Genomic DNA, 57,671 nt, shown 5'->3' on the forward strand with positions numbered 1-57,671 from the left:
TGGCTACTTCTTTAGATAATAGCTATGCTTTGAATACAACGTTATTCACTCATCTTTTAAAAGGGGTGGATTGGGTGATTTTATATCGTAAATATTCACCTAATTATGTAGCTCCTTATGCGAATAGCCTTGGTGAATTAAGTCGTGTAAGTAACGAGGAAGGTTTGTACATGGGACTAAAATTGGAACAGTACAAGAAATGGGGATTGAATTTATTTTTTGATGTTTTTAAATTCCCATATGCTACCTATCAGCAAGATGCAGGTAGAGAAGGAGTAGAGTTTAGAGGAAGTGGTTGGTATAAAGTGAAGAAAGGGCAGAAATTACAATTCGAGGGTAGTTTTCAGGAAAAAGGAGCGTATTATTTAGCAGATAGTAGTAAAGTAAAATTGTACGGAAAAAAACAGACTATAAAAGGAAGTCTAAGGTATTTGGTAGAAGTTTCAAAGCATTTAAATTGGACACTTAGAGCACAAGGAAGCTATAACAAAGAAAGAGAGGTTTCGGAGTTGGGATATATGATTTATCAAGACTTGAATTGGGATTGGGAAAAGAAATTTTATTTGTCTACCAGATTGGCATTTTTTGATGCACCAAGTTTTTCTACTCGTTTATATGCTTATGAAAAAAACATAAGATACGCCTACTCTTTTCCTCCATATTATGGTGTAGGTTGGCGGTTTTATGTTTTATCAAAATATAGATTTGGCAACGGACATTATTTTTCTGCAAGATGGAGTAGAACAAAGAAAGAAGTGAATATTGAAAATGTTGATGATGAAAATTCAATTCATCAAATTAATTTTCAATTTGTATTGAAGATATAAAAAAGGCCGACTCATTAATAATGAGACGGCCTCTTTAGTATGTGATAAGATACGATTATTCGTTGAATACACCCATTTGAGAGAATTTCTCAATACGGTTGTTTTTCAAAGTAATAGTATCTAGTTTTTCTAACTCTTCTACTTCTTCAAGAATTGTTTTCTTCATGATTTCGAACATTTCTTGAGGGTTAGTATGAGCACCACCTAGTGGTTCAGGAATAATTTTGTCGATCAAACCAAAAGACTTCATATCCTTAGCTGTTAACTTTAATGCTTCAGCAGCTTGTTCTTTGTAATCCCAGCTTCTCCAAAGAATTGAAGAACAAGATTCAGGAGAGATCACAGAGTACCAAGTGTTTTCTAACATCATTACTGAGTCACCAATAGCGATACCTAAAGCACCACCAGAAGCTCCTTCACCAATAACGATACAGATCACTGGAACTGTTAATTTAAACATCTCCTTCAAGTTTTTAGCAATTGCTTCTGCTTGACCTCTTTCCTCAGCTTCAATACCAGGGAAAGCACCAGGAGTGTCAATAAAAGTAACAACAGGCTTTCTAAATTTCTCCGCTAATTGCATTAAACGAAGAGCTTTTCTGTAGCCTTCAGGGTTAGCCATACCAAAGTTACGCAATTGACGTTGCTTTGTGTTTCTACCCTTTTGCTGACCAATCATCATGAAAGTTTTTCCATTGATTGTTCCAAGACCACCGACCATCGCTTTATCATCACCAAAAGCTCTGTCGCCGTGAAGCTCTACAAATTCGTCAGTGATTTGATAAATATAGTCAAGAGTGTAAGGTCTGTCAGCATGACGAGAAAGCTGAACTCTTTGCCAACGAGTAAGATTTTCAAAAGTACTTTTTTTCAATTGAGTAATTTTACTTTCCAATTCGTTTATAGCGGCACTAACATCTACATTGTTTTGTGATGCAAGCTCTCTCATGTCTTCAAGTTTCGCTTCGAGTTCTGCGATAGGTTTCTCGAAATCTAGCAGTGTACTTTGATCCATTGCTGCGAAAAAATTTGTTATGTATAAGTTTTAGTATCTAATAGATGACTAAACAATTAATTTTCAATTGACAAACATAAGCAATAAAGTTCGGAAAGGAATATTTTATACGTTAAATCATACGAAAAAAGCCCCATCTAATTAAAGATGAGGCTCATATTCAGTTTTTTATGATTTAAGCCACTCCTGCGAATGCTTCAGAAACATTTAGAATATGGTCTCCAATTCTTTCCATTGAAGCCAATAAGTCGTTGTATGCAAGCATTTGTGGTGCTTCGACATCTGGAGTTTCGTTAGAGCGTTCTAAGTGTTTACGTCTCAATTCTTTTCTCTTGGCATTGACTTCTTTTTCAGCTTGATTAGCTTTATCAAGGTCAATCTCTTTTGCATCCATGTTTTCTAACATAATGTTGAAAGCATTGGTTACAACTTGTAGGAAGTCATCTAAATCGGCTTTTTGCTCATCAGAAAGCCAAATCTTCTCGTCATAACGTTTTTCGATAGTAAACGTCATACCTTTATAGATATCTCCAATTCTTTCAATTTCGTGAGCAGCTCTCAATAATGAGTTAACTTCTTGAATTTGAGAAGATGATAATTGTTGATCTTTTGATATTTTAGAAAGGAAGATACTCACATCATTGTGCATTTCGTCGGTACTTTCTTCCAACTTACGCAACCTTGAGATGTAACCTTTTCTTTCTTTTTTATTCTCTTTACTTCCTTGGAAGATTTTTCTACAAGAGTTGATTTCTTTAGCAGAGATATTAGCGAAACGTTTAATTTCGTTTCTTGCCTGTTCAATACCTGCTTCGTTAGCGATAGGTCTACCGTCAGAAATAAACTCTAAGCTATATTCGTGTTCATCTTCTTTTTCAGGAACCATCTTGATTACCACATCACGGATTTGTTTCACGAAGAATACCATGATGAATGTATTGATAATGTTGAAGGTTGTATGGAAGATTGATAATGCTACAGGAACTGCTTCAGCAGTAGTTCTTGGGTCATTCTGTCCAAAATATTCTTGAGATATATATACAATAAAGTTCAAGAAGAATGGATATATTAATAACATCCATATGACCCCTGTCACGTTAAAAATAAGATGGGCTCGAGCTGAACGTTTTGCATTCGTATTACCAACAATAGCAGCAAGGTTGGCAGTAATTGTTGTACCAATGTTTTCACCTAATACCATTGCAGCTGCTACATCAAAAGGAATAACACCTTGGTTACACAATACCAAAGTTAAAGCCATTGCAGCTGAAGATGACTGAACTACAATTGTAATTAAAGTACCAACTATTACAAAAGCCGCTGGTGCGAAAATACCTAAAGATGAGTGAATAACCTCTAAGAATTGTAACTGGTCAGCACTGAATTCTGGTACTGCTTTCTTTAAGAAATCTAATCCAATAAATAATAAGGCAAAACCAATTAAAGTGTTACCCCAATCTTTAATTTTTTTAGAGTTAGCAAACATCATTGGGAATGCGATAGCGATAATTGGAGTCGCTAATGTGGCCATTTTAACCTTGAATCCAAGGATTGAAATGATCCATGCGGTTACAGTTGTACCCACATTTGCTCCCATAATTACACCAATCGATTGTGTTAAGCTAAGTAATCCTGCATTTACAAAACTAACTACCATTACAGTAGTTGCAGAAGAAGATTGAATAATCGTGGTGATCAAAAAACCGGTAAAAACACCAGCAATTCTATTTGATGTCATTGCAGAAAGAATAGATTTCATTTTATCTCCTGCAACATTTTGTATACCCTCACTCATAATTTTCATCCCGTAGATGAAAAGACCAAGTGAACCAACAAGTTTTAAAAACTCAAAAATACCAAATTCCATATCTTAAGTATAAACGACGAATTCAATTTTGGTTGAATTTAGAACCCCAAAGTAACTCAATATCTATCGTACTACCTTAAAAAAGATACGAATTAATAATTTGTTAACCTTGGAAGAAAATATTAGTAAATTCTAAAGCTTATTTTATATCAGTTTCTTATGAATTTTGAATGAAAATAATACAATAAAAAATTACTAACGCGCAATTATTCAACTTTAATTAGATATATCATAATAAGTTACTAAAGTACACCATTAAAAATAGATATTATTTGCAATTCGGAAGGTATTGGCGTGTGCTTCTATAATAATATGAAGTTGTGGAGAGTAACCTCCTCCCATGCTTATTGCTACAGGTACATTATGATCATGACAATATTTTAAAACAATTTCATCTCTTTCTTTACAACCTTGAATTGACATCCCTAATTTACCTAATTTATCACTGCTCAATATATCAACTCCTGATAAGAAAAAGACAAATTGAGGTTCGATCTCATTAAAAAGTACATCAATATATTTTTTGAGTATACTTAAGTAAGTACTATCTGTTGTTTGATCTTCTAATGGAATGTCTAAATCAGATTTTTCTTTATGCATGGGATAATTGTTCTTTCCATGCATGCTAAATGTAAAAACTTTAGGATTGTCTTGGAAGATTTCTGCCGTTCCATTTCCCTGATGTACATCAAGGTCTATGATGAGAATACGTTCTAGTCCTTTTTCTTGGATTAAATAATTAGCAGCAACAGCAAAATCATTCAATAAACAAAATCCCTCACCGTGGTCGGTATATGCATGATGCGTACCTCCAGCAATGTTCATTGCTACTCCATTCTGAAAAGCAAATTCAGTACACTCAATAGTTCCTTGTGTAATAATGAGCTCCCTTTTTACTAATGCATCCGACATAGGTAAACCAATTTTTCGGGCTTCCCTGTAGCTAATCGTTTGATTTTTTAATTTTTCCCAATACTCTTTTGTATGGGTGGATAAAACATATTTTTCATCTACTGGATCGGGTGAAAATATATTATCCTCTGTAATTGTTCCTTCATACAATAACTGTTCGATTAAAAGCGGGTATTTATCCATTGGAAAACGATGTCCTGCTTCTACCGGATGACCATAACATGGATGATAAGCTATTTTAAGCATGAATAAATTTAATTTTTCGATTAATACGTTTGAGCAGATAACATGACTAATGTACATGCTTCTTCAAAGTAAATATTTGCTTCACTAAGTTTTTGATAAAAGATTGGGTTTTCCGTTCCGGGGTTAAAAATGACTCTTTTTGGTTTTAATGATATGATGTAATCCATCCAATTATCTTGGTTTTGTGGTCCTACATACATTGTTACGGTATCCACATCGTCTATAAAAGGTTGATCGTTGATAATTTCCTGACCATTAGCCACTTTTCCTTTTTTTATTCCAAGCGGAACAATTTCATGTCCATTATCAGTTAGTCTTTGTGATGCAAAATAGGCATAGCGACTTTGGTTGGGGGTGGCTCCGATAATGACGGTTTTTTTCATAGGATTTAAATGACAAAAGATGAAACAGATATTATTAAATAAAATTCTAATATTTAGAACTAGAGTAACTTATCAAAATTAGTATAATTTAATTTTGTAATATATATTGTGATTAAATAAAAACTAAACTCATTTTACAAATTTTTTCTAACTATGAAATTTTTACTTCAAATATTGTTACTGTTAATTGTATCATTTTGTTTTGCTCAAAAATCATCTCCTACCAAAACCAAATTCGGAAAAATATCCGATAAAGAGTGGAATCTTACAACTTATGATAAAGATCCTAATGCTGATAAAGTAATACTTCATGATGTTGGAGTTGTAAATTTTAGAGTATTTAGTGGATATGGTGTAGTAGAATTAAAAAGAAACAAAAGGATAAAGTATTTGAAAGAATCAAGTTTATCTGGTAACGTATTTCAATTTTTATTACCGAAATCTATACAAGATGATGGCTTACATTTAAAAGCTAATGTATTTAGTAAGGTGGGTAAGAAAGAAATAAAAAATGATGTTGAAATAAAGGAAATACAATCAAATAGTCATTATCAATTAATAGAAGTTTCAATACCATCTGTAAAGGTGGGAGATATTGTTGATATAGAATATAAATCTTATAGTGATAGTTATGCTTACCCAATTACTCCTTGGTATTTTCAAAATGACGTTCCTACATTATTAAGTGAGTTAACCTTTAATCATGATGAAAGAGATGATTATACCTACTATCAGAATTATCAATATCCACTTGAATTAGTTTATGAAGGAAGGGTCGAAAGAAAAGAAATGGTACAGGCTAGAAGGAGTAATAATAATATGAACAAAAACTTTGGAGGAACAAATTATAGAGCCACTGCAACTGTTCAAACTTCAAAATGGTTATTAACAAAAACTTGGCGTTTAACTGATATACCAGCCTTTAAAGAGGAAGATTTTGTTCTTAATGATAACTTTAAAAAGCCCTATATCTTCTTTGATTTAGTATCTATTTCAAATATGCCCCTTACTGCTACTTCAGGTGCACAAGTCGCTTACGTTTCTAATGGTACAATTAATAAATATCACTCGTATTCTGATTCTTGGAATGCAGTAAGTTCTAGGTTGAAAAATGATATACCATTAGGAGGAAACTTATTTTCAAATATTACTGATGATCTGAAAAAGAAAAGTATTACTAATGTAGAAAAAGCAAGTACACTTTATGCAGAAGTACAAAAGCACTATAATTGGAATGGGGGGCAAGCAACGAGTATTTCAGAGGAATATATAAAGAAAGGTTATAAAACGGGTGTCTCTAATGTAGCTGGTATTAATATCTCGTTGTATAAAGCTTTAAAAGATATGGGATTTGATGTGAACCTTATGTACACGAGTATGAAAGGTAATGGTGTTTTAGTAAAGCCAACTTACTTTCTATTAGACTATGTTATTGTTAATTTAAACTTAGAAGGGAAATCTTATTATTTAGATGCAACACAAAAAACATATGGTTTAAAAACTATACCTATTAATCTTTTAAACAAGTATTTCTTAGTCGTTTCAAAAAATGATGGATTAAATAATAAAGTATTCAGATTAGAATCAAAGGAATATTATTATGTTAGAAATGTTTTGGAGTTTACGGTAGATGATGAATTGAATGCTCAAGGAAACCAAACTATTTCATTTAAAGGGTATGCCAACTTAAAGGATGATGAAAGTATTGACTTCGTGAAGTTGTCGCAGAAAGGAAAAAACTCTTTAATAGAAAAATCAAATGATAAGGTGAATTATGATGTAGAAATCGACAATTTTATTCTTAAAGATTCATTAGGTTATTATCTTGATTTAGGGCAAATAAATTACACTCTAAAACCAGTTTTCAAGAAAAATGAACAAAGGAAATATGAAGTTGAATTTCAAACAAGACAAAGTTACAAAGACATAATTCAAATTACTCTTCCAAAGGAATACTCTATAGAAAATACTAAAGCACCAATTAAAATTAATTTGAAAAATAATGGTGGAACTTTTTCATATTCAATTTCTCAGATGGGAAATGTGATTACTATCATGATAAATTGTAAATATAATCAATATGTTTACCTATTAAGTGATTACAAAAATTTAACTATGTTTTCTTCTGAAATTCAGAAACTCGAAAATAATAAACTACGATTAAAAACTTTGATGTAGAGTAATGATGAATAATATTCTTCTCAAGAAAATATTACTTACGCTCTTAGTGAAATTACATCTAGTATTCATTATTCATGCTCAAGATAAACCTACAAAAGTTAAGTTCGGGAAAATTTCAGATAAAGAATGGAGTATTAACAGTGATGATATAGATGCTGATAAGGTAATACTTCATGACATAGGAGTAGTACAAAAGAAAAAAGTAAAATCATCTACATTCATTTATAGCTTAAAAAGAAACGTTCGGGTTAAATTTTTGAAAGAAAAAAGCTTAAGTGATAACACTTTGTACCTCTACTTATCAAAGTCAAAAAAAGATTCTGAGTTACCTTATAGGGCAAATATCTTCAGAAAAAATAAAGGAAAGGTAAGTGTTGAAAAAGCAGATAGTATAGTCGTTTTTGCTAACCAAAACTATTCAATTGTGAAGGTTACCTTTAAAAATTTAATGGTTGGTGACATTATCGATTATGAATTCATAAATTATTTTGACCTTTATTGTAATGGTATTGATACCTGGTTTTTTCAAAATACAGCTCCAACATTACTTAGTGAAATTTCATTTGTTGGATACGATAATTTCTTCAATGGTGTATATCAAAACCCTACTCTTCCAGAAGTCAAGCCTTTTGATAGTTTTATAGACATGTCTGAATATGGTAGTTATGGATTTGATTTAAAAAATGACTTTAATGGAGGAACGGATTTTATGTCTGCAGTTCCTCAAAGTGTTTATCTAAAAGAAGTGAAAACTTGGAGGAAAGTAAATGTACCTCCATTAGAGGAAAAAGTAGAATTGTTGGCTTTAGGAGATTTAAACTCTTATTTTCTTGTTTTCGATATTAAAGTAAGAAAAAATTATATATACAAATCTCCACAATCAGATATATTAGAAATTGATGATGAATTTTTAGCGAATCTTGCTAAGATGAAAAAAATGGCGCATCAATTACCTTCTAACATAAAAAAATATGTAGATAATTTTGAAGTAAAACATATGTATTACGGTAGAAAGGTGAAAAGATTTACCAAATCTGGATCTTATAAAATGTTTTTTTCATGGGAGGAAGTAACATATCAGTTACAGAAAGATACACTTGTTCTAAGTAAAAACCTTGAAGATATTATTTTAAGTAAAACTTCAAAAAATGTGTCAACATACATAAAAGCTGAGAATATATATTCATTTTTCCAAGACCACTATAAGTGGAATGGAAGTTATTCTAAAGAAACCAATTCTGCTTTGATAGATAAAGGGTTTGAAACTGGTATTTCTAATGTAGCTGGAATTAATATAACGCTTTATCATGCTTTAAAGGTATTGGGGTTAGATGCATATCTTCTATATACTAGTTTTGAACTTCAAGGTCATTTAACATATCCAACTTTCAATTTATTGGATTATGTAATTGTTATGGTGGTTATAGATGATAAACTATATTATTTAGATGCAACACAAAAAGATTATGGATTATCTCAAGTCCCTTTTCATCTATTAGATAAAACATTTATTGTAAGCACAGAAAAAAATAATTTAAACGCTAAGGTTATCAAATTAGATTCTGAGGGTATATTTTATATTAAAAACCTTGTACAGCTAAAGATATCTCCAACATTGAATAATGCTATTGGAGAACAAGGAATAATTTATAAAGGTTATGCAGTAGATAATGTTACATTTAAAAATGATTTTATTCATAAATCATTGAAAGGAAAAAAAATAATTATTGATAGTACTAAGGATAAAGATAATTATCGAATAGAATATGATTCGTTGATTATAAATGAAAATAAAAAATATTTTATCGATTTAAGTCGTTTAATATTTTCGCCGAAACAAATAATCGAACTAGATAATACCGACCAATTAATTGATTTAAAATATAAACGCTATTATAAAGATATAATTCAATTTGAGTTACCCTATGGATATAAAGTGGATAATATTCCCAAAGAAGTGACTAAAGATATATTAGGTAAATGGGAGTTGTCTTTCGTGTTGTATCAAACAAAAAATATTGTAACCATTATGCTTATGTACGATTTGAATAAATCAAAGTATAATAAGTCAGAATTAAAAAATTTAGTGATGATAAATGATAAGATTACTGATTATCAAAATATGAAAATTGAAATACAGAAATTATAATAATTTATTTCTATGCAAAAAAAGCCGGCTCCTTCCAAAAGTAACCGGCTTTTTTGATGTACATCGATGCTTTATTATAATTCGTCTAACAATGTAATGGTTGTTCGACGGTTAATTTGGTGTTCCTCTTCTGTTTCTGCGTTGAACACAACAGGTAGTAACTCTCCATAACCTTTAGCTTCGAGTCTGTCTCTTTCTATTCCTCTACTGATAATATAATTTACAGCAGATTCAGCTCTTTTTTGAGATAGTTTCAAGTTATATTTTTCAGAACCACGATCATCGGTATGGGATCCTAATTCTATACTAATATTCTTATGTTGTTGTAATAGGGTCACCAATTTATCTAACTCTCTTGCAGCGTCTGCACGAATACGATAATCGTCAAAATCGTAAAGGATATTATTTAATGTAATTTCTCCCTCTTCAATTAATTCGTCGTAATAATCTTTGGTTAATTCTACTTCAGATTCAAGAGTGTAATCCACAATTTTTTCTGGACGGTCTTTAAGATCTTCTTGGTCTACTTCTTTGTCAGCAGTAGTATAATAGACCGAATCCATAAAGTATTTATCTTTAGTGGCAATTAGAATATAATCATTACCCATTTTTAATTGGGTCTCGAATGTATATCTACCTACTTGATCAGAAACAACTTCTTCTAAGACTTCTCCCTCAGTATTTTTTAGAGTAACATTTACCTTACCTAAGGCGATTTCAGAAGTGTCTTTAATGACAAATGAGTTACCTGCCAAGAAATAATTTACAGGTTTAAGAATAGGTGTTTTGTCGGAGAAGAAATAAATGTGATCTTTTGATGTTCCTTTTTCTTCGTGTCTATTTGATGTGAAAGCACCAAATCTTTTCTCTAAGAATACTAAACCAAAATCATCCCCAGAAGAGTTAAATGGTCTCCCCATGTTTTTGATATTGATTCGGTTATTTTTACGAGTGGCCTCAAAGATATCTAAACCTCCTAATCCAGGGTGACCATCAGATGCAAAGTACATCTTACCATTGGCAGCAATAAACGGGAACATATCGTTACCTCTTGAGTTAATCTTAGGTCCCATATTTCTTGGTTTTCCCCAAGTTCCGTTTACGTTTCTTTTGGATCTGTAGATGTCAATACCACCATAACCACCTTTTCGGTTTGAGGCAAAATAAAGCGTTTTGCCATTGGCTGATAAGGCAGGGCAAGCATCCCAAGATTGAGGATTTGAAATAGGTAATAGAGTTGGTAAAGACCATTCTCCATTTTCAAATCGACTCTCATATAAATCGACTTCCTTAAAGTTTTCTTTGTGATGCCCTGTGTTACTTCGGGCAAATATCATATAAGTGCCATCACGATTGAAGGTAGCAGAAGCTTCATGAAGGTCAGGGTGATTGATCAAGCTATCGAAATAGGAAACGGTTCCATTACAACTATCGGCTCGATCAAAAGTATATTTATATAAATTGGAATATCCTTCTCCTGTGCCATGATAGACTTTTTTAGTATCTCTTGTGGATGTAAAAACCAATTCGTCTTTGTAGAACATTGGCGAGTAATCATCCTGATCACTGTTTAACTTTTCACACATTGTGATTTCAATAAACGGATCTGGGTTTTTGGCTAAACTATCGACAATATTGATATGCTTAATTTCATCTTTTGCCCTTCTCAATAACTGACGGTTGGTTCCCTCTTTGGCATATCTTTCAAAAAGTGCTTTTGACTTTTTGTAATTTCCTTGAAGTTCCAATCCATAAGCATAGTAGAAATACATATCCATATTTTCGTAACCAGCATCTTTTGCCAATTTGTAATATGGGAGCGCATCAGTTAGTCTGTTGGATAAACGATACGATTCTGCTACTCTATAATAATATTCTGCTTGTGTTTTTTTATCACTAGTAGATTTGGCTAATGATTCATACTTGTGAATGGCTAATTCATACTCCCCTTGGTCAAAATGGGTTTCTGCCACTTTCTTAGGAGAAGAACAACTATAAATCAAAAAGATAATAGGTATTATGTTGAGGAGACGCTTCATGTTATTGCGTTTCTTGGTTTGCAGGGTTAGTACTATTTTACTACGGAATGAAGATTTCAATCCATAGTATAGAAGTTAAAAGAATGTTGTGTGATCTGCAAATATTGATGGAATAAATATTAAAACTAAGCCAAAGTTTTAGATTTAGTAAAATTAAATTGAATAACCATTTTCCTAGTATCTATAAAAATTACTTTTTTAATACTTAATTGTGTTATTTAAGTAAATCTTAAATAACTGTTAAATTAAGGTAGGGAGATAATCATTTTATTTGTAACATTTACATAATAAAATAATAAATTAATTTGTTATGAAAAAAATGAAGTTGCTACCTTTTTTTATGAGTATTCTTGTCTTTACCTTTTCAAATTTATTTGCTAAGCAAGTAATACATCATTCAGGAGGAAGATATAATCGTGTAGTGGTTCATGATTATGATACTCTACAGATAGATGGTAATTTAATTATTGATGCAAACTCAAATTTGCCTTCTTTATATTCAACATATGATCACACTTCTCCTTCTGTAAGATATCATGAAGGAAGACATGGTTATATTCGAGTAAAACATGGAGGTGTTTTATTTGTAACAGGAAATATAATTATTGTATCCGTTGACGAAGATGATGAAACAAAGGTAGAAGGAGATTTAGTTGTAGGTGGAGATTTAACAATTAATTACCGAATACATGGTGATGATGATGAACCAATGAATTTTAAAAATTATGGAACAACTGTCGTTGCTGGTAATCTTAATCTTAATGGACCAACAAAACTTGATGAAGATGAAACTTTAAGGTTTTATAATTATGGAGAAATGTTAGTAATGAAAAATTTTACTACTCATAATCATGTTCAAATTAGAACAGGTACTGATCACCATCACCATCCTAAATTATTTGTAACAGGGAATACAAGGTTTGAAGGGTATACTCGTCATCATGGCGATGACGATGAGTGGTCTGTCATAGCTCCTGATCACAATCATTATAAAACTCCCTTTACTCATGTGGGTACAATGGATCAAAGATCACAACAGTTTATGACATATACTCATAATCATCATTCAAATGTACAACAAGTTGATAATTTGAAACCACTTATAGACCCTCACACTCAGTTTTTGATAGATCGATTTTTAGGACAAAACCACATAGACATAAGTTTACCTATTGAAATGGAAACTTTTACTTCTAAAGTGAAAGACGATTATGTGATTTTACATTGGGCAACAGCATCTGAATCTAATTCTGATCATTTTGAGTTGGAAAGATCATATGATGGTCAGCATTATGAAAAAGTAAGAAAAGATATTAGTGCAGCTGGAAATTCATCAGTAGAATTGAAATATAATGTAATTGATAATGAGGTTCATAATGGACATATTTATTATAGATTGAGTGAGGTTGATTTTGATGGAGCAGTACAGTCTTGGAGTACTGAAATCATAATGAGACATTTAACTGAAACAGAAAGTCCAATAGTTATTTACCCAAACCCTTCAGATCGTGAAATTAATATTGATTTTTCCTCAAATGAAACGAATACATTAGAAATTGATTTAGTTGCGGCTAGCACTGGTCAAAAAATCAATTTATTTCAGGTAAATGATGGCATGGGAAATCACCATATCATCAATGTTGAAAATATCAATAATGGTCAATATGTACTTTTAATATTTGATCATGGACGATTAATAAAAAGACAACATATGATTATACAACATCAATAAGAATTCAAATTTCAAAATAACACAAAAGGCTTAATCACAAAGTGATTAAGCCTTATTCATATGTTTATTTTTATTGTATTAAATTTCAATTTCTGCTTTAAATACTGGAGTGGCAGGGCCTGTAAGAATAATATCAGTATATTTTTTCTCAGCGACTTTTTTAAAGCCAACAGCTAAGTCTCCACCCAGCACTTTAATCTGAATAGGACTTTCCATACCATGTTCAATATTAGCAGCAATAGCACAAGCTGTAACGCCAGTACCACAAGCATATGTTTCGTCTTCGACCCCTCTTTCGTAGGTTCTAACGCTCAATGATTGTGATCCAGTGACCTGTGCAAAGTTTACATTCGTTCCCTCTTCTGCAAAGCGTTCGTTATAGCGAATAGCTTTTCCTTCAGTAACGCAATCAAAGTTATCTAAATCCTTTTCAAAACGTACATAGTGAGGAGAACCCGTATCCATAAAATAATGATCTGCATTAACCTCAATTTCACCCGGAGGATTCATTTTAAGATGAACCAATTGTTGTTCATCCAAAGTAGCCTCGTGAGCACCATCAGCAGCCCAGAAAGAAGTGGTAGTGTCGAATAGACCTAATGTATGTGCAAATCGAACAGCACAGCGACCGCCGTTACCACACATCGTACCTACATGCCCATCTGCATTAAAGTACACCATTTCAAAATCGTATCCTTCTTTCAAGCGGATAAGAATAAGTCCATCTCCACCTACACCAAAACGTCTGTGACAAAGAAATGCCACCTTTTCATGATCGTTAATATCAAAAGTAGCATCACGATCGTCGATCATGATAAAATCGTTTCCTGCACCCTGATATTTCCAAAAATGTATCATTATTTCTTTCCTTCTTTAAAATTTAGGTCACAAAAGTATTCTATTTCTGATTATTCCAAAAAATAACTTAGAAAGTAAACAAAAATAACACTGCTTGTTATAAATCCATATAAATTAAAAAAGAGATCTTTAGTTTTTCCCATTTTGTATCAAATTTTCATCAGATCTGTGTATTTTCGCCAAATAACAAACAGAAAAAGAGATGCATAGAATAGATGAACTATTCCAACGTAAAAAGGAAGATGTGTTAAACATTTACTTTACGGCTGGATATCCTAAATTAGATGATACAAGAACTGTTTTAAAAGCATTGCAAGATGGTGGAGTAGATTTGATCGAAATCGGTATTCCATTTTCAGATCCTGTTGCCGATGGCCCTACGATCCAAGAAAGTAATATGCAAGCTTTAGATAATGGGATGACTATGCAAAAGCTATTCGCCCAATTAGAAGGATTTAGAGAGGAAGTTGATGTACCAGTTGTAGTAATGGGTTATTTCAATCCGATTATGCAATATGGTTTAGAAAAGTTCTGTAAAGATGCTCAAAGAGTAGGTATTGATGGAATTATTGTTCCTGATTTACCAATGATCGAGTATTTAAGCAACCTAAAAGAAATGTTTGATGCTCACGGTATCAGAAATACTTTCTTGATCTCACCACAAACAACTGAAGATAGAATTGTAGAAATAGACCAAAATACAGAAGGTTTTATTTATATGGTGTCTTCTGCAAGTGTTACAGGTGCAAAAACAGGTATTTCAGAAGAGCAAATCGATTATTTCAAGCGTATTGAAGGTATGAACCTGAAAAACCCAAGATTAATTGGTTTTGGTATTTCAGATCATGCTTCATTTAAGCAGGCTTCATCTTATGCTAACGGAGCAATTATTGGTTCTGCATTTGTGAAGTTAATTGGTCAGTCAAAAGATTTAAATAAAGATATTCAAGGTTTTGTGAAGTCCATCAAAGGAGAATAACCAAAGAATAGAATATAAAAATAAAGCCCATCAAATTTGATGGGCACAAAAAAAACTAGTTCAATGAAGAACTAGTTTTTTTATTTATAGATGTTCCAATTTTTGATATCTAATTATCTTAATCTCAAAACTTTCTTTTGAAGTTTTGTGATGTCACGGCCTTCGTTTACACCTGCTAAGATAGCTTGGTTGTAAGTAGCGATAGCCATTTCTTTAGCTCCGTTTAACTTAAGGTAATCACCTTTTACTTCTAAGTTCTCTGAGTTAGAGTTGATCTCGATTGATTTCTCGATCCAGATATAAGCTTCGCTTAAGTTGGCTTTTAATTCGATGCATCTTTCTGCAGCGTCAGCGTATACTTTCCAATCCGTAGCAGAAGCATTTTCTACTGAAGCACGAAGTTGGTTAATTTCATTGTCATCATTTTCATTTCCTTTTGCGAAAGAAGTGTTTACTGCAATGAATGTTACTAAAGCGAATACTAGAAGTTGTTTTAAAGCTTTCATGATTGATATATGTTTTTTGTTATCTTAATTCTTTTGATTGATTACATAAACAGTATTGCTATAAACTTGCCAAAAACATATAAGTGTCTAATAATTAATTGTTTGTGTGGGTAATTTTGCTGTTTTATTGATTTTAAGTGTAAAAATGACCTAATTTTTTTAGCATTTTTGGACACATTGTTCAAAAACGATCACTTTTTGATGCTAATTCAGAATAATATTTTGTTTTTGAGTTTTGATTAACTTGATTTTAAAATAAATTAGATGTTTATTAACTTTTATTTAAAATTATATTCTGTGATTTAAATTTATTGAAGTTGTGTTTTTTGTACGTTTAATATTTATCACAATCATCTATTGTTATATTTTCAATAACCCACATTGTTATTTGATAAATTTCGAAAAATAAGGAAAATAAAAAATATTTTTTGAGGATGTCTTAAAAATAGATGCTGTTAAGCTATTCTGTGTTCAGAAGTGTTCGTTTTTGAAAAAAGGTAAAATAATAGGGTGTACGGTTGTACGAAATGATGCAGGAGGAGTAGTTCTTAAATAGGAATGGTGATCAAACCAGAAGTAAGAACATCTATATATATTATAAAAGAAGAGTATTAAATATAAACCTAATTAATGCTACTACAAGATGGCATAAAATAACACTCAATTAAAAGTTATACATATATATAAAGTATAGACATAAAAAAACAGGTTCATTACTGAACCTGTTCTTCATAGGAGTTACTATATATATATCGATTATCTCAATCTTAATACTTTCTTTTGAAGCTTAGTGATATCACGACCTTCATTCATACCAGCTAAGATAGCTTGGTTGTAAGTAGCGATAGCCATTTTCTTAGCTCCATTTAGTTTAAGGTAGTCGCCCTTAACTTCTAAGTTCTCAGAGTTAGAGTTGATCTCGATAGATTTCTCAATCCAGATATAGGCTTCACTTAAATTAGCTTTCAATTCGATGCATCTTTCAGCAGCCTCAGCATACACTTTCCAATCTGTAGCAGAAGCATTTTCTACTGATGCACGAAGTTGATTAATTTCGTTGTCATCTCTTTCATTTCCTTTTGCAAAAGAAGTGTTTACTGCAAGGAATGTTACTAAAGCAAATACTAGAAGTTGTTTTAAAGCTTTCATGATTGATATATGTTTTTTGTTGTCTTAATTCTTTTGATTGAATACATGAACAGTATTGCTATAAACTTGCCAAAAATAAATAAAATACTGATAATCAGATATTTGTGTTGTGTTTTTGGGAGTTTTGTCGATTTTAAGTGTAAAAATGACCTACTTTTTTTAGCATTTTTGGACACATTGTTCAAAAGCGATCACATTTCAATGTGAAATCAGAATATTATTCTGTTTTTATTGATTTGTTGATCTTCATTTAAAATAAAATACATGTTTATTAACTTCTGTTAGTATATTTATTCTGTGTTGTATTGTAGGTAGAGTCGTGTTTATTGTACGTTTATTATTGATTGATATATAGTTTTGTGAAAATCGTAAAAATTAAGGCAATAAATTATTGATATTGTAAAAATGAATAAAATAAAAAATAATTTATTGATGATGTCTTAATTAATATAGGTGTAATAGTTTTTGTGTGCGTTTGTGTTCGGTTTTGAAAAACGTCTAAAAATTGAATCAAATTATCCTTGTTACTCTAATATAGAATTTTGAAATTGTTGTTTAAAAGTGAATAGTTCTTCTCTTAATCAGTAGTATCATTTCATTTTCTCTGAAGAGCTTATAATGCCTAAGTAAGAAAGTAAATGCTTAGTGATCACAATTCCTCTTTTGGGATTAGATAATAGAAATACTGATTAAGAAACTCTCATCCACTTTTCTTTTGTGATATTCCAGGTAATACTCCTTATTTATATTATTAATGATATAAAGAATGGTTATGTAAAAAGACCAGAAATAAAAAAAGCTACCCCAAATGGAGTAGCTTTAAAATAGATAATGGATTATTGTATATCTTTTAAGTTATCTCATTACAGACAACATTTTTTTCTGTGCTTTTTCTACATCATAACCTTTTTCAGATAGACCTTTTAAGATAGCAGTTCTGTAAGCTTCTACTGCCATTTCGTTTGCACCATTGGCAACAAGGTAATCAGCTTTTAATTCTAGGTTTGATGCGTTTGGCTCAATTTCGATTGCTCTTTCAATCCAAATGTAGGCCTCACTTAAATTCGAACGTAATTCAATACATCTTTCAGCTGCATTTGCATATAGCTGCCAGTCGTTTGCTGACGCATTTTCAACTGACTCACGTAGTTTTGTTATTTCATTATCAACATTATCAGCGAATGATGTTCCGAAAGTAAATAATGATATAATTAAAAGGGCAATGATATTTTTTAAGCTTTTCATGATGGTATATGTTTTTGTAGTTCGATTTTAATTCCAATACACTGTAGGAAATACTAATCTGATGCCATAGTTAGTTAACTGTTTGTAAATCAGTTTTTAGTGATGATTTTGTGGTAGGAATACATCATTTAAACATCAAATAATTGATCGAATAATACACACAATGTTCATATCCGTACAAAAAAACACAGAAGCCAAAGAAAATTTCATATAAATGTGAATAAACGAAACATCAATTTGATAAAATGGTGATATGAGCTTTAATTGAAATAATATTTTGCATTGTTATTAATAAAAAAGTTCAATAATTAACATTTGTTCGTGTATTCTGATTTTTTCCTCTATAAAAAAAGGTGTCCTAAAAAGAACACCTTCTCAATTTTATCATTTACTATTCGATAATACGAAATCGAATAGTGATTAATCTAATTATACTGTTAGGTTGACATCCCAATTTTCAAGAATATCAGCTACTTTTCTAACAAACATACCACCAAGGGCTCCGTCTACCACTCTGTGATCATAAGAATGAGAGAAGTATGCAAATTGTCTAATACCAATTAAATCGCCTTGAGGAGTCTCGATAACTGCTGGTTTTTTTCGAATAGTACCTACAGCCATAATTGCCACTTGAGGTTGCATTATAATAGGAGTACCAATTGTATTTCCGAAAGAACCAATGTTAGATACAGTGTATGTACCTCCAGATAATTCCTCTGGCTTTAATTTATTTTCTCTAGCACGTACAGATAAATCCTGAATAGCAATGGCTAAACCTGATAAACTTAATCTATCTGCATTTCTAATTACAGGTACAATTAAGTTTCCATTAGGTAAAGCTACAGCCATACCTATATTAATATCTTTCTTCACTACGATTTTAGAACCATCTACCTGAACGTTAATCTTAGGGAATTCTTTAATTGCTTTTGCAATTGCAGAGATAATAATCGGCATGAAAGTTAAGTTTGCACCTTCTTTCTTTTTAAACGCTGCTTTTTGCTGATTCCTCCATACCACAACATTTGTAAGATCTGCTTCCACACAAGAAGTAACGTGTGGTGCAATTTGCTTAGATGCAACCATACGGTCAGCAATCATTTTTCTTACTCGGTCCATTTCAATCACTTCGTCGCCGTTATCCATAGAAACGGCAGGAGCAACTGCTTTAGCTACTGGAGCAGGTGTTGGTGTAGCAGGTCTTGTTGGTGCAACTGCAGCCGATAAAGTATTTCCATTTTTAAGGAAATTCATCATATCGTCTTTTGTAACTCTTCCATCTTTTCCCGTACCAGGAATAGAGTCTAAAACGTCTTGAGAGATGCCTTCAGTTTTAGCAATGTTTCTTACTAAAGGAGAATAGAAACGATTTCCGCTTTTGGCAACAATTTCTTGTGATGTGTTTTCTGATACTGCTTCATTAGTTGCAGTAGTGTTGTTAGTTGGTTGTGTTTCTACTTTAGGTGCTTCTTCTGCATCTGCATCATCTGCTCCTTCTGTTTCAACAATAGCAATTGGAGCACCGATTTGTACCACATCATCTTTCTGAACAAGAATCTTTTTGATTACTCCTTCAATAGTTGCAGGTACTTCTGTGTCCACTTTGTCTGTGGCTACTTCTACTACAGACTCGTCAAGAGTAACGCTATCGCCTTCCTCTTTAAGCCATTCCAAAACGGTAGCTTCCATAACCCCTTCTCCCATTGCTGGAAGAATCATTTCAACTTGTGCCATATATATAATTTATTATGTCTTTTCTAGTTTAGTACATGTAGTTCATAAAGAGGTTTATCAAAAAATAAAAATCACACTAACATGTATTCTGCTAAATTTTGTGCAAAGGTAATAAAACTGTTAGAGAAAAATTCGTGTATTTTTTACATTTATGATGATAAATGACATATTTCACTGTTTTGTTTTGTTAATAATTCCAAGATCCCTGTTTTTGAAGACCGATTATTTAATTTCGTATGGTGATTACAAAACTTACACTCATTTAAGACTTTTGTATCCTTTATATAAAAATATCCTTGATAAGAATGCAAAACATACAACATCTATTTTTTGATCTTGACCATACTTTATGGGATTTTGAAAAAAATTCTGAAGAGACACTGAGACAATTATTTATCAAATATAATATTGGCAATGGTAGAGTGCTTGTAGAAGATTTTCTATTGGCTTATAAAAAGGTCAATAATGAATTATGGCATCTCTATAATGTCAATAAAGTAACAAAAGAAGACATTCGGTTAAAGAGATTTCCCTCAGCCTATACAATTGTAGGTTTATCTCCTTCAGATTGTCCAGAAGGAATAGGAGATGAGTACCTAGAAATATGTCCACATAAACCACATTTAATCGAAGGATCATTAGAACTGCTTGAATATCTAAAAGGTAAATATCGAATGCATATCTTATCCAACGGATTTGATAAAACCCAAGCTATTAAACTACAAACAACTGGTTTAGATAAATATTTTGATGTGATAGTAACATCAGAGTCATGTGGTTATAAAAAACCATCCAAGGAAATATTCGAGTTTGCTTTAAAACAAGCTGAGGCTAGTATCGAGAATTCTATAATGATAGGTGATAATCCTTTAACAGATATACAAGGAGCAAAAGACTATGGGTTGAAGACTATCTATTATGGTAAGGATGAATCTATTGGAGATTATAATGTTCAAAATCTTCTTGATATAAAACAAATACTCTAAAGTAGTTTGTAGTTAAACATTTTAAGTGTGTAGTGTTGGTAAGGTAACTTGTTGATTAGGTGTTGTTTTCTTTGTTACATTAAATTGTTCAAAATTTAATTTTAAAAAGTTGTTTTAAGTGTTATAAGTACTATATTTGTGTTTGTAAATATTATCAAATACCCATACTTAATCAACACAATGACAGCAAATTTAAAAGCAAACGTAGATAGAGAACTTGCATTCAAGAGAATCAGTCAAAACGATCAGAAACGTAGAAAATGGAAAAAAGCTTCTGATTGGCTAAGAGAACAAATGATTGATTGGGAAATTAAACATGGTGAAACTGTTTAAGACTCCATTCTCTTCTTACGATTAACAACACAAGTATCTATAGCATTTAGGATCACTTTACAAGCTTCTCTAATTTCATCATCAGATATAATTAAAGGTGGAGCGATTCTAAATGCATATGGAGTCGAAAGGAACCAATAGGTAATCACACCGTTCTCAATACAGGTAGTCACAACATCGTTTACGAGTTCGAAACTTTCCATATCGATAGCGAACATCAATCCTTTCCTTCTTATTTCTTTAATTTCTGGATGTCCGGATAAAAGGTCTTCAAAAAGTTGACCCTTTCTTTCTACGTCTTCGATTATTTTATCTTCTTTGAGTGTGTTGATCACTGCATTTGATGCAGCACAACAAACAGGGTGTCCACCAAAAGTAGTGATATGTCCTAAAATAGGATCATGAGAAAGGACTTTCATTTTTTCCTGAGAAGAAACAAAACATCCCATAGCCATGCCTCCTGCCATACCTTTGGCAATAGTTAAAATATCGGGGACAACATCAAAATGTTCGAAGGCAAAGAATTTACCTGTTCTACCAAAACCTGTCTGTATTTCATCAAAAATAAGTTGAGCACCAACTTCTGTACATCGTGCTCTAAGGGCTTTCATGTAATCAATAGAAGGTATTCTAACTCCTGCATCACCTTGAATAGGTTCAACAATTACTCCTGCTGTTTTTTCGGTAATGTACTGAAGGTCTTCGATTTTATTGAAATCAATAAAACGAACATCAGGAAGTAGGGGACGGAAAGCATTCTTTTTCACTTCGTTGCCAGACACACTTAAAGAACCGTGCGTATTACCATGGTAGGAACGGTTGAAACTCACCAATTCAGTTCTTCCTGTATATCTTTTAGCCAACTTTAAGGCTGCTTCGTTAGCTTCCGTTCCTGAATTAACAAAGTAAGTAGCATTTAAAGTATCCGGTAAAACCGATAATAAACTTTTGGTTAAATCGATTTGCGGTTTTTGGACCATTTCTCCATAGACCATCACAAATAAATATTTGTCCACTTGATCTTTAATGGCTTTTGTAATTTTTGGATGCCCGTGTCCTAAGTTATTCACAGCAATTCCAGAAATTAAGTCCATATACGACTTGCCATTTACATCATACATGTATACACCTTTAGCATGATCAATCTCTATTCCCAATGGATATGGAGACGTCTGTGCTTGATGTTGATAAAAAATATCTTTATTTGATTTATTCGAGATATCCATGTTGATAAGTTTTAATACAAGTGTAAAACCGGACAAATTATTCACAAATTTAATCAACTATCAACATATAAATAGCTATTTGATGTTAGTAAGTATAAATAACTAGGTATAATAGTTTTTAGGAAATGAAGAATAAATAAAAAAGTCTGTATCCATCATTAATAATTGTACATGATGTGGATACAGACTTTATTAGAATAAGTTTAAAATGAAATTATTTCTTTTTCATTTCATCTTTCACTTTTTTATTAAAAGCTCCATACTCTTTTTTCGATACTCCCATTGCTTCTGCAAATTTTGGAGCATACGATTTGTTAAGTGCTTTCTGCTTTTCTTTAAAATCTTCTACTGCTAATTCTCCAGATTTTTTTTGTTTAGCCAATTTAGAAGCTTCTTTTTGATGAGCTAGTTTCAATTCGAAAACTTTATTTTTTGCCTCATCGCTTAGGTTGAATTCAGTTTGAGCTAGTTCAGCATATTTAGTGGCTTTTGCTGCTTGCTTTCCACCTTTTTTTTCTTGAGCAAATGCTGTCAAAGAAAACATTACAGCAAATAATACTACTAAGTACTTTTTCATTTCAATTTCAAATTTAAGTGTCACAAATATATTATATGGTAAAATTATACCGAAAGATATTGATTTAAGTTAGATTTTCGTTCGTCTTGTGCGTAAAATCGTTCTAAAATGGAATAACATAGTCATTATTAAACTGTTAGATAGCTGATTGGTCTTTTTTAGGAACAACTCGATCCTTTTTGGGAAATCGAAGGGGAAAATAACAGCGTTTATGTAGTTGTAGATTCAATTAAACAAAACAATTTTAATTCTAATATTATGAAAAAGTTATTATTCTCAGCTATATTCGGTATGATGTTTTTTGCTTCATGTTCTTCATCAGAGGAGCCACAGCCAGAGGCAGGAATTCCTTCGAATCCTATTGAAGTAGAGCCTTCAAATCCAATTGAAATTACGCCTGATCCGCATAATAATTAATCAAGATTTGAAGATAAAAATATTGAAAGGTAACCTTTAGGAGGGTTACCTTTTTTTGTCCATTGTGTATTATGTTACTAATTAATGGTATTAATCAAATAAATTAATTCACTTTAATGTTATTAAGTAAATTATTTGTAAATAAGTAAAAACTTTTAACCAAATTTGTATTAGAAAAAATCATAAAGGGCTTTTATCATATTAAAATGATTAAAGTAACCTTCGTCTATCGAAAGATGGACACCAATTAAAAATGAGACTAAAGAGCTTGGATAATTCCAAGCTTTTTTTGTTTAAAAAATATCAGGTTATCTGATATAGAAAAAGGGTATCCATTTTACAGGATACCCTTTTTGTTTAGAACAATATAGGTTTAATAATCTACGACCATTCTTTTTGATATAGATTTTCCATTGGCATTGGTAAACACCAGAATGTAAATACCTGTTGGTAAATTCATTTCTTTACCATATTGGAGTTTATTGACTTCTTGAATATCAAATTGACTTATCAAAGACCCAAGTGGATTGAATACTTTAATTTGACCAATTAATTTTTGATCAGAAGTGATTGTAAATACGCCATTTGCACTTGGATTTGGATAAATATTCAGATTCAAATCCTTTATCTCATTTTCTAAATCTATAAATCTAGCCGATGATGAATTACAAGCTTCGTTGGCCGCTGTTTGATTTTCAAAACATTGATCGCAGCCCATTACAGGTCGACATGGAGGACATTTTACCTCTATGGAAGCCACACTTTGAGCATACATGAAGTTGATACTCAGAAGAGTGAAGCAAATACTTATATAAATTATTTTTTTCATTTGATTCTTGATTAAAGTGATTTAATAAATTTGATCACATTGGCTCTATCAGCATCTGATAAATTATTGTAGGCAGCTCTAACATCTGAGGCTTCTCCTCCATGCAATTGTATTGCTTCTTCTAAAGAAGTTGCAGTACCATCGTGCATAAATAAGTTAGCTTTTCCATTACGTTCTAGCAAATCGATGTTTCTACCCATTCCCCAAAGAGCAGGTGTTCTAAAATTGCCATTATACACATTGTGTATTTTCATATCTGTATAAGGTCGGATCACTAAATCACGGAATTCTTTTGGAGCATCGGTTCTAGTAGTTTGAGTGACTTGATGACAAGAAGCACAACCCACAGTATTGAAAGCAATTTCCCCTTCTTCAACTCCAGGAATGTTGTAAGAATTCGCTGAACGTGTTGGTACCGTTAAGAATTTGGTGTAAGCTACAATCTGATCGAAATCTTCTTTAGAAATATCTGTATCAGGGTTAATACCATGGTCCTCTATTAAAGCATTTCTTGCTTGATCTTCGACGGTTGCCACTCCACCATCCCAGCGTAAACCTGCTTCAGCTCCAGCAACCCATTGTAATAAACCAATACCAAATACTGGTGGCGCCACTCTTGGACCTCGAGGTGTGTTGGTAATTTCAGCTCCTCTACCATCTCTAAAGTGACAACTACCACAAGAAGTAGATCCGATTTTCGCCTCATCTAAATCCACTTGGAACTGATTGTAACCACTTGCTTCACTTCTGTGAATTACCCCATGGAATAAATGATGCCCTTCTAAGAAATCGTCTACATCATCTTCGCTCTCTAAAGTGATGAGATGTTGAGTGAATACAGCATCACGCTCTAAATTATAATTCCTCTCATTATAGCCGGCAGTAGCTAAACTTGGAAGAATCATTAAAGTAGATGCTTTACCGGCTGAAGCTAATCTTGGGTCGCCTAAAGTATTGAAACCATCTCCTATAAAGTAATTTTGAAGGGTATTATAGGTTTGTGCACCAGATCCACCAGCCACAGCAGTAATTTCATAGTTCACCATATTACCATAATTATATCCAGGACCTAAGTCAGCATAAGTAGTACCTGATACTCCCCCCACAGTAGTGGCATATCTTGGAGCTGGAGAATCTCCAATATCTAAAATATCAATTCTAACAGGGGTAACAGGAGCACCTGTATGCGGATGGAATGTTCCATTCGCAGAAGTCAGTTGAGGATCGATTCTCAGATTACCTGGACCATCTGTGATGATCGTTTCATAACGGTCTAAATATCTTAATTGATCAGCATTATGTACAGCATCAAAAATGGCTTCAGTGATGCCATCATAAGCATGTGGGTGACGGAATCTCATCCAATTGGCTCCCACAGATGCAATGGTTGGTCGTGTATTCGGATCGATTCTAGGACCTGCTGTTGTAAACAAAGAAGAATACATGTATTGATCACCTGGATCGTCTGTCATATACCCTTTTTTCTTATATCTGAAGAAGTAATAGAAGGTACCTGCAGATTGACATTTAGTTGGTACCTGATTAGTCTCATTCAATTTGATACCTTCAAATTCTACTTGGTTACAAGAACAGAAAAATTCAAAATCTGGGTTACCATCTGATTGTATACCGATAGTTTGTCCATATTCCACAGATATTGTTGATAAGTCTGTGGATAAATCAAATGTATAGCCATGAGTTCCAGGTGCTATCCCTTCGATTGGAGTAGGTAATGCAGGAGTAGGGTACAATACCAAAGGAATTTCACCACAAGCATCCACTTCACATGGAGCACAAGGCCCGCCACAATCTACTCTTTCTTCTCCTTGGTTTAGAATCCCATCGCTACATGTAGGAATAGGACCTCCTTCTAAAATAGATACATATCCCAAATCAATTGGACATTCTCCGCCATTTCCCCAACGGACAAATATATGATAACTACCAGCGGCCAGGTCTGTAATGGTAATCCATTTTAAGGCATCACTTTCACTGTAAGGATAAGAAAGGCCACCATCAATAGAGAATTCTAAAATATCTCTACCCTGTACATCATCGAATGATAAAGTCAGAATACCATCATTTTCACCTTCAAAACTTTCGTCTTGTTTAGCTACAGTAGTATTAGGGTTAGGTGTTCCATTACAAACAACATCACAAGAAACACAATCGGGACCACCGCAATCCACACCTGTTTCTTCACCATTCTGAATACCGTCTTCGCAAGTGGGACAGTCATTACAACTACTACCACCACAATCAACCCCAGTTTCATCACCATTTTGTATGCCATCATTACAAGTAGGCACAAAATAACACTGTGAAACCTGTGCAACTTTTTCTTGTTCGTTACTTCCTTGAACTTTGATTGTATAATCTGTATTAGCAGAAATCTGAACAAATCGTTTATAATATCCGTCTTCTTGAACATCAGGAGGGTAACAACCGCCATTTACGCATAGATAAATAGCCGTACCAGCTTCTTCGCTGAAATAAAGAACACCTTGTCCATCAATTATCGTTAAACCAAATTCGCTACAAGATCCGCCACCACTAACTGGCGGTTGCTGACAAGGAGTACAAGAACCACCACAATCAATTCCAGATTCATCACCATTTTGAATACCGTCTGAACAAGTATCTGTGGTTATTTCTTTGACTAACCACCAAACATTACCCGCTGCTTCTCCATTCGTGTCATTTTCATTGTTATCTCCAGCATAATAATAAAGGGGTTGACCATCAAAAGTAAGTTGAAGTTGACCGTCACATGTTCCACTAAGACCAAATTCACCAGTTACTCCAGATGGAAGTGAAGATGGTAAAATTAGATGTGATTTGGCGTCAGTCATTACAGGAGGCCAATTGTCTGCACAACCTCCTGAGCAGCTGCCAAATTCATTGGTATCATTATCCCAAGTGTAAAGTGCCAAAGCAGGTTGATTTCCATATTTTGCTATCAAATATTCTCCATGAGTAGGAGAGTTGGCAACAGAAACAACCAAATCTTCAAATGTAGGTACAGGAGGTGTTTCACATTCAAGGCAAACTCCTCCACAATCAATTCCTACCTCATTTCCATCTTGAATTCCATTAGTACAAGACCCTATGGTTACAGTTCCTAAATAAGTAGAACAATCTCCATTATTCCATTTCACGCCAGCAGTATAGCTTCCTGCCATTTTATTATTGAAAGTAACAGCCCCTTCATTTATACCGGCAACTATTGAATCTCCATCAAAGAAAAATAGAATAGAATCGTAGTCGTTATTTACATTATTAAAATTAAACGTGACCGATCCGTCTAATGCACCATCTGATGTTTCATTTACTGTGGTGACATTTGTAAATACATTTTGAGGGTTATTTAATCCTGTACAAGGTTCAGGAGGTGTGGCTTGACCAATAAAATTGATATAATCGATGTTTAAAGCGGCATCACCTGTCTGAAAGATCACAGAGAAAGTATCTCCTTCTTCAATATTGATATTTGCACTTGCACTTTGATAAGTACCTACCCAAGATCCAGTAGAACTAAAAGTGACATTACCTGCATCAACCCCATTTCGGAAAATAGAAATTTCTCCACTCAATTCAGATGCATAAATAATTTCTATTGATGAAGATGATGGAGCATTTTGAATAGTAAAACCAGCACCTTGAGCAGAAATGTAAGCAATTCCTTTTCCATTTGATGCTGAGGGATCATCATAGATAGAAGCACTACCAAGAATAGAAGCGAGTTCAGATTCTACTTTACGTTCTGCTACAGGTGGAGGTGTGACTGCACACGGAGTACAAGACCCACCGCAATCGACACCTGTTTCATCACCATTTTGAATGCCATCATCGCATGTAGGTGTTGGAGGAGGAGTACTTCCTTTTTCTACAGCAGTAACACTATAAATATCAGAAATGTACTGTCCTGATGCATTGTCTTGGATTTTCAATTGAATATCATAAACATTGCCTACTTGAATTCCTGAGGTATTTCTTTCCCAACGATTACCGACTTTTGTACCAGATTGACAATTGCTGCCAAGGCAGATATAATTCCATTCACCTGACCAATTCTGATCATTAAAATAAATTGTAGCAGATCCATTGTCTACTTCAATACCATAATCCTGTGCTTGAGTTAGGCCACTTGATATGAATATAAATAAAGCAGCCAGAAAGAAAGGTCGTTTAAATTGACCTGAACGATTCCGTTTTCTGAAACCATTCTTTGCAGTTGGACTAGTCCTGCAAAACTTGGTAATTAATTCCTTCATTTTAGTTGTAGTTAAAAGTAACAATTCATTTAAGTCCAAAATTTATTTTTTGAGGAAGTCGGATACTAATTATGATGTACTACAAATATTCAGTTAACCGATACGTTTTTTCTACTTTAAACCTTTTTAATCAGTGATTTATAACGTCAGTGATAAGTGTAATGATGAATGAAACGTAATTTTAAATTGATGTAGTAGTTGATAGCTTATTTATGGATAAAAAGACTACAATAAGAGAGATAAGGGTGGTTGACGATCATAATAGAAGTAGTTTTTTAATGATATGGCGCCTTAGATTTTTGATCTATTTGATTGTATAAGCCATTTAAACCGGTTGTTTGATTACGTTTTATATTTAATACTATTGACAATTTTTATGATTAAAAATGTTTACTAATTCTATTCTTTTCAAGTTCTTTGATGCGACTATTATCAATTAAATGAAAAGTATAAATGAAAAAATTACTGCTAACACTAATTGTATCAACTATTACTGCATTCACTGTTTTTGGACAACAATCTTACGATGAAAGAATGCAATGGTTTAAAGACGCTAAATTGGGTGTGTTTATCCATTGGGGGTACTATGGTGTAAATGGAATTAGTGAGTCTTGGTCGATGTATCATCAAAAGATCACATGGGAAGACTACATGAAACAAGGGGAAAAATTTACTGCTGAAAACTACGATCCAGAAGCTTGGGCTCAGCTTTTTAAGAGCATTGGAGCTGATTATGTCGTAATGACTTCCAAACATCATGATGGTTTAGCACTTTGGGATTCCAAGTATTCTAAATTGGATGCTAAGGATCATGCTGCTGCTGGTAGAGATTTATATACACCTTTTGTAAACGCTGTTAGAAATAACGGAATGAAAGTCGGTGTATATTACTCGTTATGCGATTGGTCACATCCAGATTATTCTCCAATTACTTTCCCAAGAAATGAGAAAACTTTGAGAAAGTTATACCCTCAAGGAAAAACAGAGAAGTATTGGACCGCTTGGCAACGTTTCCAACATTTTAATATGAATCAAATGCAAGAGTTGTTTGATAATTACACTCCAGATTTAGTTTGGTTTGATGGTGATTGGGAACACAAAGCAGATGAATGGCCATCGAGAGTAGTGAAAGACTCTTTATTATCTTGGAATCCAAACGTTATTGTCAACTCTCGCCTAAATCATTATGGTGATTATAACACTCCAGAACAAGATCCTCCAATTATGGCTCCGGACCGTCCTTGGGAGTTGTGTATGACAATGAATACAAGCTGGGGATATTTCCCAACTGACACGGATTACAAATCGTCTAAATATATTGTGGAGACATTTGTAGAAAGTATCTCAAAAGGAGGTAACTTATTATTAAACATTGGACCAAAACCTGACGGTACAATTGCCGATGAGCAAAAGGAACGTTTGGAAGACATTGGTCGATGGATTAAAAAACATGATGAAGCAGTACATGGAACCATCGCAGGCTTGCCTTACGGTCACTTCTTTGGTCCAACCACTTTATCTGAGAATAAAAACATCATATACTTGTACAATTTCCAAAAGCCTAGTGAGTTCATGACATTGAAAGGTGTGAAGAACAAAATCAAAAACATTAGAGTAGTAGGAAGCAACCAAGAGTTAAAATATAATGTGATTGACTCAGCTCCTTGGAATGAAATTCCTGGTATTGTACAGATTTTTACTCCAGAAGATATTGCAGACGAATATGTTACTGTAATTGCTGTGGAGATAGAAGGTGAAGTAGAATTATACAGAGGAATTGGTCATGCTGTTGAGATGAATGACTAAAGTAAATTGATACAGATGAAAGAAAGAGTGGGGGAAACTTCACTCTTTTTTTATTTTCTCATTTTTTTCGGTGACATTTTAAATGCACAGATATAAGAGGTTGAATCAAAAAAATCATCTCTTATGAAAAAGTTTCATTTACTATTCTCCGGTCTATTTGTATTTTTCTCATTGGTATTTTCTTTAATGGTAAAAGCAGACAACACAATACCTGCCGATGATAAAAAAGAAATTATTCAAGAATTTAATGCTCAGTTTGAAATGGGGAGAGCAACCTACCAAGGTGATTTAATATTTGTTGAAATGGATATTAAAGCTTTATCTGAAATGTTGGGTTGGGCTCCAGATATGTTTGAGGAATATTGTGATACAGCTAATGGTCAGGAGACCTTTAAATTGTTTTGCGATTATGTAAAAGAATCCCATGGTTTTGAATTTGAAAAATCAGGTTTTAAGGAGATTCAAATCTCTTTAATGAAAAATGATGAGGTAGTTCAAACCTATCAAGATAAGATATAACCTAGGGAGAATCAGACATCATCAATGAATGAACGAAAATAAGTTTTAGATGATGATTGACACTGATTCTTACCCGTTTAATTACTCTGAACCTGGCAGCTTCCATTTATTTGGGAGCTGCTTTTTTATATCCATATTCACATTTTTTGGAAATAAGGAAATATCTCATCTCTCCATATTTCCAAAACTTGGAAATATGGCCTGAAGAAAATTTTTTAAAAAGTTTTAGGGGTTTTGAATTAGATCCCGCCTATGTAGGTGAAAGACAATTAAAAATTAAAATTTCTTCAATTATGTGTAATCAAACAGAAAACAAAGCCAATTATCAAGCAGATGTAGATCCAGTAAAATCTTACCAAGAAAAGTGTAAGGTGAATTACGATTTTTATAACCGAGTGATCGATACAAAAGGAAATCGTAAAGAAATATATTCGGACATGATCTTGCCTCATACAGGAAATGCTTTTCCACTTAAGAAAGGTCAGGTGATTCGTTTCGAACAACGTCCAAGTCTTCATAATGGAAGAACACAGATCTTAGATGTTCAGTTTGTGACTCCCGATTTATCGCAATGGAGTGATCATTTAAATAATGGTCCCATTGAAGGATTAAACTTGAAACTATTCTCTGGTGTTTGGACACAAAGTAAATTCATGGAGAAAATTGCTACTGTGGTGGCTGATGAGTTCCCCTATGAATTACTTGATAATAAAGATACAGCACATATGTTTTTTGCGGCCCACTGTTGCCCAGAGTGGATTGAGATGACCCACGGCGCCGAAGCCAACGTAAATAGCTGTCATGAAAACTTTATTCATGGATTTAGTAGAATTCCAGCCATTCAGGCGATTGAAGATCCTGAGGAAAGAAAGAGAATTGTACAGTTTTTTGCTGATAAAAACGACATCAATATTTTTCAAGGGAATCGATTTGGTCAGGATGAAAATGGTATGACAAGATGTTTCCTTTCACCATCTCCTGCTGTTCCTGATGGCACAGGAGTAGAGTTTTATGCCGAAAAAGATTGTTATGTGGTGGTAAGTAATTGCCCATATGCAGATCAGGCATTGCCATTTCCTGAAGCAGATCCTAATCCGGTTTACATTACAGTAGAAGACACAGGCATTGCACCTTATTCTAACAATCATTTAAATATCAACCATGGTTGGGAAAATAAAATTTATGATCGAATCTTCTCAAAAGATGTATCGGCTAAACCGATGATCTAATAATTAGATTTAGAAAAAGTATGGGCGTTGCATTGCAACGTCCACTTCGTTATCATCATTGCATTTATTTCATCGTTTACTTTCTAATTATAATTCGTTACTTTAGTTACCCTAATTCACTTTCACTATGGAAAAAAATAATATCACTCAGATTCTGAACAGTAAGACAGATAAGGATAGAACAGATAAGATTTATCCATTGGTTTACGATAATCTTCATTTAATATCAGAAAAACTTTTTCAAAGAGAAAGAGCAGGACATACGCTTCAACCGACACTGTTGGTGAATGAAGCATTTATGAATTTGGTGGATGAAGACAGTATTGAGTGGCAGGGAAGAACCCATTTTTATGCCTTAGGTGCAAGAGCCATCAGAAGAATATTAGTGGATCATGCCCGTACCAAAAATACCGCTAAAAGAGGGGGTGATTGGCATAAAGTCGATTTGGAAAAAACAGTAGCTTTTTCACCAGAAAGAGGAGATATGGCTTTAGCGTTAGATGAAGCTATTGAACACCTCAAAGAAAAACATGAACGCCAAGCGACGGTGGTGGAATTAAAATTCTTCGGAGGAATGAAAATGCAAGAGATTGCAGATGAATTAGGAGTATCTATCAAAACTGTTGAGGTGGATTGGACCGTTGCCAAACAGTGGATCAAAATGTTTTTAACGAAGGAAGTATAATGTCGGATGACTTACATTTAAAAGCAACCGAACTTTTTAGTCAGGTAATGGAACTTCCCAAGAAGGAAGCCATCAAATATATTAAAAATCAAACGGAAGAAGATACTGCATTGAGGGACTACACCTTGAAGCTGTATCTTTCTTTTGTTCAGGAACAAGAGAACTTTGGTGATGTTGAACAGGAAGAAGCAACTGTTGAAACATCACCTTTGTTGCAAAAGGAGATTACTGAAAAAACGATTCAAAAAACAAAGACACGGTTTCCAATAAAAGATAAAAAAACGTGGCTGATTGTGTCTGTGATTGCTTTTATAATTCTTTTAGGGTATGTGTATGGCACCATTATTCGAAACAAACTTATCAGTAATGAGACTCGAGAGCATGTGGCCTTTTTAACCGCTCAGGAATCTATTTTAAATCACTGGATCAAGAGCGAAAAACTAAAGGTACAAGATCTGTCCACTGCTCCTACTGTTATTGATATTGCTCAGGAATTACAAACTTTATACGAAAAAAACGGAGATACCTATTTTACATCAGATGATCGAAAATTAGCTGAGCTTACTCAAAGGTTAAAGAAAATAAGTCAGAGAGAGCAGCTTTTAGGGATGAGTATCATTCAGGCCAAAAGTCCAATTACTTTAATTAGTACAGGATTACTCGATGAGGAAGGAGACATTTCCATTCTCACTGGAGAAATGTTGGCAGAAGGTGCTTATAGAAATTACCTGAAGGTAATTAAAGGAGAGACGGTATTTGTGCCTCCAATGGAGCTTTCTGATCAAGTATTTAGTTTAGAAAATGAGTTGGACCAATACACGGCCGAATGTCATTTTGCTACTCCGATTATGGTCAATAACCAACTTATTGGGGTGCTTACAATGAGTTTATCCGCCGATAAAACATTTAGTGAGTTATTTCAAAATGCCCTTCACGAGCAATCGACCAATGTGTATGCTTTTAATCGGTCGGGCATAGTTTTGAGTAGTACTTGGAAAGATCAATCGAAAGGTATTTTTAACGATCCACTGACGATTAAACTAAAGTATAATAATCAAACTACAGCTTTGTTGGATGGGGTGGAAGAAGATTTAGAAAAAGATTCACCACAAAATCAAGGTCAAATCTTAGCCGGATATGCAGATTATTTAGGTGATGAAGTTGTGGGAGCATGGAAATGGTTTCCCGATTTAAATATTGGTTTGATCTACGAAAGAAATAAAGGCGAGTTTTATCAATCTGTCCATCTATTTGATGTTACTTTCTTGCTTGCTGTTGTCCTGATTATCGTTTTTGGAGTGATTATTATCCGAAGCGATATGCAGTTGAATTTACTGAATAAAAAGATCTCAAAGTTACAGCAATTGGGACAATATCAGTTAGTCGAAAAGATTGGAGAAGGAGGCTTTGGTGAGGTATATAAGGGAGAACATCAATTACTCAAGCAGCCTGTTGCTGTTAAATTATTGAAGAAGGAATTGAATGGTACCGATGCGCTCGATCGATTTAAAAAAGAAGTGATGGTGACGGCATCATTAAATCATCCTAACACCATAAAAGTATATGATTACGGACATAATAATAAGCATCAATTTTATTATGTGATGGAATATTTAGAGGGAATTTCCTTAGAAAATCTGCTCTATCATAACAAAGAAATTAGTGTTGGACGAGGAGTGTATATTTTGCTTCAGGTGAGTTATAGTTTGAAGGAAGCACATCAGAAAGGACTTTTACACCGAGATATTAAACCTGCTAATATTATGGTGTGTAATCAAGGAGGCGCCTGTGATACTATCAAATTACTTGATTTTGGATTGGTGAAAGATCAGAATACAACCATGAGTCAGCAAACCAAAATAAATAGAATAGGAGGAACACCAATGTTTATGGCACCCGAACGTCTACATGATCCATTTAATGCAGATGTGCGTCAAGATATTTATGCCCTAGGGGCGGTAGGTCTGTACATGTTTTCGGGTAAATATATTGTGGAATTGATTTCTCAAAAGATGCTTCAAGGGGAAGATTCGATTCAGTCACTTCTTCAGGATGATATCTTTGAAAGAAAGGATATTCCATCAGAATTGATTCACTTATTTTTTAGGAGTGTCAGCTTCAATGTTTCAGAAAGGCCATCTGATGTTGACACATTTATTGATGCATTAAAAAGCATCGCCGAACGCTATCCATGGACAGCCGACGATGCTTATAAAGAGTGGAAAAAGTTTGATGCTTATGGGTGATAACATTCTAGAAATCTATATCAAATAGCCTTTTGGTGTAGTAGTGATTTTCTAGCTTTCCAGATATTTTTAATGTGTAATCCAATTAAAGAAATTGATGCTGCATAAGATATCAGACTTAATTCAATCGGCTCAAAACCTAAGTATTTTGATATCGTAGTGGCTAAATACGCTAAGTAGCATATCCACATCAATTTAGAATGTGTGTGTTTAAGGCATTTTCTTGTCGCAAAGTAGACCGCTACTCCACTAACGAGTATCATAGATAAATCGACAATACCCCAAAAATCAAAAGTGTGATGATGATGATGTCCGTGATGGGCATGATGAGAAATAAACGAACTCCCTAATATTATTCCCGAAGTCAGTATACAATGAACTAAGCAAATTAACGATCCAGTAATTCCAATCTGATCCGAATTTTTTTCTAAAGTGTTTTTGAAAGAGCACATGATGATAATTTTTTGATGAAACAATGGAAGGTTTTTGATGCCTTCATTACCATATGCGGGAAAGATTGGGAAAGCCCTAATTTTTTAGGTAGGAGGTAGCAGGTAGTAGGTAGCAGGTTTGGTTCGCTCCTCTGTTTTTGTAGGGTTTCTAGTAAATAGTTCGTTGTAATAAATATCAAAATGCCACTTTATTTCATCATAGAAATTGATATCTGACAAAAAATATAACCTGATTTTTTTAGAGCCTATCTATATATAAAGATTACTTCTTACCTCTTACTTAAATAACTATTCCCAGGAATAAACCTTAGGTTTACTGTATTGTAAAATTTCTAGATAAAGGTTATTTTAAAACTAGGGTAAAAGAAATAAGTGAACCATCGGAATGAATAGAGCTGTAACTCTACAGGAATTCTTGGACTTATTTCTTTTAATCAGAACCAAACCTAAATAAGAGAATGCTTCAACCCGTTAAGGTTGGTAGGGAAGTTCTGAATACCCTAATTCCTAATTAAAACGAAGATACAAAATGATTTACAAAAAAGTAATTGGGGTTGATGTAAGTAAATTAACATTAGACATCGCTTTACAGTTAAGTCCTTCGAAGTTCATTATGAGAAAATGTGGTAATACTAAAAAGCATATTTCCACTTGTTTCAAAACTTTATTTAAAGAATATGACCTATCAAAAGAAGATGTATTAATCGTGGCTGAGAATACAGGACTTTATACTAATCCTTTAATTTGGAGTTTAGTTGAAGAAGGCTATAATTTATGGATTGAGTGCCCTAATCAATTTCATCTTAGTAAAGGATTTACCAAAGGAAAAAATGATCAAATAGATGCACAAAGACTTGCTGATTATGGCTACAGAAATTCTGATAAAGCAAAACTATGTGAGCTAAGTTCGACCAGTCTTTCTACATTAAAATATTTGAATTCAGAAAGAGATCTAATTGTAAGTGAGCAACAGAAATTTAAAGCACAAATTACTGATCATAAAGATTATGTAGAAGAAAGTGAGTATAAAGATCGAGTTAAAAGATATAATAAAATACTCAAAGCTTTAAAAGAAAATTTAGATGCGATAGACAAGAGAATAGATCAGATAGTTAAAAATGACAAGGTATTGAAACATCAATTAAACCTTCTAAAAACAATACCAGGTGTAGGTCCTAAAATTGCACTAGATGTAATAATTGCTACCCTAGGTTTTAAGAAATTTGACAATGCACGTCAATTTGCTTCCTATGTTGGAGTTGCTCCATTCCGATATGTCTCAGGAACGAGTATTCGGTCTAAAAATAAGGTGTCAAAACGGTCAAAGTTATCACTTAAAAGCAATATCCATATGGGGGTTGTATCTGCCATCCAAATAGAGGGTGAATTTCAGACGTATTACCAACGAAAAATTAGTGAAGGGAAAAATAAAATGACGGCAATTAATAATTTACGAGCTAAAATGATAAAAAGGATGTTTGCTGTAATTAAGAATAACAAGGCTTATCAAAGTAATTATATAGCTTGCTGGACATAGTTTCTATATCGCTAGAGATTAATAAATAACGCGTCAAGGATGATTGAAATACATAAGAATTCATCCATCCTTAACATGTTAAACTAACCGATATTTATCTTTAAAATAGATATCTACCCATATTCTAGAAAATTGGATAAAATAAATATTGATTTACTTGTTTTATCCATAAGAGAATTCCTGGGCTGCTGATACCCTAACCAAAGTAAAAACTCTCCCCCTTAGTTATTAGTTATTACCTATTACTTAAAAAAACAGATCATTAACTTTGCTACCTGCTACCTGCTACCTGCTACCTGCTACCTGCTACCTGCTACCTGCTACCTACTCCCTACTCCCTCCCTAACATCATCAAAAACCCCTCTTTTGTTAACGAAGTCCAACAAAATAGAGGTTTCCCCCCACACCCCCGCCTATGTTGGTGAATACGAATTAATCACAATTTAAAATCTATCAATTATGTGTAATAAAAGTTATAACGCCGACATCGATCCAGTAGAACAATTTGCAAGAGGAGTAAAGCCGAATGTAGAATTTTACGACAAAGTCATCGCTACAAAAGATAATGGAACAAGAAAATTAGTTTATGAAGATGTACTTGAGCCACATACTGGAAATTCTTTTTATGCTAAAGCTGGACAGGTAATTAGAATAGAACAAAGACCACATCAGCATAATGGAAGAACGCAGATTGCAGATATTTTATTCTTCACACCTGATTTGGAACAATGGAGTGATCATTTAAGTACGACTGCTGTTGCCGGTTTCTCTCCATCAATTTATGGATCGCTTTGGACACAAAGTAAGTACATGGAAAAAATAGTAACAATGGTTGCAGATGAGTATCCATATGAGCTATTGGAAGATCCAGATAACAATATGAAAGTACAACATATGTTTTTCGCTGCTCACTGTAGTAAGGAATACAATATGTGTGCATACGGAAATGAGGCAGTGCATATGAATAGCTGTCATGAAAACTTTATTCAGGCATTGAATAGACTTCCTGCAATTGCGGCCATCGAAGATGAGGAGGAAAGAAAAAAGAAAGTTCAGTTTTTAGCGGATAGAAACGACTTGAATATCTTCCAACCCAATCAGATTATTCCAGATGAGGAAGGGGTAACAAGAGGTAAAATGTTCTTGAGTCCTTCAGTTCCTGATGGAACAGGTTTGGAATTCTACTGTGAGAAAGATTTGTATTTAGTGGCTAGTAACTGTCCGTATGCAGATCAGAATTTACCTTTCCATGAGGCACAGCCTAATCCGATTTATATTCAAGTGTATGAGACTGGTATTTCACCTCACTCAGAAGATCACTTGGGTATGGTAAAAGGAGATCAATGGGAAGAGTTAGTATATGATAAGTTCAAAACTGGGGAAAAAGACATTTCTGTTCGTACTCCAGAGAGTTTCAATAATCTATAACACTAAGTATTGAATCTTATATAATTTGAAACCCACGATTTCAATCGTGGGTTCTCAAAATTAATTACTGCAGGTTCAATCAACTAATTCTAATTTTTAATTAAAATCAATTGCTATGAAAACATCATTAAAAAGTAAGATAGGGATAGCCTTCGTTATCCTAGGTTTTATTAGTCCGGTATTTGGTTTGATCGTTCCTTTATTCGGCTTTAACACCACAATCACAGCATCATTAGTTACTTTTTTCTTGGTTGGAGGACCAGAAATATTTCTTCTTATTGGAGGCATATTAGCTGGTAAAGAAGGAGTACAACTGGTAAAAGGAAAGGTAAAAAAATTATTTGGTCTTCCTGAAGAAGATTATCCTGCAGGTTCCACTCAGTATAGAATTGGGGTAGTATGTATATTATTATGGTTGTTCTTAGTTATTTTCCCAGGCTACATTCCTCATATTTTTGAGATGCCTTTAGTAAGGGATAATTTATTCTATCTTTCTATAGGAACCGACCTTTTATTAATTCTTGGTGTATTTGTATTTGGTGGTCATCAGATGATTACCAAAATTAGTGAGATCATACGTTGGCAGCCATGGAAATTAGGTAGTAATAGAAGTTAGCAGGTAGCAGGTAGCAAGTAACAGGTTTGGTTCGCTCCTCTGTTTTTATAGTGGAGCGTGTAAATTGATTGTTTGTCTAAAGAACTTATATCATCATGATGAATACCATAAAACAATAATATGGTTTTAGACTAAAGTATCTCAAGTTATTTTAGAATCAAAACGAGCGTTAACTTTGAACCTACTACCTACTACCTTAAAAAAAAGTCCCACTCAACATCAAAATTGAGTGGGACTTTTTATATTTTATCAGATAGTGACAGACAAAACCTGCTACCTACTACCTGCTACTTACTACCTATTAAATTACCATACTTTCGCTCTCTTCTCAGGAGCTACATACATTTTATCACCTTTTTTGATGTGGAATGCCTCATAGAAAGGATCAAAATCTGATAACGGGCCAGTTGCTCTGAATTGACCAGGAGAGTGAGGGTCAGTCATGATTTGGTTTCTTAGTGCTTCTTCTCTAGATTTTGTTCTCCAGATAGTTGCCCAAGAAAGGAAGAAACGTTGTTCTGGAGTGAAACCGTCAATCATACCTGGCTTTTCAGCTTGTAAAGATAAGTATCTTTGTAAGCCATCATAAGCTACAGCAACACCTCCGATATCGGCAATGTTTTCACCTAAAGTAAGTTCACCGTTAATGTGTAATTCTTCCAAAGGATAGTAACCGTTGTATTGGTCGATAACCATTTGTGCTTTACCTTGGAAAGTTTCGCCATCTTCTTTTGTCCACCAATCTTGCATTTCACCTTTAGCATCGAAACGTCTACCTTGGTCGTCAAAACCATGAGAAATTTCATGACCGATAACTGCACCAATACCACCATAGTTTACAGCTTCATCAGCTTTGTAGTTATAGAATGGAGGTTGAAGAATTGCGGCAGGGAATACAATTTCGTTATATAAAGGATTATAGTATGCATTTACTGTTTGAGGAGTCATACCCCATTTTGTTTTATCTACAGGCTTACCATATTCAGCAAAGTTTTTCTTTGTTTCGTAGATGCTAGAGTTAACGATGTTTTGGAAATATTCTCCTTTTTTGATTTCCAAGTTCTCATATGTTTCCCATTTATCAGGGTAACCGATTTTAACTGTAAAGTTGGCTAATTTATTTAATGCTTTTTCTTTTGTTTCAGCACTCATCCAATCCACTTTTTTGATACGCTCAGCAAAAGCTTCCTTGATGTTGTTGACCATTTTCTCTGCTTTCTCTTTTGCTTCAGCAGGGAATTCAGTTTCCACATATAATTTACCTACAGCGAAACCTAGAGTAGAGTTTGTTGTTCCTAAAACTCTTTTCCATCTTGGACGGTTTTCTTCCAAACCTCTCATTTTCTTACCGTAGAAATCAAAGCTTTCGTTAACGAATTCAGAACTTAAATAAGGAGCTGCTTCGTGGATAATGTGCCATTTTAAGTAGTTCTTTATTGTTTTGATATTTGTATTAACTAAGATTGAATCAAGCTTTTCAAAATAGATTGGGTGATTAACAATGATTTTCTCAGCTGGAACATCAATATGTTTTAAATAAGTAGTCCAATTGATTGTTTTACATTTTCCTTGAAGTTCAGCAACAGTCATTGGATTGTACTGTGTTCTAGGATCACGAGCCTCAACAGGAGTTTTATTAAATTCGGCTAAAGCATTCTCTAAATCAAAGATTTTTTGAGATTGTTTCTTTACCCCAATTTTTCTCATCATGTTTTCGATGTGCTGAACATATTGCTCTCTTTTAGCAACAGAAGCTGAATCATCTTTCGTATAGTAATCCTTATTTGGAAGACCTAAACCAGCATACCCTAAGTAAAGTGATTGTGTTTTAGAATCTTTTAGATCTTGATAAACACCCATACCAAAGAATACTGAAGTACTAGAGTCGTGTAATTTTTCTAAAACTTCTTGTAAGTCATCTAACGATTTAATTTTATCTACCTCAGCTAAGTAAGGCTTCACTGGTGAATAACCTAATTTTTCGATAGTAGCTGAATCCATACCGCTTTCATACATGAAAACTGCTTTTTCTTGATCAGAACCATTTGCAAGCTTACCCGATTCAGCGGCATCATTTAATACTCTTAAAGTTGCTTTTTCGTTTCTTTCGCGAAGTTCATCAAAGCTACCCCAACGACCACGGTCAGCAGGGATTTCTGCTTTTTTCATCCATCCACCGTTAGCAAAGTTGTAAAAATCTTCGCCAGGTTTTACGGACGTATCCATATTGTTTAAATCTAATGCTTTGTCTTGTGCGTGACTAGTTGTAGAAAACAATCCGAACATCAAAAGAGATGCACCAATTGTACTTCTTAAAGTGAGTTTCATATTATAATTAATGTTTAAAATGTGTTTCAATACAAATGTATAAAAATCAAACTTAACAATTGTATTAAAAATAAAGTGAAAAACTTAGTTTAAATTTTTAATATATTTTAAGACGACTCTTTTCTATTAGAGATTTATTATGTCTTCAAAATCTCCTTCAATTTTCGTATCTTACAGATATATAAACGATTAGATTATTGATATTATAAACTACCTTCTTCAGTTAATGACTACTTTAGCTTTTAACTGTACTTAACCAAAAACAAAACTATGAAAGAGCAACAACAAATATTGAATTATCTTAAGAGTGATATCCCTTCTAGTATTGTCGTTTTTTTAGTCGCCGTCCCATTATGTTTAGGTATTGCATTGGCTTCTGGAGCTCCTTTATTTTCTGGTATTATTGCTGGAATTGTTGGAGGAATAATAGTCACCTCTATTAGTGGATCTCAATTAGGAGTAAGCGGACCCGCTGCAGGATTGGCAGTAATTGTCTTAAATGCTATCAATGAATTAGGAGCATTTGAAACTTTCCTTTTAGCTGTAGTTATCGCAGGAGTGTTACAAATTTTTCTAGGTGTATTAAAAGCAGGAGTTATTGGCTATTATTTTCCATCTTCTGTAATAAAAGGCATGTTGACAGGGATTGGTTTAATTATCTTTTTAAAACAAATTCCTCATGCTGTTGGATATGACGCTGACCCAGAAGGTGATTTTGCCTTTTTTCAAGTAGACGGTCATACTACTTTTTCTGAGCTTTGGTATATGACAGAATCGATTACTTGGGGTTCGGTTGTGATCACATTGGTATCTTTAATTATTTTGATATCATGGGAAAGACCTTTCATCAAAAACTCTTTTTTGAAAATGGTACCAGGACCACTTTTAGCTGTAGCAATAGGGATCATATTAAATGTATGGTTTGATGATATCCCAGTGTTAGACATTACTTCCGAGCATTTAGTCGCCATACCTGTAGCAGGTTCTTTTGGTGAGTTTTTCAATCAATTTACCTTACCTGATTTTAATCAATTAGCCAACACCCAAGTATATGTTGTTGCATTTACCATTGCAGTGGTTGCTAGTTTAGAGACACTTCTTTCAGTTGAAGCTACTGATAAATTGGATCCACAAAAAAGAGTCACGCCCACAAACCGAGAATTGGTAGCACAAGGGGTTGGGAATATCGTTTCGGGTATGATAGGAGGATTACCTGTAACACAAGTTATTGTCCGGTCATCGGCTAATATTCAATCGGGTGGACGAACAAGGTTATCTGCTTTTTTACATGGTGTATTGATATTGATATGTGTGATGGTTATTCCCAAAGTGCTTAATCTTATCCCATTATCCTCTTTAGCTGCTATTTTATTAGTAATTGGCTATAAACTGATCAACCCCAAACAGTTTAAAGAATTATACAAGAAAGGAATTAACCTTTTCCTACCTTTTATAGTGACCGTTTTAGGTATAGTATTTACCGATTTATTAAGAGGTATCGGTTTAGGTATGGCTGTTGGTATTATCAATATCTTATGGAATAATTTCAAAATACCTTACCATTTAGACCCAAAAAATGTAAAGCTAAACGATCCATTGATTATTCATTTAGCTGAGGATGTTAGTTTCTTAAATAAGGCAAGCATTTTAAGAACACTCAATAAAATTCCGGATGGGATGGATGTCATCATTGATGCATCAAAAAATCATTCTATTCATCCTGATGTATTGGAGATCATTGATGATTTTCAAGAAACAGCTTTAGAACGTAAGATCAAGTTAACTAAAGTAGGTTTTGATAAAATTAGAAATTATGATCCGGAAAACGATTTTCAAAAGTTGTTTTAAAATAACCTATATAATATGGGTAGGAATAAAATTATAGGATTTCGCAGCGCTATCTTATATAGCAATTTATTTATTCTCTAGTGCTAGTCTCCGGACTAGCACCTGCGTTATGAGGAGCGGACTATTAGTAAAATAGTAAAAAGAGGTCAGGAGACCTCTCAAGTTTATAGACACCGATGACGCTTCGCTTAACATCGGCGCCAGTGTCCTCCGAACTCCTAACTCCTAGTTTCTATCAAAAATTCTCTAATCTCAATATTCTATCAACTCACCTCTTACTTCTTACTTCCCCTAAAACCGTCTCAAACGTCATTAAATCAATCTTTTTTATCAATTTCCCCGAAGACTCCTCCTCGTCCTTCTAACTACCGACCCGTACCATTTCTTCAAATGCACTCATTTTTCTAGTAATGGAACGCTTAAATAAAGTGTAAACTCTACTATTGTATTGTTCCCGCTAGCAAACGACTACTAACACTTTTTTGCTAACACTTTATTTTATGAAAGTATGAAAATGAAAAAACTATTATTACTTCTGTGCTTACTAAGTATGGGGTTGGGTAGCAGCTATGCCCAAAATGATTTTAGAGAGGAGTCTATTTACTTCCTCTTAACTACTCGATTCTTTGATGGAGATCCGAGTAATAACCGTCCGAACGAATGGAGTTCGTACAACCCGGATCCGGAAGTTAATCCGGCGATTACAGATCCCAATGATGTTACTTGGAAAGGTGATTTCAAAGGGTTAATCGAAAAGTTAGATTATATCCAAGATTTAGGATTTACCGCAATTTGGATTACTCCAATTGTACAAAACTGGTCGCCCTTGGATTATCATGGTTATCATGCCTATGATTTTACTAAAGTAGATCCTCGTTTGGAATCTCCTGGAGCAACATTCCAAGACCTGATTAATGAAGTTCATGCTAGAGACATGAAAATTGTATTGGATGTCGTGACGAATCATGCCGGTCGTTTTGGTATTAAAGGACAAGCAGAGATTAAATACAATACAGATACTTCTCAAGTATGGGGTCAAGATTTAGAAGGCAACCCTTTACAACCTAATCCAAATTGGGAGTACGATGGCATGACGCCTAACCCGGACGATGGATTAATATGGAGTAGAGCGAATATTCCTACAATGCCAGCACCTTATAACGAGAACTTAGAGTTATATAATTGGCCTTCAACTCAGTCGTATGTAGATACTACTGATCCAGAATGGTACCATCATAGTGGAAATGGTTTTGCACAAGGTTGGGACGATACAGAAAACCTTTATAATAGAGCTTTGGCAGGGGATACGCCCGATTTAAATACATCTTCTCCAGTAGTAAGAGAGTATTTGGTAAATGCCTACAGAACATTTATCGAAATGGGTGTAGATGCATTCCGTTGGGATACCATCAAACACATGAGTAAGGAAGATGTATTGTATTTCTTAGATGAGTTTAAAAAAATCAATCCCGATTTATTCGTATTTGGTGAGGTAGCTCAAAAACGACACGAACTGCATAGTATTGAAGAAATCAACCCTCACTGGTACACATGGAGAGGAGCAACTAATGCTTCAGAACCATCAGGAATGGCAGTTATTGACTTTTACGCAGAAGCTAGTTTCCATGGTCCATTCGAGTATGGAGAAGGTTTCGCAGGTGTAAAAGCTGCCGATCGTTATGATCACTTGTATGCGGATCCATCAACAAACTTATTATGGTTGGATAACCATGACTTTGGTCCTAACAACGACTGGAACAAGCGTTATGGTGGAACCGATGAAAACTTAGCCGCATGTTTGAACTTCATGTTTACATGGAGAGGTATTCCAATTGTGTATTATGGTACTGAGATGCGTTTTATGTCGGGTGCATATGCTGATATTCATGATGCATCAGGGATTACTAAATCTATTAATGAGACGGGTAGAGCTTATTATGGTGATGTAATGGATCAAGCTCCTAGCCATAAAATCTATAAGCATATCCAGAAATTGAATGCCATGAGAAGTGCAATTCCGGCACTGCAGAAAGGTGAATGGCGATGGGATGGATCAAGTGCAGGTAATGCAGTTGGTTTTGTTAGAAAGTATGGTGATAGCGAAGTGGCTGTTGGTTTAGCAAAAGATGGCTCTGCTAGTTTCACTTTCTCTGGTTTAACAAATGGAGTATATAGAGATGCCGTAACAGGTGCTGAATATGCAGTATCGAATGGGTCTTTAACTTGTAATGTAGAGTCGGGATCAGCAGCAGTATATGTTTTAAATGGTCCAGGTCGAATTGGTTCAAATGGTCAAGGTTTCTTCCAAGCAGGCGAAGGTGGACCAGGCAAACCATTTGTTCAAGGTTCTCCATCTCCAGGTAGATACACAGATCCGATTGAAGTGTCTTTATCTGCTACATTAGGTGCAGGTGCTCCATATACTATTTATTATACAACTGATGGTTCTCTTCCTTCGGTAGCTAGTACTCGATATGATGGTGTGAAAATTCCTGTCGCTAGCGATTTAGATGTCAAAGCCATTGCATTTGATAAAGATGGTAATCAATCAGATGTAATTACTTTATCCTATAGAATTGGAGAAGTACAAGGTTTAGAAGTGTATTTCAAAAAGCCTGATTCATGGAATAGTGTCAATGTGCATTATTGGAACGAAACTCCAGCAGGAGCATTACCTCCATCAACCTGGCCAGGTCCAAACATGATGGAATATCAGGATGGTTGGTATAAATATGTATTTGAGGAAACAGAATCTGTTAATCTATTATTTAGCGATAATTCTGCAAATAAAACAGAAGATCTAACAAGAAGTAGTAACGGATGGTACAAAGATGGTCAGTGGTACAATGAATGCCCAGATTGTGTACCTGTAGAGCCTAAGGCACCGACATTATCATATACTCAGAATGGGGCAAATATCAATCTGACGGCTACAGAGAATGGAGTAATACATTATACAGTAGACGGTACAGATCCAACATCAGCATCAGATGTTACTTCTGGAGCAGTAACACTTACCGGAGCGGAAGGAGAAACAGTTACTTTAAAAGCAATTGCTATTAATGAAGTTGGTTCATCTAACATTGTGTCTACATCATATACTTTCCCAATTATTCCTGAAGGTGGAATGACGGTATATTTTAAACCTACAAGTTGTAACGATCCAAAAATTTATTTCTGGCGAGTTGAAAATGGTAGTATGACTACCACATGGCCTGGTGAAAGCATGATTCCTTCTTCTAAATATGAAGGATTCTATGAAGCTACTTTAGATGGTACTTGTACGAATTTGATTCTTCTTTGTGGTTCTACTAAAATTACAGGAGATGAAATGAGTATTTGTGGTGATGTATGGTATGTTGAAGGTGAGGGATGGGTTCCTGAACCAATCATTGAAGATGTTCCAGATACCGAAGCACCTACTTTAGGTATTTCACCAGGATCAGGATCATATGTGGGTAGTGTCTCAGTGACTATTTCAGCGACTGATGATCGCGATAGTTCTCCAACTATCTATTATACAACAGATGGAAGTATGCCAAATATGTCTTCTACTTCAGCAGAAAGTACTGTAACATTTACTGTTACTGAAGATATGACAGTGAAAGCTATTGCGATGGATGATTCTAGTAATATCTCCACAATGCAGACAGCAGACTATGTGATTACACAACCAACTGGTGGATTTACTGTTCATGCTTTTGGGTATACTATGATTCATCATTGGAATGCTACTCCGGCAGGTAGTTTTGCGAGCAGTACTTGGCCTGGAGCTAATCTGCAAGATGAAGGAGATGGATGGTACAGTTTCACTTTCCCTGAAACAGTGGAATCTACAAACTTATTGTTCCATGGAAATGGACAAACGCCGGACATGTCAAGAGATAAAGATGGTTGGTTTAAAGACGGAGTTTGGTACGATCAGAAACCAACAACTCAACCTCAAAATGGTTTAACAGTTCACTTAAAAACAACTTGGGCAAGTCCAAAAGTACATTATTGGAATGCTTCTGATGGAAGCAGCTCGAATTGGCCAGGTGAAAATATGGTAAGTGAAGGCAACGGATGGTTTAAATACACTATTCCAAATGTAAGTTCGGCAAATCTATTATTCCACGATGGAAATGGAAATCAAACTTCTGATTTGAATCGTTCTTCAGAAGGTTGGTACATGGATGGTACTTGGTATGATGCTAATCCGGAAGGAAGTGGAGCAAGAACAGTTGGACAGTTCTTGGATTTAGAAGAAAGAATTCAATTGTACCCTACTCGAGTGATGAATCACTTTAAATTGAGTATCAATTTAGCAGAGGCGACTCCAGTAAATATCCGAATCCTAAATATTAATGGACAGGATGTACACCCTGTTGCTCAATTAGAATTGGATGAAGGAAGTCATTTATTAAATGTTTCCGATCTGAAAATTAAAGCAGGATTGTACTTTGTTAATATACAAGTAGGCGATCAGAGAGTGGTAAAGAAGATCGTGAAATTCTAGAACAAACTGATGGATTAGATATTTGTTTAAACAAAAAGTCTGAAAAATCTAATTTTGTGGTGTCACTTTATGAAGTGGCACCATAAATCTAGGAAATGACCCCTGAGGAGACCTGTAATTACCTAGATTGCAAACGTTCAATAAGTATGAAAATGAGTTAAACATAACAAACAAATTTTCACAAAATCGTTTACGATGTATGAATATTCTAAGATGATTATTCGTATACAATCATAAGCATAATTATTTTATAGAGAAATTTCGTTAGAGAAAAAGAGAATCAAAATTTGATTCTCTTTTTTTTTCTTTAAAGGAATTGAAAAGTTCTCTCCGCCCTCTTTTCAGGTTTCTAATTGGATATCTACAATATTTCTTGGAATCATTTATCTTTGTTCCAACACTTGAATTTTCGATCATTTATCAGAAATGCAAGTGAGTAAATATGAATCTATGAGAATATTATTTTTTCTTTTTATTCTTTCCTCAATAATTACCCAAGGGAAAGATTTTGATAGTGAACTGTCCGAACTCGATATCATGTTAGATGAAAGGGATACGTACGTTGAAAAACGTATTCAAGATATCAAGTATTTAAAACAGCGATTGTATAAGGAAAAATCGGCTTTGATAAAGTACGAAATGTCTTTGTTGATCACACAACAATACATTCCATACAACTCAGATTCTGCATTGCATTATGCAGAAAACACTTTAGAATTTGCCAATACGATTCAATCATCAGATTACATCATTCAAGCGAAGTTATTATTGGCTCAGGCGTATTCTTTGGTAGGGTTATACCATGAGAGTATTTTGTTATTAGATACTTTTAAAAACGAAGAAGGACTGGGATCTTATAAAGAATTGTATCACTCTATTAATGCAAGCTTATACAACTCATTAACCTTGATGAATATTGATGGGGAATTTGGACAAAAATATAGAGATCAATGGAATTACCACGAAGAGAAAATAGTAGAGGTTACTAATAAAGAGGCTCTTTCTCACCGGTTAGCAGTATCTGAGTTATTAAAAACCAAAGGTGATTTAAAAAAAGCTATTCAATATTTACAAAAGATAGTTGATGAGGTGACACCTACAGACAGAATCTATGCTCCAGCCACCTATATGATTGCAGAAGCCTATGGTCAGTTGGGAAACACTTCTCAAAAGATCAAGTATTTGATTATGTCTTCTAAATCAGATATACAGTGCGGTGTGAAAGAACATGCTTCATTAAAAGAGTTGGCTGTAGAATTGTATAAAGCTGGAGAAATAAAAAGAGCATATAAATACATAAAAATTGCTTTAGACGATGCCCTTACTTCAAATACTCAATTGAGAAGACATGAAGTACTAGAAATCTTACCATTAATCGATTCAACATATCAAGAAAGTAGAGAGCGAACCAATAGAATTATGCTTTGGTTTATTGTGGTAAGTGTTGCTTTGGTATTACTTATGATGTTTTTATTGTTTTTTATCCAAAAGCAAAAAAGAAAACTAGAAGATACCAATCAGGAAGTGAAGGATAAGAATCATTTGTTGAGTGAATTGAATGAGGAATTGCAGTCGAGTAAAGAACAGGTTGAAGCTATCAATACTCAACTTCGTTCATTTAATGAAAGACAAGAAGAGTCAATTACCAAGTACCTGAAATTGTCATCAGCTTATATCGGAAAGTTTGATGATTACCGAAAGAATTTATTACGCAAGGCAAATAAAAGTCCTAAGGATGAAATTCTGAAATTGTTGAAATCAAAAGAAATCGTAGATCATGAGCTCAAAGAATTCTATCATGATTTTGATAAATCCTTTTTAAAACTCTATCCAAATTTTGTGGCCGAATACAATTCTCTGATGAAAGAAGAGGCACAAATCAAATTAAAGAAAAGTGAACTACTAAATACCGAGCTAAGAGTATTTGCATTGTTACGATTAGGGATTGAAGAAAGTAGTCAGATTGCGGAGTTTTTAAGATACTCTATTACCACGATTTATAATTACAGAACCAAAGCAAGAAACAATGCATTGGCAGGGAGAGATAATTTTGAGGTGGAATTGATGAAAATTGGTCATCAATAAATAAAAACTTGACTACTTTTTAGATGTAATAGTTGGTGTTTAAAATTCTGTTTATTAGTTTGTTATGTTTTTAAGCTAACTACTTTTTTACAACTTGTGCTATTTAAGGTGTTTTCTATACACTACTTTTGTAGCATACAGTTGAAAGAAAAGAATCTCAATAAATAAAAGAAAATGAAGAAGCTAATACTTACTATTTTATCGAGCTTTATGTTGGTGTCTCTCATCAATGCTCAAACATTAAAATCTCCAAGTGGAAATTTTACAATGACCTTTAAGGTAAATGCAGAAGGTATTCCTACTTATGCATTAGACATGGATGGTCAGGCTATCGTAAAAGAATCAAAACTTGGTTTACAATTAAAAGATGAAGAAAACCTAATTAAAGGTTTTTCTGTAGTAGATACTAAAACAGCTACTGAGGATGAAACTTGGGAACCTGTTTGGGGTGAGTCTAAAGAAATCAGAAATCACTACAATGAGTTATTAGTGAAGTTGAATCAAAAATCAACAAACAGAGAAATGTCTATTCGTTTCCGTTTGTTCGATGATGGTTTAGGTTTTAGATATGAATTCCCAGAGCAAAAGAACTTAGTTTACTTCGTAATCGAAGAAGAAAGAACTGAGTTTGCTATGGCAGGAGACCACAAAGCATGGTGGATCCCTGGTGACTACGATACACAAGAATATGACTATGTTACTTCTAAGCTTTCTGAAATTAGAGGTTTGATGAAAGAGGCTTACACTGGTAACGTATCTCAACAAGGTTTTTCTGATACAGGTGTTCAAACTGCTTTAATGATGAAATCGGATGATGGTATTTACATCAACATTCACGAAGCGGCTTTAGTAGAATATTCTTGTATGCACTTAGACCTTGATGATAAAAACTTTGTTTTCGAATCGCACTTAACTCCAGATGCTCAAGGAGTGAAAGGTTATATGCAAGCACCACGTTCTACACCTTGGAGAACAGTTATCGCAAGTAAAAATGCAGGAGATATCTTGTTATCAAAAATTACATTGAACTTGAACGAGCCATGTGCTATCGAAGATGTTTCTTGGATCAAGCCAGTAAAATACATGGGTGTTTGGTGGGAAATGATCACAGGTATGAGTCAGTGGGCTTACACTAACGATGTGCATTCTGTTCACTTAGGTAAAACAGATTACTCTAAGACAAAATCAAACGGTGTTCATGCTGCGAATACTGAGAATGTAAAAATGTATATCGACTTCGCTTCAGAGCATGGATTTGACGCTTTATTGGTAGAAGGTTGGAACGAAGGATGGGAAGACTGGTTTGGTAAATCAAAAGACTATGTTTTCGATTTCGTAACTCCTTATCCTGACTTTGATGTAGCTGAAGTTCGTGACTATGCGAAATCAAAAGGTATTAAAATGATGATGCACCACGAGACTTCTGGTTCAGTAAGAAACTACGAACGTCACATGGATAAAGCATATCAGTTTATGGTAGATAATGGTTATAACTCTGTAAAATCAGGTTATGTTGGACCAATCTTACCAAGAGGTGATCATCACTACTCACAGTGGATTAACAACCACTACTTATATGCAGTGAAGAAAGCAGCGGAGTACAAAATTATGGTTAACGCTCACGAAGCAGTTCGTCCTACAGGTTTAAGCAGAACATACCCTAACTTAATCGGTAACGAGTCAGCTAGAGGTACAGAGTACGAAGCGTTTGTTGGTAACAACGTTGATCATACGACAATCCTTCCATTTACAAGATTAGTTGGTGGTCCAATGGATTACACTCCAGGTATCTTCGTTACAGATATTAGCGAGTACGAGGCAAGCAGAACTTCTTATGTAAGAACAACAATTGCACGTCAGTTAGCATTATATGTGACAATGTACTCACCATTACAAATGGCTGCAGATTTACCTCAACACTACGCGAAGTTTATGGATGCTTTCCAATTCATCAAAGACGTAGCGATCGATTGGGATGAGTCATTAGTATTGGAAGCTGAGCCAGGTGACTACGTAACTTACGCTAGAAAAGAAAAAGGTGGCGATCGTTGGTTCGTAGGTAGAACAAACGACGAAGAGAAGAGAACATCAAACATTAACTTCGACTTCTTGGATGCTGATAAAACATATATCGCAACAGTTTACTCTGATGCAAAAGATGCTCACTACAAAGACAATCCTCAAGCATACGAGATCAAGAAGTATGTAGTGACTTCGAAATCTAAATTAGCTCAATTCTGTGCTCCAGGTGGTGGTTATGCTATCAGCTTAGAAGTAGCAAAGGATAAAGCAGCTACAAAAGGTATCAAGAAACTAAAATAATATTTTCAGTTGGTAGGCCCAGTCAATGGCTGGGTTTACGTTACTTGATAATGTTTTTTTGATATGATGAAGCTATCATCAATATCAAATTGTACGATTGAGATAAATAAGATCATTTCATTTCAAGCCCTCTGATTAATGATTGATCGTTGCTAAAAATAAAAAGGGACATGTATTAAAAATACTGTCCCTTTTATTGTGTCAAAATAATGAATTGGTAATAATACCGTAATAGTGTCTTTAGGCGTTTGCGTGTCTATCATTTCAAATTATAGTTCAAATATAGTTAATGACTTTAAATAATGGTACTATTTTAAGATTATTTTTACAATAGATGTGATTTTATCTATAAAAAAGAACTTTTTATCTTAAATGATATTTACAATTTGATGCTAAAAATCATAATAATGTACAGAATAAAATCAGTGTAATTTTATATTTAGCATTAAAACCTGAGTAATATTGTTCTTTTTGAAATTATAATAGAGAGGTAAAATCAGATAGTGTTTTCTGTAGTTGATTTAACTATTTTAAGATGAGTTTTGGTATTGTTTAGTGTTATGTGCATTTATCGGTGGTCAATTGGTTTTCCTCAATCTTTTAGTTTGTTAGAAAGTAATCTTGTTGGATGTTTTAATGTTAATGAGTATCAAATATTATAACTTAAAATTCCTTAAATGAGTAGAAGTATTCATAACAAATCAAAAAACAAACAATGAAAAAGTCATTCATCTACGTAACGATCTTAGCAATATTTGCTTTACTAACTTCATGTTCAAACGACGACGTTAATGGTATATTAATGCCGAAATTCACAAAGATTGAAGTAGCAGATAATGTTCATGTTTTATTCTTAAAGAAAGATATTCAAAACTTTGATGTGGAAGGTCGTCATAATCTGGACGATTACTACGAAGTAAGAAACAATACATTATATATTCACAATAACAATCACAATGATAATGTAACGGTAAAAGTTGGTGGTCCTGATATTGAGTCATTGACACTAAGAAACAGTTCTACTGTGGAGTTTGCCAATGATTTTGAAACTTACTCTGATAATTTCAATCTACATGTTCTAAATGATGCTCAAGTAGTAGGTGTTGGTCATGTTAAGGTGAATACATTAAATATTGAAGTGAGAAATGCAGGTAAAGTAACATTTAATAATATAGAAGCGAATCATTTAAATCTTGATCAAACAGATGGAACATCTGCTTTTATTGAAGGTTATGCGAGATACCAAGACATTTCGGTAAATAATGGAGCTTTCTTTAATATGAAAAGAGATAGCGAAGTAATTGATTGGTTTAGACAACCAAATAACTTCCAAAACCCAGTGAGAGGTGAGGAAGTAAAAGTGAACATTCAAGCAGGAGCCAGAGCATGGGTATATGCGGAGCAAAAATTAACTGGTAACGTTAATGGTGGTAGTAAATTATACTATAAAGGTACTGTTGATACTCATTCATTAAATGTTCCTTCAGGAAGTTCAATCGAAAAGAAATAGAAATATTGTTCATATAGTTTGTCATAATAACAAAAGCCTCCAATGTGTATTGGAGGCTTTTTTATGTTAATAACATAAAAGTTGAGTAGACCGTATCTAGGGTACGTTCTACTTGGCTTTATTTGTTTATATAGAAACCCTCAAACGCGAAAAGCAAACTTTCCAACCTAATCTACTAACAATAAAACTTTATACATAGGACATACTTACTCTATGTATTCTTTATCCCCTCAGAGAGACGTTGTGTTCGCAACGTCTCTAGCGGATTAATCACTTTATTTATTGGTTTAAATTATACAATTGTTTCAGTGGAATAATCGGAGCTTAAATAAGTTTCATTTCCTTGTTAACAACGTTCAATTGGTGTAACTAAAAAGGTCTTAATCAAGTTTAAAATATCATAAAAAGTCAGAAATTAATCTCATTGTTAACCGAATTAATCTCCTCTTCAATCTGAAGTCATTTCATAGAAAAATGTTAGTTCAGTAGATATGAAAAAAGAAATTCATAAAAGTAGTTTGTCCATATAGAATTTATAGAATAACATGGTGGAATAGCTCGTGATAGATATCGCGAGCTATTTTTTTATAAAAAATAAAGGCAGCTAAATGCTGCCTTTACCTCTCATTACTAACTTTAATTTATTAATATTTATCTGCTAATAATTGGATCAGGATTTCCATCAGGATCATTATTTACTGAACCAGAAGCTCTGGCAGCTCCTAACAAATACACGCCAGCTGCATGAGGAGCAGCCATTGATGTACCATTATAAGAAGCATATCTTCCACCAGGAACAGTAGATAATATATTAACACCTGGAGCACACCAGTCTACAGGTGATCCATAGTTAGAGAATGAAGCAAAGTTATCGTTAATATCTGATGCAGATATTGTATAAACATTTGGTCCATTTGCCCGAGCAGGAGAAACGTTATTCGCATTTTGTGACTCATTCCCAGCAGCTAAAATAAATTTAACACCAGAAGATTGAGCAGCTTGTTCAACGGCATCATCTAGAGGAGTGTAACCTCCACCGCCTAAACTAAGGTTAGCAACATCTCCTGATCTTCCATTTGCACCAACAAAATCAATACCTGCAATAATACCAGAGTAAGAACCGCTTCCTCTAGAGTTTAAAACTTTAACAGGAACAACTGTTGCACCGGCTGCTACGCCGATTACTCCAATTTGATTATTGATTGCTGCAATAGTACCCGCGACGTGGGTTCCGTGGCTATTAAAGTCATCCAAAGAACGACCATCTCTACCAAATCTAAATGCATTAAAACCAATAGATTCATTCACATTTAAATCGGGATGATCCAAGTCGATTCCTGTATCCATAACATAGGCTACATTGTTTCCAGAATAACTAATACCACCATTTACCCGGGAAATTCCCCATGGTGTAGTCTGAGTAGAGAAAGTACTAACATTATTAGTACTAGGCTTGGCAAGAGTAACAATTTGATCTTTTATTACTCTTAAAACTCTTGGATCGTTACTAATTTGATCTAGCGTTTTTTCATCATGGATTTTAATAGAAAAACCATTAAGTACTCCACCATAAATGTTTCCAACATTTAGTTTTGGTAGTTGATACTCTGAGGCAAAACTATTTGCATCCAAGTTCATCAATTCTTGTCTTTCTAGATAAGTGAATTGGGATTTTCTAAGATTGGAAGTTGGACTTTCCTTTAAAAAAACAACATAATTGTTTTCGACTGTACTTAGTAGATCTTGGTCTTTAGTCTCATTTAAAGTGATTTCTTCATTGGTCGTACAAGAAACCATATACATGCCGATTAAAAGCATGCAGCTTCGTTTAAAAATTGAATTATTCATTTAATTTGTAGTTTTTAGAGAATAGTTAGTTAGTAATGAGATTGTTATGTGATGCAATTTGAAAATATTATTTAAAATAAAAAAATTATCAGCAATTATTTTAAATACTTGATATTTAGCAAATTGTGAATTCTTGAAATAGTTAACTTTGATAAAAGTAGGTAAAGTCAATTACCTACTTTCTATCATTTATCTTTTTCCCTCCCACTCAGCGTAAAATTGTTCTAAGAAATTTTCCATTACTTGATGTCGTTTCTCTGCTATTTTTTTTGCGGATTCAGTATGCATTCTTTCCTTCAGTAATAATAGTTTTTCATAAAAGTGAGCAATGGTCGAAGATTCACTCTTATGATAAGCATCAAATGATTGGTGCATTTCGTGAATCTCCTCTGGGTCGTATAAAAGACGATGTTTGCTTCCACCATAGGCAAAAGCTCTAGCAATGCCAATGGCTCCAATTGCATCCAAACGATCAGCATCTTGTACAACTTGTCCTTCAATAGAAGGCATTTCATCCTTCACACCTGCACCTTTATAAGAAACCCTTTTGACGATATCAGCTACTTTTTCTATAGTGTCTACATCCGCTCCAGCATCTTTAAGCCATTGTTTGGTTTGTCGACTACCCTCAAGTAGATCGCCATCATAGAATTTATGGTCTGCTATATCATGTAATAGGGCCGCTAGAGATACAATATATTTATCGCAATCTTCGGTACTCGCAATTAGTTCGGCAGATTTCCAAACACGGTAAATATGTTGCCAATCATGACCTGTCCCTTCTCCTTTGAATTTTTGTTCAATAAAGTCAGCTGTTTTTTGAATTATCTCTTTTTTTTGAGGATTCATGTTTAAATGAGTGTTAACTTGTGGTGCGTTTAAAAAGTTCATTATTTAATGAACAGAAAAGCGAAGTTATAAACTATTCTCTAAAATATTTCAACTAAAATGGCACAGATTACATTAAAGGGAAACCCAGTACAAACAGTAGGAGAGTTACCAGCTGTAGGAACACAAGCTCCAGATTTTACATTGGTAAAATCAGATCTTTCAGAAATCAAATTATCTGATTTTGCAGGTAAAAAAGTAATACTAAATATCTTTCCGAGTGTTGATACTGGTACATGCGCAACATCAACTAGAAAATTCAACGAAAAGGCATCATCATTAGATAATACAGTAGTGATCTGTGTTTCTAAAGATCTACCATTTGCATTCGGTCGTTTCTGTGGAGCAGAAGGTATCGAAGATGTATTGACAGGATCTTCATTTAGAGATACTTCCTTCGAAGATGACTATGGTTTAAAAATCACAACTGGCCCATTAACAGGCTTATGTTCAAGATCAGTTGTTGTCATCGACGAGTCGGGTAAGGTAGCATATACCGAGCAAGTAACAGAAACGGTAGATGAGCCTAATTATGATGCGGCATTGGCGGCGTTGTAATCAAGTGAAGAGTTAATAGTGAAAAGTGAAGAGTGGAAATTTTGGTCGCTCTTCACTTTTCACTCATCACTGTTCACTTAAAAAAATCTTATTAATGGGCATTCAATTATTTGAACTATTATCTTTGATTAATATTACATCAAAATTTTATCAACAAGATTTTTTTATACCGTTTTGACAAAGAAAGAGAAAGTACAAGATATCGTAAAAACGTTACAGACGTTATATCCTAATCCACCCATCCCTTTAGATCATAAAGATCCTTACACGTTGTTAGTAGCTGTAGCTTTATCTGCACAATGTACAGATGAACGTGTAAATAAAATTACCCCACTTCTCTTTGAAAAGGCAGACAACCCTTACGATATGTTGAAGCTTTCTGTTGAGGAAATTAAGGAAATTATTAAGCCTTGTGGATTGTCGCCAATGAAATCAAAAGGTATCTATGGGATGTCTAAAATGATTGTTGAGCAGTTTGATGGTAAAGTACCTGATAATTTTGCTGATTTAGAATCTATGCCTGCTGTTGGTCATAAAACAGCAAGTGTGGTAATGTCTCAAGCTTTTGGTGTACCGTCTTTCCCTGTAGATACACATATCCACCGTTTGATGTACCGTTGGGGATTAACTACCGGAAAAAACGTAGTGCAGACAGAAAAAGATGCCAAAAGACTTTTTGATGAAAAAGACTGGAACGATTTACACCTTCAAATTATTTATTTTGGTAGAGAGTATTGCCCTGCACAGCGTCATGATCCTGAGAAATGTCCTATTTGTTCTAAACATGGGAGGAAGTCGTTGTTT

The 57,671-nt window shown here is 33.9% G+C and carries 41 protein-coding genes (2 of these 41 only partly in view); 23 read left to right on the forward strand and 18 right to left on the reverse strand.

Annotated elements, in window-relative coordinates; genetic code table 11:
- On the forward strand, positions 1 to 827 hold the 3' end of the coding sequence (locus tag KMW28_RS03115; RefSeq protein ID WP_169664939.1) for a hypothetical protein. Its footprint begins 1,108 nt before the window's first position; the window shows 827 of its 1,935 coding nt (coding positions 1,109–1,935); the start codon falls outside the window, past its left edge; the stop codon is at positions 825 to 827.
- 55 nt (positions 828 to 882) lie between these two features.
- On the opposite strand, the gene KMW28_RS03120 is transcribed toward KMW28_RS03115, so the two are convergent.
- From KMW28_RS03120 to KMW28_RS03135, 4 genes are all read right to left on the reverse strand, one after another.
- Positions 883 to 1,842 (reverse strand): acetyl-CoA carboxylase carboxyltransferase subunit alpha, encoded by a 960-nt coding sequence (locus tag KMW28_RS03120; RefSeq protein WP_066210197.1) that lies wholly within the window; start codon positions 1,840 to 1,842, stop codon positions 883 to 885.
- A gap of 175 nt (positions 1,843 to 2,017) precedes the next feature.
- Positions 2,018 to 3,709, reverse strand: a complete 1,692-nt coding sequence (locus KMW28_RS03125) for a Na/Pi cotransporter family protein (protein ID WP_169664938.1) — start codon at positions 3,707 to 3,709, stop codon at positions 2,018 to 2,020.
- 255 nt (positions 3,710 to 3,964) lie between these two features.
- Entirely contained in the window at positions 3,965 to 4,867 is a 903-nt protein-coding gene (locus tag KMW28_RS03130) for a histone deacetylase family protein (RefSeq protein ID WP_169664937.1), read from the reverse strand.
- Positions 4,868 to 4,887: 20 nt separating this feature from the next.
- Positions 4,888 to 5,250 carry a CoA-binding protein gene (locus tag KMW28_RS03135; protein ID WP_169664936.1) on the reverse strand — a complete coding sequence of 121 codons (363 nt, stop codon included), beginning with the start codon at positions 5,248 to 5,250 and terminating at the stop codon, positions 4,888 to 4,890.
- A gap of 153 nt (positions 5,251 to 5,403) precedes the next feature.
- On the opposite strand from KMW28_RS03135, the gene KMW28_RS03140 reads away from it, so the two are divergent.
- Complete coding sequence (locus KMW28_RS03140; protein ID WP_169664935.1) at positions 5,404 to 7,428, forward strand: hypothetical protein; 2,025 nt, start codon at positions 5,404 to 5,406, stop codon at positions 7,426 to 7,428.
- A 4-nt stretch (positions 7,429 to 7,432) separates the two neighbouring features.
- Complete coding sequence (locus tag KMW28_RS03145; protein ID WP_169664934.1) at positions 7,433 to 9,580, forward strand: hypothetical protein; 2,148 nt, start codon at positions 7,433 to 7,435, stop codon at positions 9,578 to 9,580.
- A 74-nt stretch (positions 9,581 to 9,654) separates the two neighbouring features.
- On the opposite strand, the gene KMW28_RS03150 is transcribed toward KMW28_RS03145, so the two are convergent.
- On the reverse strand, positions 9,655 to 11,619 hold the full coding sequence (locus KMW28_RS03150) for an OmpA family protein (protein ID WP_169664933.1): 1,965 nt from the start codon (positions 11,617 to 11,619) through the stop codon (positions 9,655 to 9,657).
- 310 nt (positions 11,620 to 11,929) lie between these two features.
- Here KMW28_RS03150 and KMW28_RS03155 point away from each other — a divergent pair, with 310 nt between their 5' ends.
- Entirely contained in the window at positions 11,930 to 13,351 is a 1,422-nt protein-coding gene (locus tag KMW28_RS03155; protein ID WP_169664932.1) for a T9SS type A sorting domain-containing protein, read from the forward strand.
- 78 nt (positions 13,352 to 13,429) lie between these two features.
- On the opposite strand, the gene dapF is transcribed toward KMW28_RS03155, so the two are convergent.
- Entirely contained in the window at positions 13,430 to 14,209 is a 780-nt protein-coding gene (dapF, locus tag KMW28_RS03160) for a diaminopimelate epimerase (RefSeq protein ID WP_169664931.1), read from the reverse strand.
- 202 nt (positions 14,210 to 14,411) lie between these two features.
- Between dapF and trpA the strand changes: the two genes are divergently transcribed.
- Entirely contained in the window at positions 14,412 to 15,188 is a 777-nt protein-coding gene (trpA, locus tag KMW28_RS03165) for a tryptophan synthase subunit alpha (RefSeq protein WP_169664930.1), read from the forward strand.
- Positions 15,189 to 15,301: 113 nt separating this feature from the next.
- On the opposite strand, the gene KMW28_RS03170 is transcribed toward trpA, so the two are convergent.
- The 4 genes from KMW28_RS03170 to KMW28_RS03185 all read right to left on the reverse strand — a co-directional run bounded on the left by KMW28_RS03170 (position 15,302) and on the right by KMW28_RS03185 (position 19,822).
- Positions 15,302 to 15,694 carry a hypothetical protein gene (locus tag KMW28_RS03170; RefSeq protein WP_066210189.1) on the reverse strand — a complete coding sequence of 131 codons (393 nt, stop codon included), beginning with the start codon at positions 15,692 to 15,694 and terminating at the stop codon, positions 15,302 to 15,304.
- Between the two features lie 756 nt (positions 15,695 to 16,450).
- Positions 16,451 to 16,843, reverse strand: coding sequence for a hypothetical protein (locus KMW28_RS03175; protein ID WP_169664929.1), 393 nt, complete (start codon positions 16,841 to 16,843; stop codon positions 16,451 to 16,453).
- Between the two features lie 855 nt (positions 16,844 to 17,698).
- Positions 17,699 to 18,088, reverse strand: a complete 390-nt coding sequence (locus tag KMW28_RS03180; RefSeq protein ID WP_169664928.1) for a hypothetical protein — start codon at positions 18,086 to 18,088, stop codon at positions 17,699 to 17,701.
- A 429-nt stretch (positions 18,089 to 18,517) separates the two neighbouring features.
- A complete protein-coding gene (locus KMW28_RS03185; RefSeq protein ID WP_169664927.1) occupies positions 18,518 to 19,822 on the reverse strand; it encodes a dihydrolipoamide acetyltransferase family protein in 1,305 nt (434 codons plus the stop codon).
- A 305-nt stretch (positions 19,823 to 20,127) separates the two neighbouring features.
- Here KMW28_RS03185 and KMW28_RS03190 point away from each other — a divergent pair, with 305 nt between their 5' ends.
- Both KMW28_RS03190 and KMW28_RS03195 read left to right on the forward strand, forming a co-directional pair.
- On the forward strand, positions 20,128 to 20,808 hold the full coding sequence (locus KMW28_RS03190) for a YjjG family noncanonical pyrimidine nucleotidase (protein ID WP_169664926.1): 681 nt from the start codon (positions 20,128 to 20,130) through the stop codon (positions 20,806 to 20,808).
- 180 nt (positions 20,809 to 20,988) lie between these two features.
- Positions 20,989 to 21,141 (forward strand): hypothetical protein, encoded by a 153-nt coding sequence (locus KMW28_RS03195; protein WP_169664925.1) that lies wholly within the window; start codon positions 20,989 to 20,991, stop codon positions 21,139 to 21,141.
- Here KMW28_RS03195 and KMW28_RS03200 read toward each other — a convergent pair.
- Both KMW28_RS03200 and KMW28_RS03205 read right to left on the reverse strand, forming a co-directional pair.
- The gene (locus KMW28_RS03200) at positions 21,138 to 22,367 is read right to left on the reverse strand and encodes an aspartate aminotransferase family protein (protein WP_169664924.1); all 1,230 of its coding nucleotides are present in this window, start codon (positions 22,365 to 22,367) and stop codon (positions 21,138 to 21,140) included. The genes KMW28_RS03195 and KMW28_RS03200 overlap by 4 nt on opposite strands.
- A gap of 214 nt (positions 22,368 to 22,581) precedes the next feature.
- Entirely contained in the window at positions 22,582 to 22,944 is a 363-nt protein-coding gene (locus KMW28_RS03205; RefSeq protein WP_169664923.1) for a hypothetical protein, read from the reverse strand.
- A 258-nt stretch (positions 22,945 to 23,202) separates the two neighbouring features.
- Between KMW28_RS03205 and KMW28_RS03210 the strand changes: the two genes are divergently transcribed.
- Positions 23,203 to 23,361, forward strand: coding sequence for a hypothetical protein (locus tag KMW28_RS03210; protein WP_169664922.1), 159 nt, complete (start codon positions 23,203 to 23,205; stop codon positions 23,359 to 23,361).
- A 373-nt stretch (positions 23,362 to 23,734) separates the two neighbouring features.
- Here KMW28_RS03210 and KMW28_RS03215 read toward each other — a convergent pair whose 3' ends face one another.
- Together KMW28_RS03215 and KMW28_RS03220 are read right to left on the reverse strand one after the other, a co-directional pair.
- Positions 23,735 to 24,190 (reverse strand): T9SS type A sorting domain-containing protein, encoded by a 456-nt coding sequence (locus tag KMW28_RS03215; protein ID WP_169664921.1) that lies wholly within the window; start codon positions 24,188 to 24,190, stop codon positions 23,735 to 23,737.
- An 11-nt stretch (positions 24,191 to 24,201) separates the two neighbouring features.
- Entirely contained in the window at positions 24,202 to 28,464 is a 4,263-nt protein-coding gene (locus KMW28_RS03220) for a di-heme oxidoredictase family protein (RefSeq protein WP_169664920.1), read from the reverse strand.
- Positions 28,465 to 28,917: 453 nt separating this feature from the next.
- Between KMW28_RS03220 and KMW28_RS03225 the strand changes: the two genes are divergently transcribed.
- The 5 genes from KMW28_RS03225 to KMW28_RS03245 all read left to right on the forward strand — a co-directional run bounded on the left by KMW28_RS03225 (position 28,918) and on the right by KMW28_RS03245 (position 34,949).
- Positions 28,918 to 30,270, forward strand: a complete 1,353-nt coding sequence (locus tag KMW28_RS03225) for an alpha-L-fucosidase (protein WP_169664919.1) — start codon at positions 28,918 to 28,920, stop codon at positions 30,268 to 30,270.
- Positions 30,271 to 30,393: 123 nt separating this feature from the next.
- Positions 30,394 to 30,789 (forward strand): hypothetical protein, encoded by a 396-nt coding sequence (locus tag KMW28_RS03230; RefSeq protein ID WP_066210179.1) that lies wholly within the window; start codon positions 30,394 to 30,396, stop codon positions 30,787 to 30,789.
- Between the two features lie 293 nt (positions 30,790 to 31,082).
- Positions 31,083 to 32,018: a DUF1989 domain-containing protein gene (locus KMW28_RS03235; protein ID WP_169664918.1), complete on the forward strand. Its 936-nt coding sequence runs from the start codon at positions 31,083 to 31,085 to the stop codon at positions 32,016 to 32,018.
- A 127-nt stretch (positions 32,019 to 32,145) separates the two neighbouring features.
- Entirely contained in the window at positions 32,146 to 32,703 is a 558-nt protein-coding gene (locus KMW28_RS03240) for an ECF-type sigma factor (RefSeq protein WP_066210177.1), read from the forward strand.
- Positions 32,703 to 34,949, forward strand: a complete 2,247-nt coding sequence (locus KMW28_RS03245) for a serine/threonine-protein kinase (RefSeq protein WP_169664917.1) — start codon at positions 32,703 to 32,705, stop codon at positions 34,947 to 34,949. The genes KMW28_RS03240 and KMW28_RS03245 overlap by 1 nt, the downstream gene beginning before the upstream one ends.
- Before the next feature lie 20 nt (positions 34,950 to 34,969).
- On the opposite strand, the gene KMW28_RS03250 is transcribed toward KMW28_RS03245, so the two are convergent.
- A complete protein-coding gene (locus KMW28_RS03250) occupies positions 34,970 to 35,401 on the reverse strand; it encodes a MerC domain-containing protein (protein WP_169664916.1) in 432 nt (143 codons plus the stop codon).
- 529 nt (positions 35,402 to 35,930) lie between these two features.
- On the opposite strand from KMW28_RS03250, the gene KMW28_RS03255 reads away from it, so the two are divergent.
- The 3 genes from KMW28_RS03255 (at position 35,931) to KMW28_RS03265 (ending at position 38,982) form a co-directional block, all read left to right on the forward strand.
- Positions 35,931 to 36,938, forward strand: a complete 1,008-nt coding sequence (locus KMW28_RS03255) for an IS110 family RNA-guided transposase (protein WP_169667330.1) — start codon at positions 35,931 to 35,933, stop codon at positions 36,936 to 36,938.
- 459 nt (positions 36,939 to 37,397) lie between these two features.
- Positions 37,398 to 38,366, forward strand: a complete 969-nt coding sequence (locus KMW28_RS03260) for a DUF1989 domain-containing protein (RefSeq protein ID WP_066210174.1) — start codon at positions 37,398 to 37,400, stop codon at positions 38,364 to 38,366.
- Between the two features lie 115 nt (positions 38,367 to 38,481).
- Positions 38,482 to 38,982: a hypothetical protein gene (locus KMW28_RS03265; RefSeq protein ID WP_169666412.1), complete on the forward strand. Its 501-nt coding sequence runs from the start codon at positions 38,482 to 38,484 to the stop codon at positions 38,980 to 38,982.
- Between the two features lie 306 nt (positions 38,983 to 39,288).
- On the opposite strand, the gene KMW28_RS03270 is transcribed toward KMW28_RS03265, so the two are convergent.
- Positions 39,289 to 41,310, reverse strand: a complete 2,022-nt coding sequence (locus KMW28_RS03270; RefSeq protein ID WP_169666414.1) for a M13 family metallopeptidase — start codon at positions 41,308 to 41,310, stop codon at positions 39,289 to 39,291.
- A 270-nt stretch (positions 41,311 to 41,580) separates the two neighbouring features.
- Here KMW28_RS03270 and KMW28_RS03275 point away from each other — a divergent pair, with 270 nt between their 5' ends.
- The 5 genes from KMW28_RS03275 (at position 41,581) to KMW28_RS03295 (ending at position 53,573) form a co-directional block, all read left to right on the forward strand.
- On the forward strand, positions 41,581 to 43,158 hold the full coding sequence (locus KMW28_RS03275; RefSeq protein WP_169666416.1) for a SulP family inorganic anion transporter: 1,578 nt from the start codon (positions 41,581 to 41,583) through the stop codon (positions 43,156 to 43,158).
- Positions 43,159 to 43,672: 514 nt separating this feature from the next.
- Positions 43,673 to 47,656 (forward strand): starch-binding protein, encoded by a 3,984-nt coding sequence (locus KMW28_RS03280; RefSeq protein ID WP_169666418.1) that lies wholly within the window; start codon positions 43,673 to 43,675, stop codon positions 47,654 to 47,656.
- Positions 47,657 to 48,106: 450 nt separating this feature from the next.
- Complete coding sequence (locus KMW28_RS03285) at positions 48,107 to 49,741, forward strand: DUF6377 domain-containing protein (protein WP_169666420.1); 1,635 nt, start codon at positions 48,107 to 48,109, stop codon at positions 49,739 to 49,741.
- Positions 49,742 to 49,915: 174 nt separating this feature from the next.
- Complete coding sequence (locus tag KMW28_RS03290; protein WP_169666422.1) at positions 49,916 to 52,063, forward strand: glycoside hydrolase family 97 protein; 2,148 nt, start codon at positions 49,916 to 49,918, stop codon at positions 52,061 to 52,063.
- 715 nt (positions 52,064 to 52,778) lie between these two features.
- Positions 52,779 to 53,573, forward strand: coding sequence for a GIN domain-containing protein (locus KMW28_RS03295; RefSeq protein ID WP_169666424.1), 795 nt, complete (start codon positions 52,779 to 52,781; stop codon positions 53,571 to 53,573).
- 651 nt (positions 53,574 to 54,224) lie between these two features.
- On the opposite strand, the gene KMW28_RS03300 is transcribed toward KMW28_RS03295, so the two are convergent.
- Positions 54,225 to 55,391, reverse strand: a complete 1,167-nt coding sequence (locus tag KMW28_RS03300; protein ID WP_205958231.1) for a S8 family peptidase — start codon at positions 55,389 to 55,391, stop codon at positions 54,225 to 54,227.
- A 219-nt stretch (positions 55,392 to 55,610) separates the two neighbouring features.
- Positions 55,611 to 56,312, reverse strand: a complete 702-nt coding sequence (locus KMW28_RS03305; RefSeq protein WP_240973063.1) for an HD domain-containing protein — start codon at positions 56,310 to 56,312, stop codon at positions 55,611 to 55,613.
- 57 nt (positions 56,313 to 56,369) lie between these two features.
- On the opposite strand from KMW28_RS03305, the gene tpx reads away from it, so the two are divergent.
- A complete protein-coding gene (tpx, locus tag KMW28_RS03310) occupies positions 56,370 to 56,867 on the forward strand; it encodes a thiol peroxidase (protein WP_169666427.1) in 498 nt (165 codons plus the stop codon).
- Between the two features lie 174 nt (positions 56,868 to 57,041).
- Positions 57,042 to 57,671 carry the 5' portion of an endonuclease III gene (gene nth / locus KMW28_RS03315; RefSeq protein ID WP_066210159.1) on the forward strand. 6 nt of this gene lie beyond the right edge of the window, so only the first 630 of its 636 coding nucleotides appear in the window; the start codon lies at positions 57,042 to 57,044; the stop codon falls past the right edge of the window.

It is taken from the genome of Flammeovirga yaeyamensis (genome assembly GCF_018736045.1).
In the GTDB taxonomy this organism is placed as follows: domain Bacteria; phylum Bacteroidota; class Bacteroidia; order Cytophagales; family Flammeovirgaceae; genus Flammeovirga; species Flammeovirga yaeyamensis.

Coding starts and splice junctions, on each gene's coding strand:
- KMW28_RS03120 (WP_066210197.1), bottom strand. CDS start 1,842: ATGGATCAAAGTACACTGCTAGATTTCGAGAAACCTATCGCAGAACTC.
- KMW28_RS03125 (WP_169664938.1), bottom strand. CDS start 3,709: ATGGAATTTGGTATTTTTGAGTTTTTAAAACTTGTTGGTTCACTTGGT.
- KMW28_RS03130 (WP_169664937.1), bottom strand. CDS start 4,867: ATGCTTAAAATAGCTTATCATCCATGTTATGGTCATCCGGTAGAAGCA.
- KMW28_RS03135 (WP_169664936.1), bottom strand. CDS start 5,250: ATGAAAAAAACCGTCATTATCGGAGCCACCCCCAACCAAAGTCGCTAT.
- KMW28_RS03140 (WP_169664935.1), top strand. CDS start 5,404: ATGAAATTTTTACTTCAAATATTGTTACTGTTAATTGTATCATTTTGT.
- KMW28_RS03145 (WP_169664934.1), top strand. CDS start 7,433: ATGATGAATAATATTCTTCTCAAGAAAATATTACTTACGCTCTTAGTG.
- KMW28_RS03150 (WP_169664933.1), bottom strand. CDS start 11,619: ATGAAGCGTCTCCTCAACATAATACCTATTATCTTTTTGATTTATAGT.
- KMW28_RS03155 (WP_169664932.1), top strand. CDS start 11,930: ATGAAAAAAATGAAGTTGCTACCTTTTTTTATGAGTATTCTTGTCTTT.
- dapF (WP_169664931.1), bottom strand. CDS start 14,209: ATGATACATTTTTGGAAATATCAGGGTGCAGGAAACGATTTTATCATG.
- trpA (WP_169664930.1), top strand. CDS start 14,412: ATGCATAGAATAGATGAACTATTCCAACGTAAAAAGGAAGATGTGTTA.
- KMW28_RS03170 (WP_066210189.1), bottom strand. CDS start 15,694: ATGAAAGCTTTAAAACAACTTCTAGTATTCGCTTTAGTAACATTCATT.
- KMW28_RS03175 (WP_169664929.1), bottom strand. CDS start 16,843: ATGAAAGCTTTAAAACAACTTCTAGTATTTGCTTTAGTAACATTCCTT.
- KMW28_RS03180 (WP_169664928.1), bottom strand. CDS start 18,088: ATGAAAAGCTTAAAAAATATCATTGCCCTTTTAATTATATCATTATTT.
- KMW28_RS03185 (WP_169664927.1), bottom strand. CDS start 19,822: ATGGCACAAGTTGAAATGATTCTTCCAGCAATGGGAGAAGGGGTTATG.
- KMW28_RS03190 (WP_169664926.1), top strand. CDS start 20,128: ATGCAAAACATACAACATCTATTTTTTGATCTTGACCATACTTTATGG.
- KMW28_RS03195 (WP_169664925.1), top strand. CDS start 20,989: ATGACAGCAAATTTAAAAGCAAACGTAGATAGAGAACTTGCATTCAAG.
- KMW28_RS03200 (WP_169664924.1), bottom strand. CDS start 22,367: ATGGATATCTCGAATAAATCAAATAAAGATATTTTTTATCAACATCAA.
- KMW28_RS03205 (WP_169664923.1), bottom strand. CDS start 22,944: ATGAAAAAGTACTTAGTAGTATTATTTGCTGTAATGTTTTCTTTGACA.
- KMW28_RS03210 (WP_169664922.1), top strand. CDS start 23,203: ATGAAAAAGTTATTATTCTCAGCTATATTCGGTATGATGTTTTTTGCT.
- KMW28_RS03215 (WP_169664921.1), bottom strand. CDS start 24,190: ATGAAAAAAATAATTTATATAAGTATTTGCTTCACTCTTCTGAGTATC.
- KMW28_RS03220 (WP_169664920.1), bottom strand. CDS start 28,464: ATGAAGGAATTAATTACCAAGTTTTGCAGGACTAGTCCAACTGCAAAG.
- KMW28_RS03225 (WP_169664919.1), top strand. CDS start 28,918: ATGAAAAAATTACTGCTAACACTAATTGTATCAACTATTACTGCATTC.
- KMW28_RS03230 (WP_066210179.1), top strand. CDS start 30,394: ATGAAAAAGTTTCATTTACTATTCTCCGGTCTATTTGTATTTTTCTCA.
- KMW28_RS03235 (WP_169664918.1), top strand. CDS start 31,083: ATGTGTAATCAAACAGAAAACAAAGCCAATTATCAAGCAGATGTAGAT.
- KMW28_RS03240 (WP_066210177.1), top strand. CDS start 32,146: ATGGAAAAAAATAATATCACTCAGATTCTGAACAGTAAGACAGATAAG.
- KMW28_RS03245 (WP_169664917.1), top strand. CDS start 32,703: ATGTCGGATGACTTACATTTAAAAGCAACCGAACTTTTTAGTCAGGTA.
- KMW28_RS03250 (WP_169664916.1), bottom strand. CDS start 35,401: ATGTGCTCTTTCAAAAACACTTTAGAAAAAAATTCGGATCAGATTGGA.
- KMW28_RS03255 (WP_169667330.1), top strand. CDS start 35,931: ATGATTTACAAAAAAGTAATTGGGGTTGATGTAAGTAAATTAACATTA.
- KMW28_RS03260 (WP_066210174.1), top strand. CDS start 37,398: ATGTGTAATAAAAGTTATAACGCCGACATCGATCCAGTAGAACAATTT.
- KMW28_RS03265 (WP_169666412.1), top strand. CDS start 38,482: ATGAAAACATCATTAAAAAGTAAGATAGGGATAGCCTTCGTTATCCTA.
- KMW28_RS03270 (WP_169666414.1), bottom strand. CDS start 41,310: ATGAAACTCACTTTAAGAAGTACAATTGGTGCATCTCTTTTGATGTTC.
- KMW28_RS03275 (WP_169666416.1), top strand. CDS start 41,581: ATGAAAGAGCAACAACAAATATTGAATTATCTTAAGAGTGATATCCCT.
- KMW28_RS03280 (WP_169666418.1), top strand. CDS start 43,673: ATGAAAAAACTATTATTACTTCTGTGCTTACTAAGTATGGGGTTGGGT.
- KMW28_RS03285 (WP_169666420.1), top strand. CDS start 48,107: ATGAGAATATTATTTTTTCTTTTTATTCTTTCCTCAATAATTACCCAA.
- KMW28_RS03290 (WP_169666422.1), top strand. CDS start 49,916: ATGAAGAAGCTAATACTTACTATTTTATCGAGCTTTATGTTGGTGTCT.
- KMW28_RS03295 (WP_169666424.1), top strand. CDS start 52,779: ATGAAAAAGTCATTCATCTACGTAACGATCTTAGCAATATTTGCTTTA.
- KMW28_RS03300 (WP_205958231.1), bottom strand. CDS start 55,391: ATGCTTTTAATCGGCATGTATATGGTTTCTTGTACGACCAATGAAGAA.
- KMW28_RS03305 (WP_240973063.1), bottom strand. CDS start 56,312: ATGAACTTTTTAAACGCACCACAAGTTAACACTCATTTAAACATGAAT.
- tpx (WP_169666427.1), top strand. CDS start 56,370: ATGGCACAGATTACATTAAAGGGAAACCCAGTACAAACAGTAGGAGAG.